This window comes from Sphingomonas eleionomae (assembly GCF_049889035.1).
In the GTDB taxonomy this organism is placed as follows: domain Bacteria; phylum Pseudomonadota; class Alphaproteobacteria; order Sphingomonadales; family Sphingomonadaceae; genus Sphingomonas.
Window position 1 is genome coordinate 681,166 of the sequence record NZ_JBLTWP010000001.1, and the last position, 57,351, is coordinate 738,516.

The following is a 57,351-nucleotide window of genomic DNA, read 5'->3' on the forward strand; positions in this document are numbered from 1 at the left end:
CGCCTCGGGCAGGTCCTGGAACAGCAGGGCCATGTCGCTGGCCGGTTTCATCCAGCTTTCGCGGGACGAGCGGACCCGGTCCTCGCTGGCGATGTAATCCGAATGCGCGATGCACAGCATGGCGTCATGCGCTTCGTGAAAATCATTCTCGGCATAACAGCACGGATTGGTCGCCACGATCGGCAGATCGCGATCATAGGCCAGGTCGATGAGGGCGCGTTCGGCGGCCTGCTCCACCGCGTCGCCGCGCCTGCTGATCTCGACATACAGCCGATCGCCGAACATCGCCTGCAGCCGGTCGGCATAGGCACGGGCGTGGTCGGCCTGTCCTTCGGAAAACAGCCGGGCCAGGGCGCCTTCGCCCCCTCCGGTCAGGGCGATCAGCCCGTCCTTGTGCCGCTCAAGAAAGGCCAGCGTGACGTGCGCGTCCAGCTCGATCGGACGCCCCAGATGCGCCTGACTGACCAGGGCGCACAGATTATCATAGCCGGTCTGATCCTGTGCCAGCAGCGGCAGCCAGTCGATGGCGGGGCGATGCTCCCCCTCCTGCCCCGGCCTTGCCACGGCCAGCAACGTACCGATGATCGGCTGAACACCCTCGCCCCGCGCCGCGTCGCTGAACGTCATCGCGGCGTAAAGGCCGTTGCGGTCGGTCAGCGCAGCGGCAGGGAAACCCAGCGATCGTGCCCGCTTGGCAATTGCCTTTGGCTGGATCGCCCCTTCCAGCATCGTGTAAGCGGAAAAGATGCGCAGGGGGACGAAACCGGAATGAGCCATGTCCCGTTCTACCCGTCCCTCCCCCCGATCGAAAGGGCGCAGCCGGGCTTATCCACAAGCAAGTTCAGCGGGGTTCAGCCCAGCAGCCGGTCGATATCCGCGCGGATCGCATCGGGCGCGGTGGTCGGTGCATAGCGTTCCACGACATTGCCAGCACGATCCACCAGGAACTTGGTAAAATTCCACTTGATCGCCTGACTGCCCAGCAGACCCGGCGCCTCTGCCTTCAGGTGGCGAAACAGCGGTGCGGCATCATCGCCATTCACATCGATCTTGGCAAAGACGGGAAAGGTGACGTCATAGGTCAGGCTACAGAAACTGGCGATTTCCGCTGCATCGCCCGGCTCCTGCGCGCCGAACTGGTTGCAGGGAAAGCCGAGTACAACCAAACCGCGTGCCTGAAGGTCGCGGTACAGCGCCTCCAACCCCTTATACTGCGGCGTGAACCCGCATTTCGACGCGACATTGACGATCAGCAACACCTTGCCGCGATGTTCGGCCAGCGTCGTTTCGGTGCCATCGGCCCGCCGGATGGGCAGCGTGAACAGGTCGGTCATTGCAGCACTCCTTCATGCAGGCGCACGACGCGGTCCATGCGGGCCGCCAGCCGCTCATTATGCGTGGCGACGAGAGCGGACGATCCTTCGCCCCGCACCAGCGCCAGAAACTCGGAGAGGACGATATCCGCCGTCGCCTCGTCCAGGTTACCCGTCGGCTCGTCAGCCAGCACCAGGGCCGGGCGATTGGCCAGCGCCCGCGCCACGGCAACGCGCTGCTGCTCGCCGCCCGACAGCTGGCTTGGCCGATGCGTCAACCGCTGGCCAAGGCCAAGGGTCGTCAGCAGCGCCTCGGCCCGGGTTCGCGCGTCCGCATCGCTTGTCCCGTGAATCAACTGAGGCAGCACGACATTCTCGGTCGCGTTGAAATCGGGCAGCAGGTGGTGGAACTGATAGATGAAGCCCAGCCGGTCGCGCCGCACCATCGTGCGGCCATGGGCATCCAGGCTCGCGACCTCTTGCCCCGCAATGCGGATCGACCCTTCGAACCCGCCCTCCAGCAGTCCGACCGCCTGCAGCAGCGTTGATTTGCCCGATCCCGATGGCCCCAGCAGCGCCACGATCTCGCCCGGCGCGATGCTCAGATCGACGCCGCGCAGCACTTCGATCTCTGCGCCGCCCTGTGAAAAGGTGCGCTTGAGCTGTGTGGTCTGAAGAACGGCTTCACTCATAACGCAGCACCTGAACCGGATCCGTGCTCGCCGCCTTCAAGGCCGGATACAGCGTCGCCAGCACGCACAGCACAAAGGCAAGCACGACAATGCCGATTACCTCGGCCGGGTCGGTCTTGGCCGGCAATTCGGTCAGAAAGCGCATTTCGGGGTTCCACACCTCCAGCCCGGTGACCAGGCCGATGAACATTACGACCTGTTCGCGAAAGGTGATGAACAGGAAACCCAGCGCCAATCCGGCAAGGATGCCCAGCGTGCCAATGGTCGTGCCCACCGTCATAAAAATGCGGATAAGGCCGCTACGCGTCGCCCCCATGGTGCGCAGGATCGCGATATCCCGCGTCTTGGCCCGCACCAGCATGATCAGCGATGACAGAATGTTGAACACGGCCACCAGGATGATCAGCGACAGCACCGTGAAGCTGACCACCCGGTCGATCGACAACGCCTCGAACAACGATGAGTTGAGCATCCGCCAATCGACAATCTGCGCACGGTCGCCGACCGATTTGGCCAGCGGGGCGATGATCGAACCGATCCGGTCAGCATCGACGCTCTCCATCTCGATCATGCCGACCGAGTCGCCCATCAGCAACAGCGTCTGGGCATCCTGCATCGGCATGACGACGAACGCCTTGTCGTAATCATACAGGCCGACCTCGAATATTGCGACGACGCGATAGCTGACGATGCGGGGCACGGTGCCGAACGGCGTCGTCGGTCCCTGCGGGCTGATCAGCGAAATCTCGCTCCCCACGGTGGCGCCCAGCGATTGCGCGAGCCGCGATCCGATGGCGACGGTCGATTGATCCGGCGTAAGGGCATTCAGGTTCCCCTGAAGCACATTGTCGCGGATCGTGGGATTGGACCGGATATCGGAAATCTGCATCCCGCGGACCAGCACACCCTCAACCCGGCCGGAATAGCTTGCCATCAATGGCTGCTCGATCAGCGGGGTTGCAGAGGTGATGCCCGGCGTCGCCCGCGCCTCTCCGACGATTTCCCGCCAGTCGGGCAGGCGGCCATTATAGCCCTGCACCACGGCGTGACCGTTCAGGCCGACGATCTTGTCGAACAGTTCCGCGCGGAACCCGTTCATCACGCTCATCACCACGACCAGCGCGGCCACGCCCAGCATGACCGCGGCCAGGCTGATCCCGGCGACCAGAAAGATGAACGCTTCGCCCCGGCCAGGCATCAGATATCGCCGGGCGATCATTCGCTCGTATCGCGACAGGATCATGGGGTGGGCAGTTCCTTGAAACAGGGCATGGATCGGTCAATCATTGGCTTAGTCACCGTACCGAACAGGTGCAATCACCGTGTTGCCGATTCATCACAGGGTGACGTCATTATGCTGACTGCGGCCTGTACGGCGCTGACAAGGACCGGCTTTGGCGATAGGACGCCCTTACGAAACACAGGCAGCAACGGCCGTGGTTCGGGGAGGCTCGATCGCCCCGCCTGATCTGGGGACAGGTGTGCGGGCGTAGAGCTGAACAAAGGGGGCTGACGAGCATTCGTCACGCAGGCGCCCGGGTCGGGAACGGCCCGGGCGTTTGTCTTTTCCGGCATCATCCCGCCGCTGCGTTTCGGCCTGAATGAAAAAATGGGGCAGAACCACCGGCTCTGCCCCAAGGGTCGCAGCAGGTCAGAAGGATTTGGACAACGTCAGGCCATAGGTCTGCGGATCGCCGATCTGCCCCGCGATCAGACCGGTATTGCCGCCCGTCCCGGCCAGCAGGAAATCGACATAATTCCGGTCGAATGCGTTACGGACCCAGCCGAACAGGTTGAATTCGTCCGCCCGGTAGCCAAGCCGGAAGTTGTGCAGCGAATAGCCATCGACATTGGTGTAGATCGACGGCGACGGATTGGACGACCAGCTGGAACGCCCGCTGCCATCATAACCCAGGTAGAATTGCCCATCCGTGCCGAACAGCTTGGCTGGCAGGTTGTACTCTGCGCCCCATGACGCCGCCCATTTCGAAACGCCGGGCAGCGTCGACCCTGAAATGTCGACAAAAGGCGGGCTGACGGCCCCTGCCACCCCCGGCGCACCGATCGCGCCGGTATAGGTGCAGCGACCCGTGACGACGATGCCCGTGCTGCTGCCTCCGGCCAGCTCCGGCGGCGGTGGCGCGTCGCAAAAGCTGGTGAAGGTCGCATCGGTATAGGCAAGGCTGACATAGGCATTCAGCCGCTCGCTCGGCCGTACCGACAGGTCGGCCTCCACGCCGCGCGACCGGACCCGATCGGCATTGGCCAGATAGCCACGCACGGTGCCCAGCTGGCCATTGCTGACACTGGCCTGGAAATCCTTGATCTCGGTCCAGAACCCGGTGACGTTGAACGTGACTTTCCGGTCAAGGAACTGCGTTTTCAGGCCGATTTCGAAATGATCGACCTTTTCGGGCTTGATCGTGAACACGGATTCGATCGGCGCCCCGTTGGCGTCCGCCGGCACACCGTTCAGATTGATGCCGCCCGTCTTGAACGACCGCGCATAGGTGGCATAGGCGTTGATGTCGTCGGCCAGCTCATATCGTAGGTTCAGGTCGTAGGAGAGGTTCCACGCGCTGAATTCCGGTTCAAAGAACTGCGATGCCTGAACACCGCGGGCCGCGGCAATCCATGGGTCGGTGTAGTATGGCGAACCGGGTACCGGCGACACGATCTGCCGCGTTCCGTCCGATGCGTTGCCGGTGACGACCGAATCGTAGAGGCCCTGCTTCTTGTCGTAATTGATCCGGATGCCGGGCGACACGACGAACCGGTCCGTCACATCCCAGTTGAGCTTTCCGAACAGTGCAAGGCTGGTGTTGTCCAGGCGGATGTCATTGATTGCCAGGAAGTTGTCCAGCACGGCAGGGTTGTTGGACAGGGCGCTCGTCGGATTGAGCAGCCACTTGCTCGCCGCAGGACCCGCCTGCTGGATCCCGCTCGTCCGGATTTTCTGGTGAAATGCGAACAGGCCGATGACGTAGTTATAGCCCTGTCCATTGTGATTGAACCGGAATTCCTGCGAAAACTGGTCCTGCTTGGTCGGGTTGTTGACCTTGGTATATACCGGCAGGCCAGTATAATCGCGGTCATTGGCCGGTCCCCAGTCCCAGTAGCGCCACGCGGTGATCGACGTCAGCGTGTTGGCATCATCAAGGTCCCAGATCGCGCGGGCGGACAGGCCGCCATGCTCGTTCCGCGCCGTCAGTTCGGCATCCACGTCGGTCGTCCGGTCATAGGGATCGACATTGGGCAACGGATAGGCAGCCAGCGGATAGCCCGGGAAATAGGTGAGCAGCGCCGGCAACTGCCGGTTGGCCGCCCGCTGGGTCGGACCATAGCTGAAAAAGGGCAGCGCGCAGCAGACGGGATCCTGAAGGTTCCAGTCACCGGAAAAGGTCACGCGCAGATCATCCGTCGGCTTCCACAACAATGATCCGCGAAACCCGATATTGTCGATCGACTGAATGTCCTGATTGGTGGCAATATTCTGAATGGTCCCCTGGCGGCTGGTGGTCGCAACGCTGATCCGCGCGGCCAGCTTGTCGGACAGCGGGCCAGAGATCGACGCCTTGCCCTGCTTGAAATTGTAATTGCCGAACGAAACCTCCGCCCTGCCTGTCAGGTCAAAAGTCGGCGCAGCCGTCGTGATGTTGATCGCACCCGAAGTCGTGTTCTTGCCGTACAGCGTGCCCTGTGGCCCGCGCAGCGTCTCGATCTGTTCGATGTCGACGAAATCCAGCGTCGCCGATGCGATCCGGTTGTAATAGACATCGTCGATATAGATGCCGACGCCTTGTTCGAACCCGTCATTGGTCAGGCCGAACGGCGCGCCGATCCCGCGGATGTTGATGAACGTGTTGCGCGGGTTCTGCGAATAGAATTGCAGGGTCGGCTGAAGCTGGGTCAGCTTCTGGATGTTGTACGCCCCCTGCGCGGTCAGCGTCTCATCCGACAGCACGGATACCGCAACCGGGATATCCTGCACATTTTCCGAACGACGCCGTGCCGTGACTACGATCGCGTCCTGATCGGCCGCCGGATCAGGTTCGCCATCCTCTGCTGCGGGCTGCGGCGCGACCGCGGTCACCGGAACCGGAACCCGCACCGGATCGGACGGCGCGCTGATCGCCGTGCTCCCCAACAGGGCAAGCGATAGAGAAAGAACGGACATGATTACCCCGCTGAATGACTGTTACACCGTTTTTCCTATCGGGTTGGTCTGGTTTAGGAAGAAAGGAAGTTTGCAGGAATGCCCAAGCCTGGCTTTCCTCCTCACCAAGTCAGCGCGCCAACCCTAGGTTTTCCCGGCACTTTACGATAGTTGAAAACGGCCCATCAATTCCCACCTACAGTGCGTGGCGGGTGCCTGTTGGACCCGATCACACCGGCGTCGCGAATGGTTCGGGCGCCAGATGACGTGAATTGCTCATTGGAGAATTACCAGATGCGTCAGATTGATTTTACCCCGTTTCGCCGTTCGGCCATTGGATTTGACCGGCTGTTCGATATGCTTGAAGCAAGCGCGCGACAGGCCCAGACAGAGAATTATCCGCCCTTCAACCTCGAACGGATCGAGGACAATCACTATCGCATCACGATCGCCGTCGCCGGGTTCAAGGCAGACGAGATCGACATCACTGCCCAGCAGAACCTGCTGCTCGTCAGCGGACGCAAGGGGGATGGCGATGCGGACAAGGAGCGCGCGTTCTTGCATCTCGGCATTGCCAATCGCAATTTCGAGCGTCGCTTCGAACTCGCCGATTTCGTTCAGGTGAAGAATGCCGACCTGTCGGATGGCCTGTTGACCGTCGATCTGGTGCGCGAGGTGCCGGAGGCGATGAAGCCGCGCAAGATCGCCATTGGCGGCAGCACGGCGTCGACTGCGCCCGCCATTGAGCACGCCGACTGATCCATCGATCGCTGCGTTTGCTCCCTTTTCGACGCAGCGAGGGGGTGCCCGGACCAATGGTTCGGGCGCCCTTTTTCACGTTCGATGATGCAATGGACGGCTCAGACGAGGCGGGATTGCTTGACTGCAGCGCCGATGAAACCGGCGAACAGCGGGTGCGGATCGAACGGCTTTGATTTCAGCTCCGGGTGGAACTGCACGCCGATGAACCAGGGATGGTCAGGCCGCTCCACGATTTCCGGCAATGTCCCGTCCGGTGACATGCCTGAAAACACCAGGCCGTCCTGCTCAAGGATCTCGCGATAGCCGGTGTTCACTTCGTAGCGATGGCGATGCCGCTCCGAAATGTCGCTCGTGCCATAAACCGATGCAACGACGCTGTTGCCTGCAAGCTTGGCCGGATAGGCGCCCAGCCGCATGGTGCCGCCAAGGTCGCCGCCCGCTTCCCGCTTTTCAAGGCCCGTCGCGGTCATCCATTCGGTGATCAGGCCGACGATCGGCTCGCCAGTCTCTCCGAATTCCGTGGTCGATGCGTTGGCCAGCCCCTGATCGCGCGCGGCTTCGATGCACGCCATCTGCATCCCCAGACAAATGCCAAGGAACGGAACATTGCGTTCGCGCGCAAAGCGGACCGATGCAATCTTGCCCTCGCTGCCCCGTTCGCCAAAGCCGCCGGGCACCAGAATGCCGTGCATCGGCTCCAGATGCGCGGTCAGCTCGCTTTCCTCACGCTCGAACAGCTCGGCATCCAGCCAGCGGACATTGACCTTTACCCGGTGCGCGATCCCGCCATGGACCAGCGCCTCCTGCAGCGATTTGTACGCATCGGGCAGGCCGACATATTTGCCGACGACGCCGATCGTCACCTCACCCTCAGGATTGTCGAGCCGCTCCATGATGCCGCTCCAGCGGCCAAGGTCAGGGCGAGCGCCCGGCTCCATGCCGAATGCGCGCAGGACTTCCTCGTCCAGCCCCTCGGCATGATATTGCAGCGGCACGGCATAGATGCTGCGGGCATCCAGCGCGGGGATCACCGCTTCCTTGCGGACGTTGCAGAACAGGGCGATCTTGCCCCGGTCGCTGTCAGGCAGCGGCTTTTCGCAGCGGCAGACCAGCACGTCCGGCTGAACGCCCAACGCGGCAAGCTCGCGCACGCTGTGCTGGGTCGGCTTGGTTTTCAACTCGCCGGCAGCGGCGATATAGGGGACCAGCGTCACATGGACGCTGATCGACTGGCCACGGCCCAGTTCGTTCTTCAGCTGGCGGATCGCCTCGATAAACGGCAGCGATTCGATATCGCCGACCGTGCCGCCGATCTCGCACAACACGAAATCCAGGTCATCGGTATCGGCGGTGGCAAATGCCTTGATGGCGTCGGTCACGTGAGGAATCACCTGAACCGTCGCGCCCAGATAATCGCCGCGCCGTTCGCGTTCGATGATCGTCTTGTAGATGCGGCCAGACGTCACATTGTCGGATTGCCGCGCGGAAACGCCGGTAAACCGCTCATAATGACCAAGGTCGAGGTCGGTTTCCGCACCGTCGTCGGTCACATAGACTTCGCCATGCTGATAGGGGCTCATCGTCCCCGGATCGACGTTCAGATAGGGATCGAACTTGCGGATCCGTACGCGATAACCGCGCGCCTGCAGCAACGCCGCAAGGCTCGCTGCCATAAGACCCTTGCCGAGCGAGGAGACCACGCCGCCGGTGATGAAGATATACCGCGCCATGGGAAGTAACGCCTAATCCTTTGGAACGAACAAGGGCAAGCGCCCGAATCCGGACGATGCGAAAAAAACACGGCGGCGCTCGCTGCGGGCACCAGCCTGTCGAACAATTATTGCTGCAAGGGCACCGAATCGCCGGCCGGCGCAGCGGCATTGCCCGTCGTGTCAACAGCCGGCGCGCCGCTGGTCGGCGCCGGCGCACTGACAGGCGCGGGATCGCGGGCCAGCGAGGTATCCACCCGGTCATTGCCCTTCGACGCGGCCAGGAACGCCAGCAGGATCGCCATGCCGATGAACAGCGCCGCCAGGATAGAGGTGGAGCGGGTCAGGAAATCCGCCGCACCGCGTGCCGACATCAGGCCCGACGGGCTGCCGCCCGTGGTCAGACCGCCGCCTTCCGAACGCTGCATCAGGATGACCGTCACAAGCAGGGCCGCGATGATCGCGTGAACGACGAGAAGAAAGGTGAACAACATGGCGGATCAGTCGGTCCTGTCAGGAGATGCAGGTGGCGCACATAGGCGAGCGGCGCGCGGCGATCAACCGGGGGGGCGATCCCACGTTGCGGTTGCGGGGAACCGCGGGCTGTTACGGGACGTTACAGGAACGATTTCTTTGCCCGGATGGGCCAGTAATGGTGTGAACATGGCCGAAATGATGCTTCAGGATCGACCCAACGCAACCGCCGACCGGTTGGCGGAATGGTGCAACGCGCTGATCGGCTATGTCCGTTCGGGCCATCCCGATCTGACCAATCGGCAGATGGCGCTACTGATGACCGTCCACCTTCAGGAAGGGCCGCATACCGTGCGCGGGCTTGCACGGAATCTGAACGTGTCTAAACCGGTGATCACACGCGCCTTGAACCGCTTGGGGGCACTCGGCTATCTGCGCCGCCAGCGCGACGATAGCGACAAGCGAAATATCTTCGTGGCGTGCACCGAAGAAGGGGCGGCATTTCTTGACGAAATCGGACAATTGCTCGGTCCAGCGGACGCCGAACGGCACGGTCGACGCCGCGCCGCAGGTTGAGCGTTTCCATCTGGACGGCAAATCGCGGGCCTATGACCCGCGGGTGACACCGGCACGGCGCGATCTGGTCGACGTCCGCTTGGCGGGCAGCATCTTTGCGCCGCATTATTCCCGTGCGTTGACGGCGGTGGCCAGCGCCGACCTACCGTTATGGCCAACCGCGCAGATGGACGGGGATCCTCTGTCCATTGTGCTGGACGGGGAACCGTTCGAGGTGCTGGAGGTTGCAGCGGATCGCGCCTGGGGCCGTGCGGCGGATGGCTCAGTCGGCTATGTCGCCGCCAGCGGACTGGATGCCGATATTCCCCAACGCGCCCTGCCCGCCCGGCTTCCGGGAACGCCTGCGGAGCGCGCCCGTCACCTGGTCGGGACACCGTATCAGGCAGGCGGACGTTCGGTTGCCGGAGTGGACACGGCCGGTTTCATTTTCCTCGTTCTGGGCGGCAGTGCAGGAAAGCCGCGTTTCCGGCCGATGCAGGACGAGGCGGGCTCCGCGGTCGACCGTTCGGCGGTGCAGCCCGGCGACCTGCTCTTTGCGACCAATGGCGTAGCAGTGCTTGTCGACGATCAAAGCGTCGTGACGGTCGATTCCGCTTCTGGGGTCATCGAATTGCCGCTGGCCGAATGGCTGGCGCAAGTGGGTGAGGTTTCGGCGCGGCGGGTCCGGGCATGACCGCTTCGCTGTTCATCGACGGCGCGGTTGGCACCACCGGCCTCGAAATCCGTGACCGGCTGGCAGGCCGACCCGAATTTCATCTGATCCTGCTGGACGATGCAGACCGCAAGGATGCGGGCCGCCGGGCGCAGGCTTTGAATGACGCCGATTATGCGATCCTCTGTCTGCCCGACGACGCGGCGGTGGAGGCGGTTTCGCTCGTCGCCAATCCCCGGACCCGGATCATCGACGCCTCGACCGCGCATCGGGTCGCCGATGGCTGGACCTATGGGTTTGCCGAGCTTGAACCGACCCAGCTTGCGGCAATTGCCGATGCGGGCCGCGTCGCCAATCCCGGTTGCTGGCCGACTGCATATCTTGCCCTTGTCCGCCCGCTCGTCCGGGCCGGCATCATCCCGGCGCAATGGATGCTGTCGGCGGGCGGTGCTTCCGGCTATTCCGGCGGCGGCCGCGCGATGATCGAGGAATTCGAAAGCGGAAAGGCCGCGACCGGCTATCGGGCCTATGGTCTTAATCTAACGCACAAGCACCTGCCGGAAATGCAAAAGCATTCGCGCATGGAGCACGCGCCGGTTTTTCAGCCCGCCGTCGCGGCAACCTATCGCGGGATGCTGCTGGAAGTACCGTTGCCGCTGGCCATGCTGCCGCGTGCGCCGTCCGCCACGACCATCGAAAACGTGTTGAGAGAGGCGTATCAAAACGCGCCGCTGATCGACGTAGCCACTGCCGATGAAGCGCAGCTGGTGATCGAGGAGAATGCCGGCACCGACCGGATGACGCTGCGCGTATTCGGCAATGACCGCGGTCACGCCCGGTTGGTTGCAACGCTGGACAATCTGGGCAAGGGCGCGGCCGGGGCGGCGGTCCACAACCTCAACATCATGGTCGGTTGCGACCCGCTGGCGGGGCTGTCCCTCTAACCGGCAATCGTACCGCATACGAAAAAATCGCATCCTGCGGGTTCGCGGCAGGGCCAAGCCTTGCTAGGCGCAAGGACGGACCATCGTTTCAGGGGATGCTATGACCCGGCCGTTCGGCAAGCTGCTGTTATTTGGTGCGACGGGCGACCTGTCGCAGCGGATGCTTCTGCCCTCGCTTCATGGCCTTCATGCCGATGGCCTGCTGACCGATGGCCTGACCATCACTGGCACGGCGCGTTCGGAAATGGACGATGCAGGCTTTCGGGATTTCGCAGCCAAGGCGCTGGACGAGTTTCTGCCGGAGGACCGGAAGGATCCGGCCACGATCCAGGGCTTTCTGGACCGCCTTCATTATCAGCCGCTCGACGCCTCCACGATCGAAGGGTTCGATGCGCTCGCAACCAAACTTGGCGATATTTCCGGCGGTCTGGCCATTTTCCTATCGACGGCCCCTTCCCTGTTCGGGCCGACGATCGAGGGGCTGAAATCGGCGGGACTGACGGGTGACAATGTCCGGATCAGCCTGGAAAAGCCGCTCGGTACCGATCTCGATACCAGCCGGCAGATCAACGACATCGTGGCCAGCGCATTTCCCGAAGATCGCACGTTCCGCATCGACCATTATCTGGGCAAGGAAACTGTTCAGAACATCCTGGCGCTTCGCTTCGGCAACGCGCTGTTCGAGCCCAGCTGGAACGCGCGCGGCATCGACCATGTCCAGATAACGGTCAGCGAAACCGTGGGGCTGGAGGGACGGGCGGGCTATTATGACGGATCGGGCGCGCTGCGGGACATGGTGCAGAACCATATGCTCCAGCTGCTGGCGCTGATCGCCATGGAGCCGCCATCCCGTTTTGACGGCACCGCCATCCGCGATGAAAAGGTCAAGGTGCTGCGCTCGCTGCGCCCGATCACCGATGCCGACAAGCTGACGGTCACCGGCCAATATGGCCCGGGCGCCGTGGGATCGAAGATCGTCGGCAGTTACGAGGAGGAGCTGGGCCGCCCGAGCACCACCGAAACCTTTGTCGCGATCAAGGCGCATGTCGACAACTGGCGGTGGCAGGGCGTGCCCTTTTACCTGCGCAGCGGCAAGCGCATGGCCGAACGGCGCAGCGAAATCGTCGTTCAGTTCAAGCCGGTGCCGCATTCGATCTTTTCCGAACGCGGTGGCGCGCTTCAGCCCAATACGCTGGTCATCCGACTGCAGCCGGAGGAATATGTCCGCCTGCTCGTGATGGCCAAGGAGCCGGGACTGGACCGGGACGGGGTGCGCCTTCGCGAAGTGCCGCTTGACCTGTCGCTGACCACCGCCTTTGCCGGCACCCGCCGCCGCATCGCGTATGAACGCCTGCTGCTCGACCTGATCGAGGGTGATCCGACCCTGTTCGTCCGCCGTGACGAGGTGGAGGCGCAATGGGTGTGGATCGACGCGATCCGTCAGGGATGGATCGATCAGGGCGTCAGGCCCAAACCCTATGCCTCGGGCAGCTGGGGACCGAATGCAGCGATCGCGCTGACCGAAAAGGACGATGTGACCTGGAACGAGTGACGTTCCCGTGCCTTCGTCCCAGTGACCATTATCAAGGAGACCCCGACCATGGCCGATGAAATCGAATGGTGGGAATATGACGAAAAGTCCGAATTTGCCGGCGCACTGGCTGGCGATATCGGCTTCGTGATCGAAAGCGCGATCGACGCGCGCGGCAGCGCCGTCATCGCGCTGGCCGGCGGCCGGACGCCGCAACCGGCCTATGACAAGCTGGCCAAGACCAAGCTCGATTGGAAGCGGGTGACGATCATCCCGACCGACGATCGCATCGTGCCGATGGGCGATGCGTTGTCCAACGTGACGATGATCGCTCGCACCTTCCTGCCGCTCGGCGCGCGGGTCATTCCGATCACCAGCGAAAAGGCCGAGGATTACAAGGCGTGTGGTCGCGCTGCCGATGCACGGCTTCAGGATCTGCACTGGCCACTCGACCTGGTCGTGCTGGGCATGGGCGCGGACGGGCACACCGCGTCCATCTTTCCCGGCCCCGACCTTGCCGAGGCGCTGACCGGGCCGAAGGAGCGCCGCGCGCTGGGCGTGATGCCCGATCCCCTGCCGGCGGAGGCGCCCGTTCCCCGGGTGACCCTGTCCGCATCCGCCATCGCCACGGCCAAGGCGCTGATGATCGCCATCACCGGCGATGAGAAAAAGGACGTGCTGGAACGCGCCATCGAACAGGGCGCTTCCTCCGCCTATCCCATCGGTCGTCTGCTGGCCGACATCGACCTGCCCGTGGACATCCACTGGGGCGCGTAAGCGAGACAAAGGGGATCCCGATGACCAACCTGCACCCCGAAATCGCCGCCGTAACCGACCGCGTCATCGAACGCAGCCGTCCGGGGCGCGAGGCGTATCTGGCCCTGATGAAACGCGAACGCGATTCGGGCGCCGACCGGCCGAAACTGGGCTGCGCGAACCTTGCCCATGCCTATGCCGGCACGGACGAGCAGCGCGACCTGATGAAACCGGCCAACCGGATGAACATCGGGATCGTCACCGCCTATAACGATATGCTGTCGGCGCACGCGGCCTATTACCGCTATCCCGAACAGATGAAGGTCTGGGCCATGGAGGCCGGTGCTACGGCGCAGGTGGCTGGCGGTGTGCCCGCCATGTGCGACGGCGTGACCCAGGGGTATCAGGGCATGGAATTGTCGCTGTTCAGCCGCGACACCATTGCCCTGTCCACCGCCATTGCCCTGTCCCACCGCACGTTCGAGGGTGCGGCATTGCTCGGCATCTGCGACAAGATCGTGCCCGGCCTTTTGATGGGCGCGCTGCGCTTTGGCCATCTGCCCATGGTGCTGATCCCCGGCGGCCCGATGGCGACCGGCATCAGCAACAAGGAAAAGGCGCGCGTCCGCGAGCTGTATGCCGAGGGGAAGGCCAGCCGCGAGGAACTGATGGAGGCGGAGATTTCCGCCTATCATTCCAAGGGGACGTGCACCTTTTACGGGACGGCCAACAGCAATCAGATGATGATGGAGGCGATGGGCCTGCATATTCCGGCCGCTTCCTTTGCCAATCCGGGCACCAAGCTGCGTCAGGAACTGACCCGCGCCGCCGTCCACCGGCTGGCCGAAATCGGTTGGGACGGCGACGACTACCGTCCCATCGGCGAGTGTGTGGATGAACGCGCCATCGTCAACGCCGCCATCGCCCTGCTCGCCACGGGGGGATCAACCAATCACCTGATCCATCTGCCCGCCATTGCGCGGTCGGCCGGCATCGTGATCGACTGGGAGGATTTCGACCGCCTGTCCCGCAGCGTTCCGCTGCTCGCGCGGGTCTATCCGAACGGATCGGCGGACGTGAACGGGTTCGAGGATGCGGGCGGCCCCAGCTTCGTCATCCGCGAGCTGCTGCGCGGCGGGTTGATGCACGGCGATATCCTGACGATCGCGCGGGACGGCATGGCCGCCTATGCCCGCAAGCCTGCGATCGAGGGGGACGCGCTGGTCTGGCACGATCACCCGAGCCACAGCGGCGACGACAGCATCGTGCGCACCATCGACGCACCATTTTCACCGGAAGGCGGCTTTCGCATCCTGTCCGGCAATCTGGGCCGCGCCTGCATAAAGGTGTCGGCCGTCGAGCGCGACCGCTGGACCATTGAGGCGCCGGCACGGGTGTTCGACGATCAGGCTGCCGTCCAGGCCGCGTTCAAGGCGGGCGAGCTTGACCGCGACGTCGTGGTCGTCGTCCGGTTTCAGGGGCCGCGCGCCAACGGCATGCCGGAACTGCACAAGCTGACACCGCCGCTCGGCGTGCTTCAGAACCGTGGCTTCCGCGTCGCACTGGTCACCGACGGCCGGATGTCGGGCGCGTCGGGCAAGGTTCCCGCTGCCATCCACCTGTCGCCAGAGGGACTGGGCGGCGGCCCGATCGCCCGCCTGCGCGACGGCGATGTGGTGCGGCTGGACGCCGAGGCCGGCACGCTGGAGGCGCTGGTCGATCCGGCGGAATGGGCAGCGCGACCGCTGGCCGAAGCGCCGCCCGCACCGGATGGCACTGGCCGCGAACTGTTCGCCATGCTGCGGCAGGCGGATGAGGCGGAGCGCGGCGCATCCGCCATGCTGGCTGCGGCCGGCCTGTAAACGCGTCAGGAGGGGATAAGATGGAAATCGTAGCGGTCGATATCGGGGGCACGCATGCCCGCTTTGCCATTGCAGAGGTAGAGCATGGCAAGGTCGTCGCCCTGGGCGAGCCGGTCACGCTGAAAACCGCCGAACATGGTAGTCTTCAGCTGGCGTGGCAGCATTTCGGGCGCGATGCCGGCCGTCCGCTGCCCCGTGCGGCAGCCATCGCCGTCGCCAGCCCGATCAATCCCGATCTGATCAAGCTGACCAACAATCCCTGGATCATCCGCCCGCCGTTGATCAACGAGCGGCTGGAGGTCGACAACTGGTCGCTGATTAACGATTTCGGCGCCATTGGCCACGCCGTGGCACAGGTCGATGACAGCCAGCTGGTTCATCTGTGCGGCCCGGACGTGCCCCTGCCCGAAAGCGGCTCGATTACCGTGTGTGGCCCGGGCACCGGCCTTGGCGTTGCTCAGGTGTTTCGCACCGGGCGGGACGGCCATTACCATGTGATCGAAACCGAGGGCGGCCACATGGATTTCGCCCCGCTGGACGGGATCGAGGATGCGCTGCTGAAGCGGCTGCGCAAGACCTTTACCCGCGTTTCGGCCGAACGGGTGGCATCCGGCCCCGGCATCGTCGCGATTTACGAGGCGCTGGCCGAGCTGGAAAACCTTCCTGTCAAAAGCCGTGACGACAAGACGCTGTGGACCATGGCGCTGGACGGCACGGACAGCATCGCCGTCGCTGCGCTGGACCGGTTCTGCCTCGCTCTCGGCGCGATTGCGGGCGACCTTGCCTTGGCTCATGGGCCAAAGGGCGTGGTGATTGCCGGCGGGCTTGGCCTGCGGCTCAAGGACAAGCTCCTCGAATCCGGCTTTGAACAGCGGTTCACCGCCAAGGGCCGCTTTACTACGCTGATGAAGTCCATTCCGGTCAAGATCATCACCCATCCCCAGCCCGGCCTGTATGGCGCTGCGGCTGCCTATGCCCAGGAGCACACGCGATGAATGGTATCGAAGCGATCATGCGGACCAGCCCGGTCATCCCGGTTCTGGTGATCGAGGATGCCGCGACGGCCCGCCCCCTGGCCGAGGCGCTGGTCGCCGGCGGGCTGAAGGTGCTGGAGGTCACGTTGCGCACCGCAGCCGCGCTGGATGCGATCCGCGAGATGAAACAGGTTCCGGGTGCAATCGTCGGCGCCGGCACGGTCGTGAACACCGACCAGTTTGCCGATGCCATGAACGCGGGGGCAGAGTTCATCGTCTCCCCCGGCCTGACCGAACGGCTGGGCGATGCCATCATCCAGTCGGGCGTTCCGTTCCTGCCGGGCGTCGCCACGGCGGGGGACATCATGCGCGGCTATGACCTGGGCCTGCGTCACTTCAAATTCTTTCCGGCCGAAACATCGGGCGGGCTAAAGGCGCTGAAGGCGCTGGCTGCTCCGTTTTACGAGGCGCAGTTCTGCCCGACCGGGGGAATCAGCGCGGCGACCGCCCCAGACTGGCTGGGTTTCGATCCCGTTCTGTGCGTCGGGGGCAGCTGGGTCACGCCAAAAGGCGCCAGCATGGCCGAGGTGGAACAGCTCGCCCGCGACGCGGCCAGCCTGGCCCGCTGACCGGTCGGTACTGCCCGGCCCGCGCCGGGCATCCTTACTGTATCTGATGGTGCGTAGCTGGGCGCTGGCTCAGCTTCGCGACGTCACATCTCGCCGCGCGCCCGGCGGATGGCATACCATTTCTGGACGTTCGCGTTGTGCTGTTCCAGCGTGTCGGCAAAGATATGCCCGCCGCTGCCATCGGCCACGAAATACAGCGCGCTGGACGGTGCGGGGTCCAGCACAGCATCGATGCTGGCGCGGCCGGGATTGGCGATCGGTCCCTTGGGGAGGCCCGTCATCGCATAGGTATTGTAATCGTTCACCTGCGCGATTTCCGAACGCAGGATGCGGCGGCCCAGCGGGCGCCCCTTGGTGATCGGATAAATGATCGTCGGGTCCGCCTGCAGCTTCATGCCCTGACGGATGCGGTTGGAATAGACAGCGGCGACGGTGCGCCGTTCCTCGTCCTTGCCCGTTTCCTTCTCGACGATGGACGCCAGGATGATCGCCTCTTCCGGCGTCTTCACAACGGTGGTCGGCTTGCGGCGCTGCCAGGCTTCGGCAAGGTAATCGCGCATTGCCTTTTGCATCCGCGCCAGCACGTCCGCCCGCTTGTCGCCGCGGTTATAGCTGTAGCTGTCGGGAAGCACCGATCCCTCGGCAGGCACGGCCACCGGGCCTTCCAGCTGCGGTGCCTTCATCAATGCGTCGTGCACCATCACCGACGGCCATCCCTCCGGCACGGTCACGAAGCGTTGCAGCGTCTGTCCGCCCTGCAGCATTTTCAGGATGTCGGACTGGCTCAGCCCCTTGGGCACGCGATATTCGCCTGCCCGGATCGGCTCCGAACCGCCAAAGATGCGGGCATAAAGGCGGAACCGGTCAGCCGATTTGATCGCGCCTGCCTTTTCCATCGCACGCGCAGCCGCGGTCAGGCTCGACCCCTGCGGCACGATCACGGTCAGATTGTCCCTGGCCGGCCCCGGCCCGCCCCATTGACGCAGGGCATAGCCACCGACCGCCAACGCAATCAGCCCGGCCAGGATCAGCAGACATCCGAATTTGCGCATTCGTTCCTCCGCCGAACCCGACCGGGCATGAACCGGATCAGATGGCCTTCATCACCAGGCTGGCATTCGTTCCGCCAAATCCGAACGAGTTGTTCAGCACGGCGCGAACCTTCCGCTCCTTGGCCTTGTGTGGGACCAGATCGACGCCAGCGCAATTTTCGCTGGGGTTGTCCAGATTCAGCGTCGGCGGCACGATGCCGTCGCGCATTGCCAGGATGCAGAAAATGCTCTCCACCGCACCGGCCCCGCCCAGCAAATGGCCAATGGCCGATTTGGTCGACGACATGGACAGATCGCCAATCGCATCGCCGAACAGGCGGCGAACCGCCCCCAGTTCCAGCTCGTCGCCCAGCGGGGTCGATGTGCCATGGGCGTTGATGTAATCAATGTCGGACAACGACAGGCCCGACTTGCGGATCGCCATTTCCATCGACCGGAATGCGCCCGATCCCTCCGGATGCGGCGCCGTCACGTGATAGGCGTCGCCCGACAGGCCATAGCCAAGCACTTCGGCATAGATTTTCGCGCCGCGCGCCTTGGCCCGCTCATATTCCTCCAGCACCACGACGCCCGCGCCCTCGCCCATGACGAACCCGTCGCGGTCGCGATCATAGGGTCGGCTGGCGCGGGTCGGATCGTCGCGGAAATTGGTCGACAGCGCACGTGCCTGACCGAACCCGGCGATGCCGATGGGACAGATCGCGCTTTCCGCGCCGCCCGCCAGCATGACATCGGCGTCATCCATGGCAATCATGCGCGCGGCATCACCGATCGAATGGGCACCCGTCGAGCACGCCGTGACGACAGCATGGTTCGGGCCCATCAGGCCGTATTTGATGCTGACCTGACCGGAGATCAGGTTGATCAGACGCCCGTGCACGAAATGCGGCGACACGCGCTTCGGCCCCTTGTGCTCCAGCACCAGGGATTCGCTTTCGATACCCGGCAGTCCGCCGATCCCGGAACCGATCGAACAACCGGCGCGAAACCGCTGTTCCTCGGTCATGTCGGTCAGGCCGGCGTCTTCCAGCGCCTGTCCGGCGGCGTCGATGCCGTACACGATGAACGGGTCGACCTGACGCTGGACCTTGTGGTCCACCCGCTTGCCGGGATCAAATCCGTATTCATGGTCCGCCGGCTTTACTTCGCAGGCGTAGTTGGTGTGGAAATCGGTGGCGTCGAACCGGGCGATGACACCCGCACCCGATTTGCCCGCGATGATGTTTTTCCAGGCGGTTTCGACATCGGCCCCCAGCGGGGTGACCAGGCCGAGGCCGGTTACGACGACGCGGCGCATGGCAAATTCTCCAAATAGTAAGACAGGCTCGAACCCGTGGGGGCTGAGCCTGTCAAACCCTGTTCCCAACTATGGGACAGGTCCTCCAGCCCATCGACATGCTCAGGGCTGACGGATCAAAATCCGTCGTGGATCAGCCCTGATGCTCGTCGATGTACGCGATCGCATCCTTGACGGTCGTGATCTTCTCGGCGGCTTCTTCCGGGATCTCGACGCCGAAAGCTTCCTCGAACGCCATCACCAGCTCGACGATGTCGAGGCTGTCCGCGCCAAGATCGTCGATGAAGCTGGCATCCTCGGTCACCTTCTCGGCTTCGACGCCCAGATGCTCGACGACGATCTTCTTAACCCGATCGGCGGTCTCGCTCATTCCCTGTTCCTTTATGCAAGATGATAGCAGTGTTCGTATCGCACCTAATCCGCCCAATGTGCGGGCGCAAGAGGGGGACCGGCGCGGCAGCGGCGAAGCGTCAGGAAATCATCGCCATTCCGCCGTTAACGTGCAGCGTCTGGCCGGTAATATAGCCCGCTTCACGGCTGGCAAGATAGACGACGGCCGCTGCCACATCCTCTCCGCTGCCCAGATCGCCTGCGGGAATCCGGCCGAGCAGGCCCGTTTTCACGGCATCGGGCAGCGCATCGGTCATCGCCGACCGGATGAAACCAGGCGCGACGCAGTTGACCGTCACCTGCCGGCTGGCCAGTTCCTGCGCAATCGCCTTTGACATGCCGACGAGCCCGGCCTTGGACGCGGCATAGTTTGCCTGGCCCGGATTGCCGGTCGCGCCAACGACCGAAGTGATCGACACGATGCGGCCGAACCGCTGCTTCATCATTGGCCGGCTGGCCGCACGCATCAGGCGAAACGCAGCTTCCAGATTGACCTGGATCACCTGGCTCCATTCCTCGTCCTTCATCCGCATCGACAGATTGTCGCGCGTCACGCCAGCATTGTTGATGAGGATATCCAGCCGTCCGCCAAGCGCCTCGACTGCCTGCGGCACCAGCGCGTCGACGGCAGCCGGATCGGACAGGTTGCACGGCAGCGCGACGTGATCGCCGCCCAGTTCGGCCAGAAACGCCTCCAGCTTGGCGACATTGGAGCCGGAAACGGCCAGCCGCGCGCCCTGCCCCGCCAAAGCGCGGGCAATCGCCGAACCAATGCCCCCGGACGCACCGGTCACCAGCGCGGTCATTCCAGTCAGATCGAACATCATCGTCATCCTTGTCATCACAGCTGCGCGAGCAGCGTCTCGATATCGTCCATGCCGACCACGCTGACCGGCGTTGCGTCCGGCGCGATCCGCTTGACCATGCCGGACAGCACCTTGCCGCCCAGCTCGACATACCCCGTCACGCCGCCATCCCACATGGCCAGCACCGATTCCCGCCAGCGGACCATGCCCGTCACCTGTTCGACCAGCAGCTGGCGGATCGTATCGGGATCGCTGACCGGCGCGGCCGTGACATTGGCATAAACGGGCACCAGTGGCGCCTGGATCGCCACATCGGCCAGAGCCGCCGCCATCGCATCCGCTGCCGGCTGCATCAGCGGACAGTGAAACGGCGCAGACACCGGCAGGGCGATGGCACGCTTGGCGCCGTGATCCTTGGCGATGGCAATGGCGCGATCGATTGCGCCCTTGTGCCCGGAAATCACGACCTGGGTCGGATCATTGTCGTTGGCGACGGTGCAGACCTCTCCCTCGGCCGCCGCGCCGGCAATCGCCCGCGCCTTGTCCAGATCCGCGCCGAGCAGCGCCGCCATTGCACCGACACCCACCGGCACCGCCGCCTGCATCGCCTGCCCGCGCAGCTTCAGCAGCCGTGCCGTGGTGGCCAGATCGAATGCCCCTGCCGCGCACAGGGCGCTATATTCCCCCAGCGAGTGCCCAGCGACGAAATCCGCCTTGTCGGACAGGCGGATGCCGCCTTCCCGCTCCAGCACGCGCAGCACCGCGATGGCGTTCGCCATGATCGCCGGCTGCGCATTTTCAGTCAGGGTAAGCTCACCCTCCGGCCCCTCGGTCATCAGCCGGAAGAGATGCTGGCCCAATGCCTCGTCCACCTCCTGAAATACTTCGCGGGCGACGGGGCTGGCATCGGCCAGCGCCTTGCCCATGCCGACGGCCTGGCTGCCTTGCCCTGGAAAGATGAATGCGCGCATGCCCTGCGGACCTCCGTTTGAAACTGGCCCGCCGGACTAGCGCCATCCAAGCTGAACGCAAGGGTGCCGCTTGCGACAATTGGCGACCCTTTCGCGCCACCGCCGTGACAATTGCGGGACAGCCGCACCCCAGATTGACCCCATCGAAGTTCAATCGAGGAGTTCAGGAAAAATGAAAAAGCTGATCCTTGGCGCAATCGCCGCATCGCTGATCGCAACGCCAGCACTGGCCGCCCCGCCCCGCCACGAGCGGCAGGTGGTGAAACAGCAGCCGAACCGCACCGTCATCGTCAATCGCGGCCCCGGCTATCGCGAACGCACGGTCATCCGGCACGATCGGGCCCGCAATGACCGCCAGTGGCAGCGCGGCCAGCGATTCGACCGGCGATATGCGGCCAACTATCGCCAGATCGACTATCGCCAGTATCGCCAGCGCGGCCTGTACGCCCCGCCCCGCGGCTATCAGTGGGTGCAGTCGGGCAATGACGCGGTTCTGGTCGCCGTGGCCAGCGGCCTGATCGGCGCAGTCATTGGCGGCATCGCGTTCTGACCCTTGCCTTTCGGCCAGAAACGGCTAAGGGAACAAGCCTCCGGGGTGCAGGGCGTGTCTCTGCGCCCCGGTGTGCATTTGAAGACGACAGCCGGAGGGGCATGGCATGGGGCCATGTCAGCGATCGGCCAAGAATGAGGAAGACCCATGGCTCTGTACGAGCACGTGTTCCTTGCGCGCCAGGATCTGGCACAGGCGCAAGTGGACGCGCTGGCGGAAACCGCCACCAAGATCGTCGAATCGATGGAAGGCAAGGTCGTGAAGACCGAAACCTGGGGCCTGCGCAGCCTCGCCTATCGCATCGCGAAGAATCGCAAGGCGCATTACGTCATGATCGAGATCGACGGCCCGCCGACGGTCGTTGCCGAGCTGGAGCGCCAGACCGCGATCAACGAAGACGTGATCCGTTACATGACCGTGAAGGTCGATGAACTGGAATCCGGACCCAGCGTGATGATGCGCAAGGGCGATCGCGATCGTCGCGGCCGCCGCGACCGTGATGACGAAGGCCGGGGAGAATAAGACATGGCACGCGCATTTTTCCGCCGTCGCAAGAGCTGCCCCTTCTCCGCGAAGGACGCGCCGCGTATCGATTACAAGGACATCCGTCTGCTGCAGGGCTTCGTGTCCGAGCGCGGCAAGATCGTTCCGTCGCGCATCACTTCGGTGAGCGCCAAGAAGCAGCGCGAACTGGCCCAGGCCATCAAGCGCGCCCGTCATCTGGGCCTGCTGCCCTACATCGTGAAGTAAGGAGCGCCGGACATGGATGTCATTCTGCTTGAGCGCGTCGAAAAGCTCGGCGCCATCGGCGATGTGGTGAAGGTCAAGGACGGCTTTGCCCGTAACTACCTGCTGCCCAACAAGAAGGCGCTGCGCGCCAACGAAGCCAACCGCAAGGTGTTCGAAGCCAATCGTGAGCGGATCGAGTCGGAAAACGCCGCTCGCCGCGAAGTGGCTCAGAAGGACGCCGGCAAGGTTGACGGCGCGTCGGTGACCCTGATCCGTCAGGCATCGAACACCGGCCAGCTTTACGGTTCGGTCGCGGTCCGCGATCTGGTCGAGGCGCTGGAAGCCGAAGGCCACAAGGTCGCCAAGAACCAGGTCGTCCTGGACAAGCCGATCAAGGCGATCGGCGTCTATGACGTCAAGGTCGCGCTGCACCCGGAAGTGTCGGTGACGATCAAGGTGAACGTCGCCCGCTCGCCCGAAGAAGCCGATATGCAGGCTCAGGGCGTCGACGTGATGGCCGCGATGTTCGAAAAGGACGAAGCGGGCTTCACCGAAGCCTATGATCCCAACGCGGAGCCCGGCGAAATCGCTGCCGAGCCGGCCGCTGAGGAAGAAGCCCAGGGCTGATCGGCCCCACGGCGATGAAAATGAAAAGGGCCGCCGGATCCGATCCGGCGGCCCTTTTTTCATGTCTTGTTCCGGGCTGACTGCCCGATCAGGGAACGGACACGCAGGCGGTAATCACCGCCGCCAGCGGAATCAGACTGAACATGACCGGTAGCATCTTTTTCATCACCAATTCCCATTGCGCCTTTTGCCCAATGTAATGCGTCGGTGATCCTTTGGTTGCCGCGCGATGAACAGAAATGCTTGGCGGAGGAATAGCGGCGCTGATAGCGCACGGCCCGGTTTCGGCCGCGGACCGGAAAGGCGACTGGCCTGCATGGCATCACGCCAATACAGGCCGGCACAATTTACGCCTTTGGCGGATCAGCAATCATGGCCGTGAAATTGGCGGTTGCCGCGACGGCATCGCCCAGCAGGGCGCGGCCGGCGAATTTGCATACGGTCGATCGCTTCTGCGTGAACTCGACCTCCAGCGTCAGCAGGCAGCCGGGCTCCACGGGCTTGCGGAACTTGGCTTCCTCGATCGCCATGAAATAGACGAGCTTGCCCGACCCGGCCAAGCCCAGGCTTTCCACGGCGAGCACGCCGGCGGCCTGAGCCAGCGCCTCGACGATCAGGACACCGGGCATGATCGGGCGACCGGGGAAATGCCCCTGGAAAAAACCCTCGTTGATCGTCACCGCCTTGACCGCGCGGATCGACTGTTCGGGAACAATCTGTTCCACCCGGTCGACCAGCAGCATGGGATAACGGTGCGGCAGCGCCGCCATCACCAGCTGGATATCCAGCGGGCCGATGACGGCGCGGCCCTCGGCCTCGGCCTCGCTCACCGGCCTTCGGGGGCCGGCGTGGTGGTGCCGGCGGCAGGCTGCTGGGGCTGCTGCTGCTGCGCCTGAGCGGCGCGGACCTGCGCTGCGCGGGCGACCAGCTGCTGATACTGCTGCAACAGCTGCATCGTCTGCTGCGTCGGGCGCCAGTTGGCCGGCGGCGTGATCGCAACGGTCGGCGTCGTGCGGTCCAGTTCCGCCTTCAGCGCGGCAGTGACGTTCGCGGCGTCGGGCGCATACACAAACGCTTCCGGCGACAGGATCACGTTGATCTTCTTGTCCGCGATGACCTTGGTCTGCGCAGCGGGATAGGCGCGCAGCACGGTTTCAAGCGCATAGGCCTGCGCCAGGATCAGCGGCTCGTTCAGCGTGTTGATCGCCTGCTCGGACTGCTGCTGGATCGTCTGGATCTGGGTCAGCTCCGTGCGCTTGGCGGTCTGCGCGGCCTGCACCTCGGCTTCGGACAGCTGATTGTCCTTGTTGGTGTCCAGCGCGGTGATCAGCGGGCGCAGCTGGGTATCCGTCTGCTGGCGACGCTGCGTGATCTGGTCGATATTCTGCTTGTACGTCGTGCGGATCTGCTGGTTGGCGGTTTCGAACGCCTTTGCCGTCAGGATCGCTTCGGACGGGTCGGCATAGGCGATGCCGGCAACCTGCGCGACCGCAGGGGCGGCGCCCAGCGCGATCACCATTGCGGCGAGCGGAAGGTGGTTCAGCTTGGTCATCAGAATGCAGTTCCTACGTTGAAGGTCACAAGTTTCGGATCGTCGCCCTCATAGCTGACGATATCCTTGGCGATGTCGATGCGCAGCGGGCCGAACGGCGAGTTCCAGTTGACGCCGATACCGGCCGTCACGCGTGGCTTGATCGTGTCGCCCAGATACAGCTCGTTGAACAGCAGCTGCGGCCGGTTGGCGTTGCCGTTTGCGTCGATCGCCTGCGTCGTCGACACGAAATCGCCGCTCGCATTCTGGCCGATGAACAACGGATTGCCCGCGCCATCACGCGCCTGAGGCGCCTGCAGCACCGGACGGGTCAGACCGGCCAGCGCACCCACCTGGACAAACACTGACGGCCGGATGCCCAGTTCCTGAATGCCGCTGCCCAGCGGCGGCTCCAATTCCAGCTTGCCCAGATAATAGATCGTGCCGCCAAGCGGATCGTCGACCAGCTGGTTACGGTCCGTCACCGGAATCTGATCGCCGGTATCGGGATCGATGCCGGTATAGGTCTGACGCAGGATGCGGGGGCCGACGCCGCGAATCTGGAACCCGCGGAACTGTGGCTCGCCCAGATAAAAGCGGTCGTTGATCCGGATGGGATCGTTGCCCGGCCCGCGGCTTGATTCCAGCGAATAGATATATCCGCCATCAAGCGTGGTGGAGAACACCCAGCCCTTGCCGAAATTCATGTATTTCCGGAAATCGCCGCGCGCGCGCAGATACCGGACATCGCCGCCCAGACCCGCCACATCGGCGCCGACCACCAGTCGCTGGCCGCGCGTCGGGCGCAGGCGGCTGTTCAGGTTGTCATAGATCAGCGACAGGGTGATCGCAGAGGTAATGCGGTTGCCGATCGCATCGCACAGATACCGTCCGGCGCGCAGCGGATCGCACTGCCCGTTCGTAAAGAACTGGCTTTCGTCCAGCGTGATATCGTCCTGCTGAAGCGTATAGCGGCCCGACAGCGTCCAGTATTCGGTCAGCGGAATGCCCGACACGATGTTGAATCCGGTCGAAACCTGCTGGAACGTCGTGTTCCGGTTCTGGCCGAGGAAGTTGAACGAATTGAAGTCGCGCCGGAACAGCGATCCGCCAAGCGCGATGTTCTTGTCGAACAGATAGGGCTCCGTAAAGCCGACCTCGACTGACTTGGCAAAGGTCGAATAGTTCACCTCCAGCCGGATATCCTGGCCCCGCCCACGGAAATTGCGCTGGCGGATCGACCCTTGAAGAATGAAGCGTTCAAGGCTGGAGAAACCGGCCGACAGGCTCAGTTCGCCGGTCGAGCGTTCCTCGACATTGGCGCGCAGCACGACGCGGTCCGGCGCCGAACCTTCGGCCTGCTCGATCTCGAACTTGTCCTGGAAATAACCCAGCGAGTTAATGCGGTCCTGGCTGCGCTTGACCAGGAACGTGTTGAACGCATCGCCCTCTGCCACGCGCATTTCGCGCCGGATCACCTTGTCCTGCGTCTGCGTGTTGCCGGTAATGTCGATCCGCTCGACATAGGTGCGGTTCGCCTCGGCAATGAAGAAGCCGAGGTTCATCTCCAGCTTTTCGCGGTCCCGGTTGAACTCAGGGCGAACGTCGCTGAACGCATAGCCGAACGTGCCGGCCAGTTCGCTCAGCTGATCGATGGTGTCTTCGACCAGCTTGGCGTTGTACCAATCGCCCTTCTTCATCTGCAGGCCCTTGGCCAGCGCTTCGTCGTCGAAATCGCGGATCGCGCTATCAACGGTCACTTCACCGAATTTGTAGCGCGGCCCTTCCTCGACCACATAAGTGATGATGAAGTCTTCCTTGTTCGGCGTCAGCTCGGCAACCGCCGAAATCACGCGAAACTCGGCATAACCATTGGTCAGATAGAACTGGCGCAGCTTCTGCTGGTCATAGGCCAGCCGGTCCTGGTCATAGCTGGTGTTGGACGAAAAGATGCGGAAAGCCCGCGCCTGCTTCGTCGCCATTTCCTTGCGCAGCTCATTATCGCTGAACTGCTCGTTCCCGATAATGTTGATCTGACGAACCTTGGATTTCGGTCCTTCGGAAATCTCGAACACCACATCGACGCGGTTCTGATCGAGCGTGACCATCTGCGGCTCGACCGTCGCGGCAAAGCGGCCCTGACGGCGATACAATTCAATGATCCGCGCAACGTCGGCCCGCACGGCAGTGCGCGTAAAGATCTGACGCGGGGCCAGCTTGATTTCCGGCAGGATCTTGTCGTTCTTCAGCCGCCGGTTGCCCTCAAGCACGATGCGGTTGATGATCGGATTTTCACGGATCCGAACGACAAGGTCGCCCGTCTCTACCCCGGCAATCGACACATCGGCCAGCAGGTCGGAATTGAGCAGGTCGCGGATCGCCTCGTCGACCGACTCGTTGGTGTACGGCTCACCAACGCGCAGTTTCGTGTAGGACAGCACGGTTTCCGGCTCGATCCGCTGCGACCCTTCGACCCGGATCGACTTGACGAGCTTTACCGGCGCAGCGGCCGGTGCCGCCGGGACGGCCAGTGTCGGTTGAGCCGGCGCCGGCGCGGATTGCTGTTGCGCGGGCGGGGGCGCAGCAGGCGCCGTCTGCGCTGCCGCAATACCCGACAGCATGGTGCCGGCCAGCAGCGCGGATGCGCTCGATCCGATCGAAATGAGCTTGGCCTTGGTCACGAACCCCACCTTACAACGAAAAACAACCGCATCTGTCCCGAATGCGCGCGCCAGCCCTGCCCTAACCTGCCGTGCCGATCAACCCGGCGAGGCCGCGCCATACGCCGAATGCGCCAAGATCATTGAAGGTCACGACCAGAACCAGGGTCAGCAGCGACACCAACCCTGCGCGGAACGACCAGTCCATCACGGCCGGATTGACCGGGCGGCCGCGCACCGCCTCCGCCGCATAGAACATCAAATGGCCACCATCCAGCATCGGCACTGGCAGCAGGTTGATGAACCCCAGATTGATGGAAATGATGGCGATCAGGATCACGACATCCCGCCAGCCAAGGCTGAGCTGCTCGCCGGAAATCTTGGCAATGCGCAGCGGCCCGCCCAGTTCGTCGATCGGCCGCTTGCCCGTGATGATCTGCCCGATCCCGTCCACCATCCCGCGCAGCTGCTTCGCGGCCAGGACGACGCCCGTCAATGGCGCCTCGATCAGGCTGACGGGTTCATAGACCAGTCCGGCCGAAATCACGCCCAACTGTCCGATGCGGTGTTCATTGCCGAACCGGTCGCGCATCCGCTGCACCCCGGTGGTCAGCGGCAAGGTCAGCGCCTGCCCCCCGCGATCGATGGACAGGCTGATCCTCTCACCCGGCCGCAACTGGACATAAGCGGCCACATCGCCAAAGCTGGATACCGCGCGGCCGTTCAGCGCCGTCATCCGGTCGCCGACCTGCAATCCCGCCTGGGCGGCCGGGCTACCCTCAACCACCGCCCCAACGACCGGCGGCGTGCGCTCGACACCGACAAAGGTGGCAAGCGCGCCAAGGATCAGGACGGCGATGACGAAATTGGTCACCGGCCCCGCCGCGACAATGATCGCGCGCTGCCACACCGGCTTGGCCTGGAACGTTTCGGCCCGCGCCTCTGGCGGCAATGCCAGCCATTCGGGGCTGGGCTGCCCGGCCGGATTCATGTCCCCGGCGAACTTCACATAGCCGCCAAGCGGAACCCAGCCGAATTTCCAGCGGGTGCCGCGCCGGTCTGTGAACCCGGCGATTTCCTTGCCGAAACCGATCGAGAACGCCTCTGCCTTTACCCCGAACCAGCGACCGGCGGCATAATGGCCAAGCTCATGCAGGAACACGAGCGGGCCGATCACCAGCGCAAAGCCGATGAGGTAAAACAGAAAGCCCGGACTCTCGCTCAAGAAACGCCCTTCCTCACCCGGTCGTCCGTCCGCACCCGCGCTTCGGCATCGATGGCGATGACCGCATCGACGCCGTCCGGCGCGGCCGGATCATAGCCGGACAAGAGTTCCTCCACGATTGCGGCAATTTCAAGAAAGCCGATGCGCCGGTCGAGAAAGGCCTGCACGGCCACCTCATTGGCGGCATTCAGGATGGCGGGACGCGCCCCGCCCGCATTCAGTGCCGCCCGCGCCAGCCGAAGCGCGGGAAAGCGGGTTTCGTCGGGCGCCTCGAAATCCAGCCGGGACAGGCTGGCGAAATCCAGCGGCGCGATGGGGGTCGCCATCCGGTCGGGCCAGGCCAGCGTATGTGCGATCGGCACCCGCATGTCGCTTGGCCCGAGCTGCGCCAGGATCGACCCGTCGACATAATCGACCATCGAATGGATCACCGATTGCCGGTGGACCAGGATCTCGATCCGGTCGCCCGGCACGGGGAACAGGCGAGCCGCCTCGATCAGCTCCAGCCCCTTGTTCATCATGGTCGCGCTATCGATCGAAATCTTGGCGCCCATGGTCCAATTGGGATGGGCGACCGCCTGTTCGGGCGTAACGGCAGCCATCTGTTCCAGCGTCGCGGCGCGGAACGGCCCGCCGCTGGCGGTCAGGATGATGCGACGAACGCGTTCGGGCCGCTGAAAATCGAAACACTGAAAGATGGCGTTATGTTCGCTGTCGGCAGGCAGGATCGTGGCCCCGCTGGCCTTGGCCGCGGCCAGCACCAGCTCGCCTGCCGAAACCAGCGGCTCCTTGTTGGCGATGACCACGGTGCCGCCGCCCTCGATTGCAGCCAGCGTGGGGCCAAGGCCGGCACAACCGACAATCGCGCTCATGATCCAGTCGGCGGGCAGGCGCGCTGCTTCGCACACCGCCTGCGCACCACCCGCCGCCTCGATCCCCGTGCCGGCCAGTGCGGCCTCAAGCTGGGGAAGGCAGGCGGCATCGCCCACCACGGCCCGCTGCGCGCGCGTGCGGATCGCTGCATCGGCCAGCTTGGCAACATCGCGATTGGCGGTCAGCGCGACGACCCGATACTGGTCCGGCTCGCGCTCGATCAGGTCCAGCGTCGACCCGCCGATCGATCCGGTCGCACCCAGAATGGTCACAGTCCGCATCAGCCGATGCCCGGTACCAGAGCGAGCAACAGGGCAGCGCACGGCGCGACCGGGACCAGTCCGTCCAGCCGGTCCATCAGGCCGCCATGCCCCGGCAACAAGTTACTCGCATCCTTCACCCCAGCCCGTCGTTTCAGCCAGCTTTCGAACAGATCGCCGATCTGTGCCAGCACGGCCAGCATCGGCGTGGCCATTGCCAGCACCGGCGGCAGGCCATAGCGCGACAGGACCAGCGCGAACAGCCCGGCGGCAAGCACGCCGCCGCCCAGCCCGGCCCATGTCTTGTTCGGGCTGACCATCGGGGCAAGCCGTGGCCCGCCGATGAAACGCCCGGCGAAATAGGCCCCGATATCGCAGGCCCAGACCAGCGCCATCGCCCATAGCGTCAACAGGATACCGTCCGGGCGATCCCGCAGGATCAGCAGCGCCAGGATGGGCAGCCCGACATACAGGATGCCGCCCGAAAGCCACAGGCGGCGATCCACCGCCATCGCAAAAACCGCCGCGCCCAGGATCAGGCCAAGGCCAAGGAACCCCGGCCCCGCTGCCCAGGGCGACAGGATCGCCAGCGGCACCATCATCGCCATCTGGCCAACCCATACCGCCCGCGGCGGCGTTTCGGTCAGTCCGCCCCATTCGCGCAGCATCAGCAGCCCGACCACGGTCAGCGCCAGCCAGAAGGCAAAGCCGCCCAGCCAGATGACCGCCATGCCCACCACCGCCAGCGCCAGGCCGACACCAGCGCGGACGGACAGGTCGGCTAAAGGAGCGGCCATCGTGCGGATCACAATCCGCCGAACCGGCGATGTCGCCCGGCAAAGACGCGGATGGCATCGGCCAGCGCCTGCTGGTCGAAATCCGGCCACAGCGTGTCGACGAACAGTAGTTCGGCATAGGCCGCCTGCCACAACAGGAAATTGGACAGCCGCTGTTCGCCCGACGTGCGGATCAACAGGTCCAGCGGCGGCAGGCCCGCCGTGGTCAGCTCGTCATCAAACCGGTCGGCATCGATGGCATCCGGATCAATCCGCCCGGCGACCGCCTCCTTCGCCAGCTTGCGCGCAGCCGCGACAATCTCTGCCTGTGCGCCGTAATTCAGGGCGATGACCAGCGTATGGCCCGCCGCTGCCGCCGTCCGATCGACCGCATCGTCGATCATCGCAACCAGATCGGGCGCCAGCGCGCGATAATCGCCGATCACGCGCAGCCGCACCCCTTCCTTGATCAGGTCATTCAGCTCCGTCTTCAGGAAATGGCGCAGCAACCCCATCAGGTCGCCGATTTCCTCCTCCGGCCGCCGCCAGTTTTCGGACGAAAAGGCATAAAGGGTCAGCACCTCGATGCCGAGCGAGCGCGCGGCGCGGGAAACGGTGCGCACCGCCTCCACGCCCTTGCGATGGCCAGCAATCCGGGGAAGCCGGCGCGCCTTTGCCCAGCGGCCATTGCCATCCATGATGATCGCAACGTGCCGGGGGATGGCGGGCGCGCCTTGGGAACCGGCGGGGTCGGAACTCACTTGCCCAGGATTTCCTGTTCCTTGGCATGGGCGGCGGCATCGATGTCCGCAATCGTCGCGTCGGTCAGCTTCTGAACCTCGGTTTCGTGCCGCTTGCGCTCGTCTTCGCTGATCTCGCCCTTTTTCTCGTCGGTCTTAAGGCTGTCCATGCCGTCACGCCGCACGTTGCGGGCCGCGATCCGCGCCTTTTCGGCATATTGCCCGGCCAGCTTAGCCAACTCCTTGCGCCGCTCCTCGGTCAAATCGGGGATCGGCAGGCGCAGCGTGGTGCCGTCCGTGATCGGGTTCAGGCCGAGGCCAGCCGACCGGATCGCCTTTTCGACGGGCCCGACATTGGATTTGTCCCACACCTGCACCGACAGCAGCCGGGGTTCGGGCGCAGAAACGGTCGCCACCTGATTGAGCGGCATCTGGGCACCATAGACCTCGACGGTCACCGGCTCGAGCAGCGAGGTGGATGCGCGGCCCGTGCGCAGGCCGCTCAAATCGCCCTTCAGCGATTCGACGGCACCGTGCATCCGGCGCTCCAGATCGGCCTTGTCATAAGCGGCCATGGCTGATGTTCCTTCCTATTCTGTTCTGATCAGGCTTCGTTGCGGACGATCGTGTGCGTGCCCTCACCCCGCAGCACGGCGGACAGGTTGCCCTCGCTGCGGATGTTGAACACCACGATCGGAATGTCGTTGTCTCGGCACAGGGCAACGGCGCTGGCGTCCATCACCTTAAGGTCGTCGGCCAGCACGCGGTTGAAGCTGAGCGTTGCATAACGCTGGGCGTCCGCCACCTTCTTCGGATCGGCATCATAGACGCCATCGACGCTGGTCCCCTTGAACAGGGCATCGCACTGCATTTCGGCGGCGCGCAGTGCTGCGGCGGTATCGGTGGTGAAAAACGGGTTTCCGGTGCCCGCGGCAAAGATCACGACCCGGCCCTTCTCCATGTGCCGTTCCGCACGACGGCGGATATAGGGTTCGCAGACGCTGGCCATCGGGATCGCGGATTGGACGCGGGTATCGACGCCCAGCTGCTCCAGCGCATTCTGCATCGCCAGCGCGTTCATGACCGTCGCAAGCATGCCCATATAATCAGCGCTGGTCCGGTCGAATCCGCGCGCCGCAGCGGCCAGTCCGCGAAAGATGTTGCCACCGCCGACGACCATGCACACTTCCAGCCCCGTTTCGGTCGCCGCCTTGACCTCTCGCGCCACCCGCTCGCACGTGGCAGGATCAATGCCAAACTGGCCACTGCCCATCAAAACCTCTCCCGACAGTTTCAGGAGGATGCGTTTGAAGCCTTGGTCAGTCATGGATGCCTGTCGATCAGTCTGGATGGGAAGCCCCGATGGGCCGGATTGCGGCGGACCTTAGTGTCGGTCGTCCGCGCTGCCAAGCGGGGAAGCTGGCGTAGCGGCGATATGCGGGATTTTTGCCGATGTTTTCCATATCCGCTTTCATCCACCATTCAGGCAGCGGCAATGTGCCCCATTCTATCGATGGATCGCATACTGTCGCGGCGCGTTTTGCCGTGATAGCAGGTGCGATGTTCTGAGCCGCCGGAATGCGCTGCGGCGGAATGGAGATTGACGATGGCGACCCTGAAGCGATTGAAGCAACTGGCCCTGGCGACGGCGCTGACCGCCACGCTGGCAGCTTGTGCCACCCCCACCCCCTATCGCCCCGCAACGGGCAGCGGCTATTCGCGCGCCGGCTATTCGGAGCAGCAGATCGAGCCAGACCGGTTCCAGGTCATGTTTTCGGGCAACAGCGTGACGTCGCGCGAAACGGTGGAGCGGTATCTGCTCTACCGGTCGGCGCAGCTGACGCTGGAACAGGGCTATGACCATTTCGTCTTGGCTAACCGCGATACCGACAAGCAGAGCCGCACGGTCGTCAATGACTGGGGCGGCGGTTTCGGCGCCTTTGGCGGCTTTGGCTATTGGGGCCCTCGCTGGCGCTTTGGCGGCCCGCGCTGGGGCTATGGCGCGTGGAGCCCGTGGTTCGATCCGTTCTGGGATCGCCAGATCGACGTGCGTACGATCAACAAATATGAGGCAATGGCCGAAATCGTCATGGGCAAGGGCCCGAAGCCGAGGACCGATGTCCGCGCGTTCGATGCGCGCGCGGTGATCGAAAGCCTGGGCCCGACGGTGAAGATGCCCACTGCCGGCTGATCCGGCTCGACGGCACCGGAAACAAGAAAGGCGCGGCGGGATCATTCCCACTGCGCCTTTTCTTTTGCATCCAGCCGATGCGGGCAGATCGTTAGGCAATCGTCCCGTGGCAATGCTTGAACTTGCGACCCGACCCGCAGGGGCACAGAGCGTTGCGATTGACGCCGACGAACAACGCCGGGTCAATATCCCCCTGCGGTTCCGGGCGGGGAATCTGCATCGGGGGTAGCCGCGTGGTGACCAGGCCCATCGAACCGCCATCAATGTCGTACGAATTGTCCTCACCGGTCAGCGGATCGATATGCGTCGTCAGGAAATCCGGCAGTTCCGGCAATTCCGGCGGCGGCGCATAGGCAAACTGGCTCATCGCCAGAACGCGGGTCACATCCTCGCGGATTTCGGTCAGCATCCGCTCGAACTGGGCAAATGCCTCTGCCTTGTATTCGTTGATCGGCGTCTTCTGGGCATAGGCGCGCAGATGTATGACCGCCTTCAGCGCATCCAGCAGCGCCAGGTGCTCCTTCCAGTGATGGTCCAGATTCTGCAGCAGGATCGATTTTTCGACCCGGGTCCAGGTTTCGGGGTCAAGGGTCGCTGCCTTTTCCTCGATCAGTGTGTCGGCCATCTGGCGGATCCGCTCCTCCAGCGTTTCCGGCTCGATGCCGTCTTCCTGCTCGATCCACTCACGGACGGGGGGATCGACGTTCAGCACCTCGCGCGACCGCTGCATCAGGCCATCGACATCCCATTGTTCGGGATAGGTGCCGACGGGGCACGCCTCGCCGACCAGCGCATTGACGGTTTCGGCGCGCATGTCGACGACGACATCGCCCACCGTTTCGGCATCCATGATGTCAGCGCGCTGTTCATAGATCACCTTGCGCTGGTCGTTCATCACGTTGTCGTACTCGACCACCTGCTTGCGGATGTCGTAATTGCGCGCCTCGACCTTTTTCTGGGCGGTTTCGATCGCCTTGGACAGCCATTTGCTGGCAATTGCCTCACCATCGCCGACGCTGGAACGCATCATCTTGGCGAACAGCGTGTCCGGGCCGAAAATGCGCAGCAAATCGTCATCGAGGCTGAGGTAGAATCGCGACAGGCCGGGATCGCCCTGACGGCCCGAACGACCGCGAAGCTGATTGTCGATGCGGCGGCTTTCATGCCGTTCGGTACCCAGCACGAACAGGCCGCCGGCAGCCAGCACCTCGGCCTTTTCAGCCTCGATCTCGGCACGGATCGCGGCGATCGCGGCATCGCGCTCCGGTCCTTCGGGCATATCGCCCAGCTCGTCCTCGATCCGGTATTCCAGGTTGCCGCCCAGTTTGATGTCGGTCCCGCGACCGGCCATGTTGGTGGCGATCGTCACCGCGCCCAGACGGCCTGCCTGCGCCACGATGCGCGCCTCCTGCTCGTGATAACGGGCATTCAGGACCGAATGGGTGACCCCCTCGTTGGTCAGATATTCGCTGAGCAGTTCGGACTTTTCGATCGACACGGTGCCAACCAGCACCGGCTGACCGCGCTCGGCATGTTCCTTGATCGTACGAGCGATGGCGATGAACTTGTCCTGCAGCGATTTGTAGAACTGGTCGTCCTCATCCACCCGCTGCACCGGCACGTTGGTGGGAATCGACACCACGTTCATCTTGTAGATGTCGTAGAATTCGGCCGCTTCGGTCGCCGCCGTCCCGGTCATGCCCGAAAGCTTGGGATACATGCGGAAATAATTCTGGAAGGTGATCGAGGCGAGCGTCTGATTCTCCGGCTCGATCCGCACGCCTTCCTTCGCTTCCACCGCCTGGTGCAGGCCGTCGGACCAGCGACGGCCATCCATCATGCGCCCTGTAAACTCGTCGATGATGATGACCTTGCCATCCTTGACGATGTAATCCGTCTCACGCTTGCGCATGATGTTCGCCTGCATCGCCTGTTGCAGGTGATGGACGACCTGGGTGTTCTCGAAATCATAGAGGTTGCTGCCTTTCAGCAGCCCGGCCGCCTCCAGCATCCGCTCGGCCTTTTCAGTCCCGTCCTCGGTCAGCACGATCGAACGCTGCTTTTCGTCCTTTTCGTAATCTTCGGGCGAAAGCTGCTTCACGATGGCGTCGACCGACACATACAGTTCCGACTTGTCGTCCGTCGGGCCGGAAATGATCAGCGGCGTGCGCGCCTCGTCTATCAGGATCGAGTCCACTTCGTCGACAATGGCGAAATTGAAGGGCCGCTGGACCATCGATTCGCGGTCGTACTTCATGTTGTCCCGCAAATAGTCGAAGCCGAACTCGTTGTTCGTGCCATAGGTGATATCGGCGTGATAGGCGGCATGGCGCTCGCCATCCGACAGGTTGGGCACGATGACCCCGGTGGTCAGGCCAAGAAAGCCATAGATGCGGCCCATTTCTGCCGCGTCGCGCCGCGCCAGATAGTCGTTCACGGTCACGACGTGAACGCCCTTGCCCGCAAGCGCGTTCAAATAGACGGCGAGCGTGGCGACCAGGGTCTTGCCCTCGCCCGTCCGCATTTCGGCAATCTCGCCCCGGTGCAGGGTGATGCCGCCGACCATCTGCACGTCGAAATGGCGCATCCCGAGCGTGCGGACCGATGCCTCCCGTACCGTCGCAAAAGCTTCGGCAAGGATCGAGTCCAGCTTTTCACCATTGGCCAGCCGCTCGCGGAACCGAACCGTCTGGGCGGCCAGATCTTCATCGGACAGCGCTTGAATCTGCGGCTCAAGGTCGCGGATCCTCGCGACCAGCGGTTTCATCGAATTGACGTAGCGATCGTTGGACGATCCGAAGAGCGATTTGGCAATGCCGCCGAACATGACGTGTTCCTGTCTGTGATCATGAGTGGACCGCAGGCGTTCCCCGCGGTCGAACGGCGCCGGCATACGGCGCGGCTAATCGGAAAAACGGGGTCAATCGCCCCGGTGCGAACTCAAATCAGGCGGCGCTCGCCGCGCAGCAGCGCCCGCTGATCGCCCAGAACCACGCCGGCACCATCCAGCGTCAGCACGGGAACCGGGGCGCCGATTAGCGCCAGCCAGGGGCGCGACGTCACCGCCTGCGCCACCTCGGCAACAACCGAAATCACGGTCTGCTGGCGCGCCTCGACCGCGGCGTGACCGATCGGCTGGCCAGCCGCCATCGTGCCGGACAGGCCGGTCAGCAATGCGGTCAGCAACAGCAACAGGTTCAAGGCACGCCCTTCGTTACGCATCCGTGCGGTATATACACACAGTCCCCGACATAGTTTCCGAACGACCCGTCGTCCAACGGAAATCGCTGATCGGCTTGCACCCCGGTTTCCAGCCTGTAATCACGCCCGGCATGGACCGTTCACCGCTCGCCCGCCCCTTTCCGGAAATCCCAGCCATTGCCGGCGCCGTTCCGCGCATCGCCCGTGCCGGGTACAAGAATTGGGGCAGGTGCGACCTGACCTATATCGAACTCGATGCCGGCACGGCCGTGGCGGGGGTGACAACGCAAAGCAAATGCCCGTCACCCGAAGTGGAATGGTGCCGCAATGCGCTGGTGCTCGGCCGCGCACGGGCGCTGGTCGTCAATGCGGGCAATTCCAACGCGTTCACCGGCAATCGCGGTCGCATGGCGGTGGAGGCGATTGCCGCGCGGGTGGCGGGCCATCTCGGTTGTCAGCCATCCGATGTGTTCGTCGCCTCGACCGGCGTGATCGGCGTGCCTTTGCCGATCGACCGGGCGGAGGCAGGGCTGGACGCCGCCTTCGCCGCCGCACCCTGTGGCTGGGAGGATGCAGCAGCCACGATCATGACGACGGATACCTTTGCCAAGGGGGCGGTGACCCGCGCCGTGGTGGATGGCCGGACGGTTACGCTCGCCGGGATCGTCAAGGGGTCGGGCATGATCGCGCCGGACATGGCGACCATGCTGGGGTTCATCTTTACCGATGCGGCAGTCGACCCGGCGTTCCTGCACCGCGCGTTGGGCGCCGCCAACCGCGCAAGCTTTTCCTGCATCACGGTCGATAGCGACACGTCGACCAGCGACACGGTCCTTGCCTTTGCCACTGGCAAGGCGGGCAATGCACCCTTGGCAGATGAGGAAAGCGACGGCGCTGATGCGTTTTCAGCAGCACTGGCCGACCTGTGCCTGCAACTGGCGCATCTGGTCGTTCGCGATGGCGAGGGTGCGGGCAAGTTCATCCGGGTGGATGTAGAAGGTGCAGCCAGTGACACCAGCGCCCACCGCATCGCGCTGAGCATCGCGAATTCGCCGCTGGTGAAAACCGCCATCGCGGGCGAGGACGCGAATTGGGGCCGGATCGTGATGGCCGTCGGCAAGGCGGGCGAGCCGGCCGAACGTGACAAACTGTCCATCCGGTTCGGCGGGGTACAGGTGGCGACGGGCGGCCTGGCGGTAGAGGGGTATGACGAGGCCCCGGTGGCCGCGCATCTGAAGGGCGAGGAAATCGAAATCGGCGTCGATCTGAACCTGGGCGAAGGCCGCGCCACCGTTTGGACGTGCGACCTGACCCATGGATATATCAGCATCAACGCCGATTACCGGAGCTGATCGCTCAGCCCCGGCTGGATCGGATTACAGCTCGCTCTGCAACCATGCGGCCAGTTCCCGCTTCGGGGCCGCGCGGTTGAACCGGGCGACTTCCTGACCGTTCTTGAACAGGATCAGCGCCGGAATCGACCGGATGCCGAACTCCGCCGCCTTGGACGGGGCGTCATCCAGATTGGCCTTGGTGATGGTCACCTGATCGGCCAGTTCTTCCGACAGTTCCTCCAGAGCGGGCGCAATCATCTTGCACGGTGCGCACCAGTCGGCCCAGAAATCGACCAGTACTGGCTTGTCGGCGGTCAGGACATCGGATTCGAAACTGGCGTCGGAAACGGCCTTGGTGGCCATGGGGTTTCTCCTGTCTGGCAACTTGCTTGGAATGCAACTTAAGGCGGTGTCGTCCCCGGCTCAAGCAGCGCGTCGGCATAGCTTTGCTGCGGATCGCCCAAGGCCGCCTTGTGCAGGGCCAGCAACTCGGGATCGAGCGCAATCAACGCGGGACCCGCGGTGTAGAGCAGGCCGGCATCCACGGTGCGGCCCGGAAAGATGACCGATAGCGCAGCGGCATAGGCCGCCATCTGCTTCAGGTGATAGGCCGGTACTTCGCCGACATTGGCGGGGACGCGGCGGCCCGTTTTGAAATCGATGATCCGCACCCGGTCCGGCCCAACCAGCAGCCGGTCGACGGTACCGGCAACGACCAGCCCGTCGACCACGGCGGCAATCGGTGCCTCGGCCAGCGCATCGGCGGCAAACAGGTCGGCATAGTTGGGATGCTCGATCACCCGCATCGCGTCCTCGATCAACGCCAGCCGCTCCCCGGCGTCGCCAACTCCGGCCGACCGGGCCAGCCAGCGATCCGCCGCCGCCCGCCGGCGATCGGCCGGGACAACCGGCAACCGCTCGAACAACGCGTGGATCAGGCGGCCGCGTTCTGCGGCTTCGCGCATCGCCGGGCTTGGCGGCGGATCGGCCACCGTGTCATCCCCCAGCGAAGACGGAGCCAGCGGGCGCGGCGGGCGCGCCTCGGCGGGTGCCGGTTGATCGGCCCAGTCCGGCAGGTCGGCACGGGTTGCCGGAACATGATCCTCCGCCACCCTCGCCTTCGACCGTCCGGACAGGCCGTCCGCACCCCAGCATCGCTCGCTTGCGCCATCGTCCAGCGGGGGCACCTCCAGATCGTCGAACGCGCGAGCTGCCAAGGCGTACCAGCTGTTGCCCGGCACCTCGCCCTTTGCCGCTGGCCCAAGCGCACCGGCAATCACCAGTTCGCGTTCGGCGCGGGTCGCCGCGACATAGAACAGCCGCCAATGCTCTTCCAGCTCGCGCCGCCCAGCCGCTTCGATCAGGCTGGTCAGCGCCTCGCCCCGCTCGTCCTTTTTGGGGCGGAACAGGGGCAGCTTGATGCCCGGCTCCACTTCCCATTGAAACCCGCGATCGGGTCTGCGGTCGGGATCGGACGTCGCATCGGCCAGGATCACCAGCGGCGCCTGCAACCCCTTGGCCCCGTGCGCCGTCATCACCCGCACGGCATTGCCGGGCTGGGAGGCGTCTCGCTTCACCTCGACCTCGCCCCGGTCGAACCAGTCAATGAACCGCTGCAGACTGGGCGTTGCCTGCCCCTCGAACTGAAGCGCGGCGGAAAGCAGCTCCTCCACCGGATCGCGCGCCTCCTCGCCCAGTCGTTCCAGCAGGCGCAGTCGCCCTTGGATCGGGCCGGACAGGATCTGTTCCAGGAACCGGTGCGGCGTCGTGAAATCGGCCTGGGCAAGCATCGCATAGAGCGGCGCAATCCGCTCGGGCGGTGCCGTGTCGCGCAGATGACGCCATAACGTCACTCGTTCGCTGCGCACCGCATGGTCGAGCAAGTCCTGCTGGCTCCACCCCATCAGCGGAGAGACAAGCAGGCTGGCAAGCGACAGGTCGTCGTCCGGCTGAAGGACGAACCGGATCGCAGCCAAAAGGTCGCGGACCGCCAGCGGCGCGTTGAGGCGCAGGCGGTCGACCCCGGCGACCGGCACGCCCGCTTCATACAGCCGCGCGACCAGCAGCGCGGCAAGCTCGCCCCGACTGCGCACCAGGATCATGACCTCGCCCGGTTCGACACGGCCCGACGCAATCTCGTCGCGCAGCCACCCCGCGATCCGTTTGGCAATCGCCCGGGTGGCATCGTCAACCCAGCCTTCCTCGCCCTCGTCCGCGCCGCCTTGTGTCACTGGCTGCCACAGCCGGACCAGCCCCGGCCCCTGCACATGGGTTCCGTGTGGCTTGATGTCCGAAAACTGGCCCATCGCCGCGTCTGGCAGCACCGCGATTGCCCTGTCGACGAACGTCAGGATCGGTTCCGCCGACCGGAAGCTGTGCGTCAGGGCCAATGTTTCAAACGGCAATTGCGGCGCATCGCGCTCCACCGCCACGTCCGGTTCGGCCAGCCGCTCGAAATGGCGGTGGGCCAGCGCAAAATTCAGGGGATCCGTCCCCTGAAACCCGAAAATTGCCTGTTTATAATCACCGACGGTGAAGAGGGTGCGGGTGCCCGCCGCCTGCTGGCCTTCACCGGCAAAGAATTCATCGGCCATTGCCCGGATGATCGACCATTGGTCCCAGTTGGTATCCTGCGCCTCGTCGATCAGGATATGCTCGGTGCCCTGATCCAGCTTGTACCGAACCCATTCGCCGATCCCGGGCTGTTGCAACAGCCGGCCGGTTTCCCGGATCAGATCGCTGAAATCCACCGCGCCCAGCCGCCGCTTGGCCGCTCGATACCCGTCGCAATAGCGCCGCCCGGCAGCCAAGCCATCGGCCAGCAGATCAGCGAACCACGCCTGCGCGCGCAGCCCGATCAACCCGCCGCACCGGTCGAACAATCGTGCGGCAAGGTCGGGATAGCCATCGACTTGTGGCACCTGACCCTTGGCCGTCGATCCAGGCTCGCCATCCTTGCGCGCCCAGGCAAGGTGCAGGTCGCCAAGCGATGCCGCCCGGTCGGCGGGGCTGCGCGCCAGCCATGCGGCGATGCGATCGGCCCGTTCCAACCCCTTTTTGGTGCCCCACTCGGCATTGAGCCGCGCCAGTTCTGCAAGCCCCAGCCATTCGTCCGAACATTCCGCAGCGATGGCCGCTTCGACATCGCCGGGCGGGATCGACAACCGGTCGCGCAGCCACGGGCCAATCGGATCGGGCAGCGCATCCATCGCCTCTGGCGCGGCTGCACAGGCGCGAAGGAACGCCTCCGCACCCCCCTCGCCCAGCCTCAAGCTCAATGCTGCAACCGCATCCAGCACAGTGCGGTCGCCCGCCGCCTCTGCATCCACCAGCATCACGGCCAGCGCATCGCGGGCCAGCACCGCTTCCTCGCGCGATTCCAGCGGCCGGAACCCCGGCATCAGCCCCGCCTCCAGTGGAAAGGCGGCCAACAGGCTCTGACAGAAACTGTGGATGGTCTGAATGCGGATGCCACCGCCGGGCGCATCCAGCACCTCGGCAAACAGCGTTCGTGCACGGGCGTGCAATGCGGGCGACAGATGATCCTCGCCCAGCGCGAACAGCTCCTTGCGCAGCATCGCCTCGGGCATCCGCACCCATGCGCCCAGGCGGGTATTGATCCGCTCCGCCATCTCGGCCGCACCTGCCTTGGTAAAGGTCAAGCACAGGATCGCATCCGGCCGAACGCCGGCGAGCAACAGGCGAAATACGCGGGCGGACAGCACCTGCGTCTTGCCGGTCCCTGCGGATGCCGACAGCCAGACATGGCTGTCCGGCGCGGTAGCACGCGCCTGTTCGTCCATCAGGACGGGTAGCGGGCGCAGGTTACTCACGGCCCCACCATTCATCGCGGCGCATCAACTGATCATAATCGGCATAGCGGGCATAATCGGGATGCAGTTTTGCCTTGAATGGTTCATCGCCGGTCAGCCAATGGCGCACCGCATCGGCAAAACCCGCCGCTGCGGTCGGCACGAAATCCTCGGCTGCAATGGGATCGCGCTTGGCCGGATCGACGGGGCTGTCGATGTACCCGAACTTCCCGCTGCTGCCCTGTTTGGCCATCGACCAATATTCGAACCCGGTCACATCCCCGCCAATGCCCGCAAAGCCCGCCCGTTCGACCATTAAGCCGATCAGGCCCAGCTGAAAGCTGAACCCCGCACGGATCGCGCGGGGCGATGGCGGCATCCCGGTCTTGTAATCGATGATGATCAATTCGCCCTGTGCATCCCGGTCAACGCGGTCAAACCGTCCGGTCAGGGTCACGCCCTCAAATTCAATGCTGCCGCCCTGTTCGACGGCCAGCACGCTGCGGCCGGCGGCCTGCTGCACGATCAGTTGATCGGTCATCCATGCAATCGCCTCCATCAGGCGGGGTCGCCACAGCGCACGCATCATCGGATGGGTCGTTTCGGCGGTAAACAGCGCCTCGGCATGATCGCGCAGCCGGTCCGGGCGCGCCAGATCCTGTTTCGCCCAGCGTTCGAACGCGGCGTGGACGGCCGTCCCCTTCCATGCGGCACTGACATCCGCGTCTACCGGATCAAGCGGTTCCAGCCGTAGCATCCGGCGGGCGTAGAACGCATAGGGGTCGGCCTTTAACCGGTCGACTTCGGTCACGCTGATCCGTCGCGGCCGGCTTGCGGCGGGCGGGGCCGGAGCTGGTCTGTCGGACGGGCGATGGGCCGCGGGCCGGTCGATCGCCTGGGTCCACGCCATCAGCATTGCCGCCCGCGCCCGTTCCGCCGCCGCACGCTGATCCGCCGTCAGCGCCTCCAGCCGCAGCCAGAAGCGCGAGGGGATGGTGGGCGCGGTCGCATCCCGTTCCGACCGCGTCAGAATCACCTCCGGTGCGCCCAGCGCCCCGGCCAGATCATGCGCGGCAAGGCCGATCCGCCGCTCCAGCCCCGGCAGGCCAAGCTCGGCGCGGATGCGCGGGGCAAGCCATGGATCGGGCGCGGGCCGGGCTGGCCAGACGCCCTCGTTCATGCCGCCCAGGATCATCAGGTCGGCCGTCTGCAGCTGCGCCTCGATCAGACCCAGGATCGCGATGCGCGGATGCCCGCCCTGTGGCGGGCGGATCGCCTGTTCGTCCATCAACAACCGCAGCATTGCGGGCAGCGACCCCGGATCGACCAGCGCCGGGCCATGATCGCCCTCTGCTTCCAGTGCGCCGATCAGTTCGGCCGCCGCCCGGCCATCGGCCCGCGCCCATACGGCATCCCCGGCCAGCGCCGACACGCCCTCGCGCAAGGCAGCCAGCAATATGCGGAGCGGTGCGGGGCCGCCATCAGCCAGTTCGGCGAGCGGTTCCAGCAACGGCCGCGCCGTTTGCCACCACGCCGCCGCCCGCTGACGCAGTTCTGTTTCCTCTCGACGGGCGGCCGGCTCCGCCAGATGACGGTCGATCCCGGCAAGGCCCGCTGCCGGTCGCGGACCACGCAGCGCCCGGTCCAGGGCGCGCACCCCCTCTAACCAAGCAAGCCGATCCTCACCGGCCCGAACCAGTGGATGCTTCAGCAGCGCCAGCAGCGGCACCGGCGCAAAGCGCTCTGACACCGCCTCGGCAAGAGCGATCAGCAGCGTTCCGGGTGGCAGGATGGACAGCGGCTGGCCCGCACTGTCGTCAACGATGATGTCCCAACGCCGACAATGGGCGGCAACCCGGCGTGCCAGCGCGCGATCCGGCGTCACCAGCGCCGCGGTGCGGCCGGGTTCCTCCAGCGCCTCCCGCAGGGCAAGGGCAATGGCCTGCGCCTCGTCCGCCGGTGTCGGCAGGCTGGCCATCGCCACGCCGGCCAGCCGCCGCTCATCGGGCCGCTTGTCGATCCATGCCTCGGTAAAGCGCGGCGGGGCCATGGCGGTGGCGACAGCGCGGCTGCGCTGGGGCGCTGCGTCATGTTCGCTGCCGCCCCGCCACAGCCGGAACTCCTCACGCGCAACGCCCATCCGGTCGATTAACAGCTTCAGGTGAAACTGGGGATGCGTTTCGATGGACGGTTTGCGACGGCCGGTATCGGGATCGGCCTTGTGCGGCCCCAGCGCCTGCCACTGCTCGGCGTCCATGTCGGTCGCCAGTCCCGGCAGCACCACCATGCCCTGCGGCAACTCGGCAATCACGCGAAGCAGCCGGGCGATACCCGGCGCCGACGCGGTAATCCCTGCCGCGCAGACCGGCGTTGCGGGCGGATCGGCCCTCCAGCGCCGGGCAAGGCCGTCCATCAGCAGCGCGCGCCGCCGGGCCAGGTCGATGCGCCCCAACCGTTCCAGCTCGCGGGGCCATTGGTCGGCCACGACGCGGAACAGCGCCAGCGACCGTTCCCAATGCTCCGACAGGCCATCGGGCAGCTCGATGGCATCGAGCGCGGCCGGACTCAGCTCCTCGATCAGCAACTGGTCCAGCGTCCGGGCAAGCTCTCCGGACAACCGCATTGCCTCCACCGCGTCAATGGCACGACCGGCCTTTGCCTGCGCCGCCTGAACCAGCCGCGCCAGGACCAGACGCCGGGTCAGCGGGTCGACCGCCGGGGGGGGCGGGTCGTCCGCATCGGCGGGATCGGCCATCACGCCCACCGCCTCGTCCAGTTCCGGATCGCCGATCGCCACCAGCCGGGGAAGCAGCAATCCGCCACCGCTGGCGCGGACAAACGCATCGCTCACCGATCGCCGGGCGCGATTGTTGGGCACCAGCACCAGCGTGCGCGCCAGCATCATCGGATCATGCCCGAACCGGCGGAGCAGGCCATCGGCCAGCGCGTCGGCAAAGGCCCGGTGAATGGGAATGGTGTACAGGCCGGGGCGCGCCCGGTCAGCCATTGGCAAGCACCGCCTCGGTCGCGGCGATCGCCGCAGGGGTGCCGACATCGAACCACAGGCCCTGATGCGGCATCCCCCAGGCGCGCCCTTCGGCTATCGCGCGTTCCCAGAACAGGTTGGTGCTGAACGGCCCGTCCGGCCAATCGCGGATGACGCGCGGGGACAGGATCTGAACGCCGGTAAAGACAAAGGGGGCGACCCGCCCGGCCTGCCGTCGGCGGGTAATCCGGCCATGCGCGTCTAGATGGAAATCCCCCTGCCCGCCGTGATTGTGCGCCCGCGCCAGCGGCACCATCAGCAACAGGGCGTCCATCCGGGCCGGGTCCCATTGCTGCATCATCGCCCGGATCGTGTCGAACGGCCCATCGACCCACAAATTGTCGCTGTTGACGCACAGGAACGGGTCATCGCCGATCAGATGCCGGGCCTGGACCAGCCCGCCGCCGGTTTCCATCAGCTGCGCCCGTTCGTCGGACACGGCAATCTCGATCCCCTCGACCCGCCGGGTCAGATGCGCCTCCAGCGCGTCGGCCAGATAATGGACATTGACGACGGCGCGCCGGACCCCCGCTGCGCGCAGGCGATCGAACACATGGTCGATCAGCGGCTTGCCCGCCACCTCGACCAGCGGCTTTGGCCGCGTTGCAGTCAATGGCCGCATCCGCTTGCCCAGACCCGCCGCCATCACCATCGCGGTTTCCGGCACCCGGACATCCAGTTCCGGGCGGATCGTCACATGCGTGCTCATCGGCGGTCAGGCACCGGCAATCACGACCGGATCACCGCGAAGCGCCGGCGGGATCACCCGATCGAACCATGCAGCGACAGGGGCCAGCGCAGGATGCGCAAGATCGCGTTCCAGATACGTCCATACGCGGGGACACAGGGTCGGGTAACGCGGCTTGCCATCCCGCTGCCACAGCCGGGTAAAGATGCCGGTGATCTTCGCATTCCGCTGCGCCCCAAGAACATGATAGGCCGCATCGAACGCATCGCCCTCCCCGGTCGCCGCCTTGTACCGCGCCAGCATCCGTGCCTCCAGTTCAGGGCGGACCTCGCGCCGGGCATCCTGCAACAGCGAGACAAGGTCATAGGCCGCATGACCGGCAAGCGCGTCCTGAAAATCGAGCAGGCCCAGCGCCGAACCGCCGGCGGTCAGCATGATGTTCTCTGCGTGGTAATCGCGCAGGACCGTGACGACCGGCGCGGGGTCCAGCACCAGCGGCAACACCGCGTCCCACGCCGCGGCATAGGCGACCGCATCGCCGTCCGCTCCCACCGCCGGGCAATACCATTCGGGCAGCAGCGCGGCCTCCCGCTGATAGACGGCGCGGTCATAGACCGGCACATCGGCCACCCCCGCAGAGCGCAATTCGACGAGCAGATCGACGGCGGCAGCGTAAACCCGCTCTTCCTCCGCCTCTGAATCATCCACGACCGCCCGCATCAGCGCATCGCCAAAATCCTCGATCAGCACGAGCCCGCCCGACAGATCCTCGCTCAGGATGCGCGGCGCGGCAAAGCCGCGTTCCTGCAACCAGCGCGCAATGGCGATGAACGGCCGCGGATCCTCGTGCGGAGGGGGTGCGTCCATCAGGACCGCTGTCTCGCCATCGCGCACGACGCGGAAATAACGGCGGAACGACGCATCGCCGGCCAGCGGCAGGACGGCAGCGCCGGTCCAGCCAGCACGGTCCAGAAACGCATCGGCATGCGGCGGCGGAATCATGGAAAGGGCCATCGCCGTGTCCAACCGTCCGGTACCTTCGCTGTCAAGGCACGCCCGCCGCCCGGTGCGAAATCGAGCATGAGGCGAAGCGCATCGGGCCAGGCGTGCACGCCCGCCCGATCCGGCCATTCGACGATCAGCGCATGATCCTGTCGCGCCTCATCAAGGCCAAGTTCCTCTACCTCGTCGGGATCGTTCAGGCGATACAGATCGATGTGCAGAACGGGCATCCGCACTTCCGGCGGGGCATAGGGCTGGACGATCGCAAAGCTGGGCGACGGCGCCTCCCCGATCAGGCCCAGCCCGGCGAGCAGACCCCGCGCGATGCTGGTCTTGCCCGCGCCAAGGGGGCCTGACAGCGCAATGACGTCCCCCGCCATCACCACATCCGCCAGCGCCCGGCCCAGCGCCTCGCTCGCCGCTTCGTCGGGCAGCATCATCCGCGTGGCAATTCCGCGGTCAGCATCGTGCCCTCGCCCGGCCGCGCCACCAGTTTCAGCGTGCCGCCATGCGCCTCGATCGCCTGACGCGCCAGCGGCAGGGCAAGATCGCCGGACCCCGGCCGCGACGGCATTTCGTCGCCCGGCCCGTCATCGGCCACCACGACCCGCGTCCGCCGGGTCGTGCCGTCCAGATGCAGCAGCACGCGCGCGCCTGATGGCAGGCCGCTGATCGAATGACGCATCAGATGTTCCACCGCCTGACGAACCCGGCGCGCATCGCCGCGGATCTCCCCGGCCGAAGGCTGGATATCGACTTCGACCTGAATACCGCGCTCCGTTGCCAGTGCGGCCACCGCCTCTGCCGCGGCCCGCGCCACCGGCTCCATCGCCATCGGCGCACGTTCCGGCTCCACATCCTGATTGGCGGTCAGGTCCAGCACATCGTCGATCAGCGTGCCCAGCCGGGCCGACGCAGTCAGGATCGAGCGCGTATATTCATGCCCCGCATCGTTCAGCGCGCCGCCATATCCGGCATCCAGCATTTCGGCGAACCCGGCGATGGTGGTCAGCGGCGTGCGCAGTTCATAGCTCATGTTCGCCATGAAATCGGTCTTGATCCGGTCGGCGGTCACCAGCGCCTTGTTCCGTTCCTCCAGCGCCTGTTGCGCGCGCAGGGAATCGGTCATGTCCATCATGGTCAGCAGCGCGTTGCCATCCGGCAGCGGCACAGCGTTCAACTGAAGCACCCGCCCGTCCGCCATGGCCAGCGTGCCGCCGCGCTGCGCGCGCTCCAGCGTCGCGGACTTGACCAGCACGGCAATCAGATCGGCCTGACCCGGCTTGGCAAGCAGCGGGCGCAACTTGGCGGCCAGCATGTCCGCGCGCGGATGGCTCGTCATGGTTTCAGGGTCGATGGCCAGCGTTGCCGCGAACTTGGTGTTCCACAACTGGATACGGCCATTGGCGGCAAACACGCCCAGCGCCTCGGACAGGTTTTCGAACGTTGCCGTGCGCACCCGCAACAGCGTGTCCCGCGCGCTGGCCAGCTGGACCTGCTCCGTCCGGTCCTCGAACACCACCAGCAGTCCGCCATCGGGCAATGGCTGGGCCAGCACGCGCAGATGCGCGGCGCCGGGCAGGTGCCAGCTTTCCTCGATCCCCCCGTCATCGGCCAGAAACCATTCCCGGCGCTCCGCCTTCCAGCTTGGGAAGTCGCGCACTTCGGGCAATCGCTGCGCCTCGCGCATCCGGTCGAGCACGCGGTCGAATTCGGTGCGGTCGGCGAGCCATTCGGGCCGAATAGCGAACATGCGGCGAAACGGCTGGTTACAGAATACCAGTGTTCGGTCAGCAGCAAACTGGGCAACGCCGGCGGACAGGCGATCGAACATCGCCCGCTGCGCCTCGCCAAACCGCTTCAGCGCGCCGCGCGCCTGTTCCAGATCGTCGATGTCGACCGCAAAGCCCGCCGTCATCCCGTCCGCCAGCGGCAGGACCTGGAACCGCAACATCCGCCGCTCACCGCGGATCGTGGCCGGTGCGGCGATGACCACGGGTCTGTTGCCGTCCCGCGCGGTTGCCGCCTGCGCAATGGGCCCTTCACGTCCGCTGACTTCGGCCAATTCGATCTGCCGCGCGACGATGTCCCCCGCGCTGTCGGCATCCACCGCCTCGACATAGGCGCGGTTGACCATCGCCAGTTGCAGGTCGGCAGTGCGCAGCCACATCGGCATGGGCGCCGCGTTGATCAGATCGTTGACCGCGTGGAATGCCGCTCGCCAATCCTCAGCGGCCACCGTCTGCTGACGCAGGGACCGCTGCGCCACGCTGTCATCGTGGAACCAGATCAGCACAGCACCCGGCGTACCCATTGCGACCGGCGAACGATCCCCGGACAGGTTCACGAATCGGTTGCCGTCGCTCATCTCCAGCGACAGTTCAAACGATCGGCCGGACCGCTGGGCCATGTTCACCGCTTCGACCAGTCGAGCGCCCGTTTCGGCACTCCACAGCCGGTCATCCGCGGCCAGCGCCGTCAGCGTATCGGGAACGGCATCCAGACCCAACCGGACGGCAAGCGCGCCATCCGCCTGCAGCCGCCCGTCCATGTCGACCAGCGCCCAGGCCATCGGCGCCGCCGCAATCAGCGCGTTGCTACGCCGGTGTTGGGCAATCAGCAGACGAGCCGACCGGGCGGCGACCAGTCCGCGATGCAGCATGAAGCCGCCGCCGACCAGAACGGCCGCCGCCACACCCCCAGCAATCGCCAAAACACCGCTGTCAAACATCCCGCCACCCTGATGCCACAGCGCGACCGTCTAGGCGAAGGATTTGATCAGGCAACGAGATTTAACCCCGTCGCCAAACAAAAATGGGGGAGCGGACAATGCCCGCCCCCCCAACTACGATAGGATCAAGCTGCTTTAGAAAGCGCCCTGGATCCCCACAAAGGCCATCCGGCCAATCCCGTTCACGGGATAGGCCGAGCTGGCCAGATAGGGCTTTGCGTCCGTAATGTTGTTCAGGCCCAAATTGAGCGTGAACTGGTCATTCGCCTTCAGACTGATGGACGCGTTGTGCACGAAATACTCCCGTGCCCAGCCGGCTGCGCCAAACTCCCTGTCAATTCGTTCGATCTGAATCACCGTCGCCAGTGCCTGTCGTCCGACATACTGAACGGTGTAGTTGAAGCCGAAGCCCTTGTGGCCATAGGTGAACGAACCAAGGCCGGACCATTCCGGTGCCCCCAGTTCATTCAGCCCGGGATTGACCAGCGTGGTGTCGACCGGATCAAAGAACCGGTCGACCTTCTCGGTCCAGTTGCCGCCACCGCGAAGGTTGAAGTTGTGATCACCCAGCGAAAAGGCATAATTGACCGTGAAATCCACACCAGACGTCTCGATCCGGCCAAAGTTCAGCTGCGTCTGACGCAGGAAGTTAAAGCCGAAGGTTGTTGCGCCAGCAGTTGGACCATTGCGTTCGAACAGATCGCAGAACTGATTCGGGAAAGTCACGTTGTCGTAGCAGGTGTTGACAATGTCCTGCGCCGTGACCGCCGCAATCGCGTCCTCGATGCTGATCGAATAATAGTCGGCAGAAATGGTCAGCCCGGGCAGAAAGCGCGGCTGAATAACAGTGCCCGCCGTCCAGGTCGTGGCCGTTTCCTCCTCGAGGGCAGTGTTGCCACCGCTGGTCCCCGAAAAACGAGCGGTCAGCGGGTCGCTATAGCCCGCAATGAACGCTGCGGCGTTGGGGATGCCCAGCGCTGTCGCCTCTGCGATGCAGTTCTGCAGGCGATTGGGGGTGGCGTTTTGGTTGACCACGTCGCACGGATCCGACGGGCGGAATGTCGCACCCTGTGCAGGGCTGAACAGTTCCGCAATGTTCGGTGCGCGAATGGCCCGGGAATAGGTTCCCCGGAACCGAACGTCCTGAATGGGGGCCCAGATGCCGTTGACGGTCCATGTGAACGCACCCCCGATCGTGGAATAATCGGCATAGCGTCCTGCAGCGTCGATCGTCAGTTCATCGAACAGCGGGACATCGGCGAGCAGAGGAATCGAGATTTCACCGAACACTTCCTTCACGTCGAACGCGCCGCCGGTGTTGAACGTTCGGGTGGACGCATCGAACAACAACGACTGGTTAGGCGATACATCGCCGATGAACGTGCCCGCGGGCCCTGCCGGCGATCCTTCCGGCAAAATGCCCAGCTCAAAATCGTTGAAACGCGACGAGGATTCCTCTCGCCGATACTCGCCACCCACGGCGAACTGAACCGGTCCGCCGGGCAGGTTGAAGAACCCGCTGGTGTCGCCCTTGATCGTTGCCGAAACGACGAACTGCTCAAGCCCGAACAGGTCGGTCGTCGGCGTCGTGATGAACGCAACCGCTTCCGGGCTGAGCGAGTTTTCGCCACCCAGAATATTTGCCGGCTTGCACTGCCCATCCCCAGGACGGAACGTGAAATAACCCGGTGCGATGACCGGGAACACTTCACTGCCCGGATAGAGCGAATTGCGGTCAATGTCAGACCGGCAAATCGGCTGTCCATTGGGACCCGTAACCACGTCCAACGCCGCGAACAGCCGGTCATAGAGGACCGAGTTCGACTGGGTGACCGCGCTGTCGGTCCGCCCGTAATTGGCGACCAGTTCGTAATCGAGATTGCTGGTCACTTCGCCGCGCAGGCCGGCCACAACGCGGTAGGTATCGCGCTCTGCCCGCTGGATGTTCGGCCCAAGGTCGAGAAAGTCGCGGCTGACGCGCAGGCCGGCGACGGGATTGCCATTGGCGTCCACGTTCCCCAAAGCATCCTCCGCTGCCAAAGCATCGGCACGCAGCGCAGCGGGAATGAACGGGTTGTCGCTCCTGATCAACAAGCTGTCATAGAACGTGTTGTAATTGTTCCGCGAAACCGTGTTGTTCCGCGCATATTTGGCGTCGAGGAAAAACTCTGCACCGGGCGAGAAATCATAGGTCAGCCGGAGGTTGGCGAAAATGCGCTCGCTCTGCGGCACCAGCGACGTCTGGTTGGTCCGCTCTACCGCGCCATCCCCGCCAAACTGGTTCGAACCCGTCGAGACAACGCCGTCCTCAAAAATCTTTACCCCGCCGCCCGGCGTCGAGACGTAGCAACCGCCGCCGCCGAAGCCGGTAAGACCGATATAGCTTTCCCGGCAATCATTGACGCCGTTGTTATTGATATCAGCGTTGAAGAAGCCGTAGTCCGCGCGGAAGATCAGGCCCTGACCCGAACTGATACCAAACCGGGGGTCCGGCCGGATGACAAAGCTGGGTGCGGCAAGCGCGCGGTTGATCAACGACAGTTCCGCTGCGGTCGGGCTGGTACCCGTCGGAAACAGCTGGTTATAAGCAGCCGTGCCTGGCAACGGGATGACATAGCCGAAAGGCAGGCGCCCCTGCGCCGACGAAAACCGGCCGGCAAAATTCGGCATCGTCGCCGGATCGATATCGCCGCGCTGGAACCGCAGCAGCGGATTTTGATACGTCGTGCTGTTGTTGCCGCGACCATTGTCCCGCGTGAACGGACGATCGCCGAACAAGACCTCTTGCTCCAACGTGTAGCCGGCCGAGAAGGTGATATTGCCGCGACCATCGATAAAATTCTTGCCATAGGTCAGGTCGACCGACTGGCCGCCGCCTGATCCTGAAGTGGCGAAATTGGACTGGGCATTCAGCTGCAGCCCCTCGAAATCCTTCTTGAGGATATAGTTCACCACGCCCGTCACCGCATCAGCACCGTACACGGCGGAAGCGCCGCCGGTCAGCACGTCAACGCGATCGATCAGGGCGGTTGGAATAGTGGACACGTCCACGGTCTGGGATCCGGCGACACCGGATACGTGACGATACCCGTCGACCAGGACCAGCGTGCGATTGGCACCCAGCTGGCGCAGGTCCAGCGTTGCCTGACCGACGCCGCCGCCCGGGCGCTCGATGGAGTCGGCCACAGTCCGCGATGAGATCAGCGCCGGGATCTGGCGCAGTGCAGCGGTCGCGTCCTGGCTGCCGTTCGCAGCGATATCCGCCGACGATATTACGTTGATGGGCGATGGCGCCACAGCGTTCGGATCGCGAGCCAGTCGACTGCCGGTAACGATGATTGCATCGTCAGCAGTATCTGGATCGACCGCAGCAGCGGTATCCGACAGGTCCTGCGCCATAGCGCCTGATGCCAGGACCATGGCAAGACTCGTTCCGACTGCCAGGCGTGCAGCCCGGACCCCTGTTCTCTTGAGCATTGAAACACCCCAAAAATAGTGACTGAGCGATGGCTGGCCCGTTACGCAGCCTGCCATGTTCCCCTGCGCTTGCTCACTCGGGACCGGACGGTTTGCCGTCTTCTGCCCATCACGAAGTGCGATGAAGACAGTATGCTGCACGCCCGCGCAATGTAAACCGGGGCACGCCGTTTCCGATGAGAGCGAGGCGAGCGCGCAACACTGATCGCGGGCCGATCCGTAACAGGACCGGTATATGGTGGCTGGGCATGATGCAGAATGATTTGCGTAACTTGTTCGAAGGCACGCAGCCTGATGTCCCTGCGCACACCGGGAGCACTAAGCGGATAGCGTGATCCCCGATAAGGCATAATCACGCGCCATTGTGGTGTTTCTACAACACCCGCAAACTGTTCTCACACCCTGCCCTGTGGTATACACGTATCAGCGTTGCATCGCCGCGCGGACGGGTAGAGGACGGCTGTCTGCCCGAACCTGGGGTTTTTCGCGTAAGGGGTGCGTTCATGAAAGTTTGTATGCGTTCAGCGTTGCTGGCCGGTTCGTTCCTGGTTCCCGCTTCACTCATCGTCGCTTCGCCCGTCCTGGCGCAGGAAGCCGGGCCGGCTCAGGAAGAAGCCACCAGCCCAGCACCGGAAGACACCGGCGAGGATATTGTCATCACTGGAAGCCGCATTCAGCGCCCGGCGGTCGACAATCCCAACCCCGTCATTTCCTATAGCTCGGAAAACCTGCAGCAGTCGGGCCGGGTCAACCTGACTGACGTGCTGGTTCAGAATCCGGCCCTGCTCGGCTCCAGTACGAGTGCCCAGCAGTCCGGATCGACGGGCGACACCGGGTCCACCGCCATCCAGCTGCTCAATCTGCGCAACCTGGGTACCAACCGGACGCTGGTGCTGATCGACGGGCGTCGTCACGTCGCAGGGGTGCCGGGCACGGCATCGGTGGACATCAACACCCTTCCGACCGAGATGGTCCGCCGGATCGACATTCAGACCGGCGGCGCGTCGGCGGTCTATGGTGCGGATGGCGTGTCCGGTGTCGTGAACTTCATCCTGCGTCGCGATTTCGATGGTGCGGTGGTGCGGGCGCAGACCGGCATTTCCGAAGAGGGCGATGCCGGCAACCGGTTCCTGAGCGTCACGCTGGGCACCAATTTTGCCGAGAATCGCGGCAATGTGGCGCTGTCCTATGAGTGGCGCGACGATGATCGCGTGAACAGCTTTGACCGCGGCCGGGTCGGCGACCCGCGTCGGGCGTTCGGTCTGGTCCGCAATCCTGACGATTTTCCCGATGATCCGAATGTGTTCGACCGGCTGCTGTTCAACGACCTGCGCTATGCCGACAGTTCGCGCGATGGGGCCATCGACCTGGGCTCGATCGATCCGGATACCGGCCAGTTCGTTGTCGGCGGATTCGACGGCGTGCCCGAATTTACCGGTTCGGGCGGCATTTACGACCGGGGTCGGCTGTTGCCTTCGTCGGGTGGCCTGACGCAGGGCGGATCGAGCACGCCGCTGGCCGGGTATCAGGGCGATCTGGCGCCGCAGAACGAGGTGCACAACGTCAATCTGCTGACCAGTTTCGAGGTCTCGCCGGCGCTGCGCCTGTATGCACAGGGCAAATACGCCAAGACGCGGAGCTTCACGATCGCTCAGCCGAGCTTCGATTTCTTCACCTATCTTGAAGCGGACAACGCCTATCTGGTCGATCGCTTCGGCGCGGGAACCCAGGGTGCCCTGATCTCGCGCGACAATTTCGATTTCGGCATCCGTGGCGAGCGCTCCGTGCGCGAAACGTGGCGCGGTGTCGTCGGTGCGGACGGTCGCCTGAGCGACAATGCCACCTATGACATCTATTACACCTACGGGGTGACCGACAGCGAATTCCTGTCGACCAACTACCGCGTTACAGACCGTTATCTGGCGGCGCTGGATGCAGTTCGGGACCCGGTTTCCGGCAACATCGTCTGCCGCTCGACGCTCAACCCGAATGCAGCGCCGTTCCAGCTGGATTTCGGGTCCGTCCAGTTCCCGGGTTTCCAGACGTTCACGCCGGGCGCAAACAGTGGCTGCCGGCCGCTGAACGTGCTGGGCGACGGTGTCGCTGATCAGGCCGCTCTGGACTTCATCAACGTCGACCTGGTCAACACGTACAAGGTGCAGCAGCACGTTGTTTCGGGATCGATCAGCGGCGATTTCGGTCAGTTCTTCGAGCTGCCGGGTGGGCCGATCCGGTTTGCCGTGGGCGGCGAGTACCGCAAGGAAATCAGCGATTTCGTCCCAGACCAGTTCGTCCAGGACGGCGTCCTTGCCGATTTCTCGCAAACCTCGCCGGTCGGCGGCGAGTTCGACGTGAAGGAGGTTTTCGCCGAGCTGAGCGCGCCGCTGCTCCGCGATGTTCCGTTCGCGCAGCTGCTCGAATTGAACGCCGCGATCCGTCTGTCGGATTATTCGACGGTAGGGCGCACGGATACCTGGTCCTTCAGCGGCATCTATTCGCCGATCGACGATATCCGCATCCGGGGCACCTATTCACAGGCCGTGCGCGCCCCGAACATTTCCGAGCTGTTTTCGCCGGTCAGCGGCACGTTTTCGTTCATCGACGATCCGTGCGACCCGGAGAACATTCCGGAAGGGACCGAGTTCCGGCAGGCGAACTGTACCGCCCTGCTCACCTCGCTTGGCATCAATCCGGCAACCTTCAGCCCGACGACCGATCCGACGGCCACGGTCAGCCTTCCCGGCCGTGTCGGTGGCAATGCCAATCTGAGCGAGGAAACGGCCCGCACCTGGACTGCCGGTGTCGTGCTGCAGCCAAGCTTCATTCCCGGACTGGTCGTCACCGCCGACTGGTATGACATTCAGCTCAAGAACGCGGTTCGGACAGCGACGGCGCAAGAGCTTGTTGATCTGTGTGTCGATCAGCCGACGTTGGACAATGAGTTCTGCGACCGCGTCGGACGATCATCTGGCACTGGTTACGTGAACGACTATCTGCTCGGACCGCAAAACGTTGCGGCGATCAACACGGCTGGTCTGGACGTGCAGGTCAATTACAATTTCGAGGTTGCCAATATCGGCAATTTCAACCTGCAGGTCGTTGGCAATTACCTGAACAAGTTCGATTTCGAACCAACCCCGGGTGCCGCGATCGAAATCAGCAAGCTGACCGTCGGCTATCCGGAATATTCGGGTACCGCGGACCTGACCTGGTCGAACGGAGCGCTGATGATCAATTATGGCCTCAATTTCTTCAGCAAGACCCGCCGGTTCACCGACGATCAGATCGCAGCCCAGCCCGACATCTCCGATCCGCAATACTTCTTCTATCGGGAGAAGTGGGAGCATGACGTGCAGGTTGCGGTCAATGTTGAGGAGAATTTCCGCTTCTATGCCGGCGTCAACAACCTGTTGAACGACATTGGCGACGTGGCATCGGTCAACCAGCCGTACAGCTTCCTTGGCCGGTACTTCTACGCCGGTGCGCGGATCGCCTTCGGCCCGAACCAATAAGCCGGGACACCCGGACCGGAAGGGCGCGTGGAGCGATCCGCGCGCCCTTTTCGTTAGGCGCTGCCAAGATCAAAAGGCGTATGCGCAAGAAAAAGGGGGCGCCCCGGCCGAAACCGGGACGCCCCCCTTTTTTTGTCGCTATTGCGCGGATCAGTAGCGGTAATGATCCGGCTTGAACGGGCCAGCCTGCGGCACGCCGATATAGTCGGCCTGCTTCTGGCTGAGCTGCGTCAGCTTAACGCCCAGCTTTTCGAGATGAAGCGCCGCCACCTTCTCATCCAGATGCTTGGGCAGGACATAAACTTCGTTCTTGTACTGCTCGGGCCGGGTGAACAGCTCGATCTGCGCCAGCGTCTGGTTGGTGAAGCTGGCCGACATGACGAACGACGGGTGGCCGGTTGCGTTGCCAAGGTTCACCAGACGACCCTTGGACAGGATGATGATCTGCTTGCCATCGTCGAACTCGACCAGATCGACCTGCGGCTTGATCTCGGTCCACTTGTAATTGGACAGGGCCGCGATCTGGATTTCGCTGTCGAAGTGGCCGATGTTGCACACGATCGACATGGGCTTCATCGCCTTCATGTGATCGGCGGTGATGACGTCGGCATTGCCGGTCGCCGTCACGAAGATGTCGGCGCGCTGCACCGCTTCTTCCATCGTCACGACCTCGAAACCTTCCATCGCCGCCTGCAGCGCGCAGATCGGGTCGATTTCGGTGACGAGGACGCGCGCGCCGCCATTGCGCAGCGACTGGGCCGAACCCTTGCCAACATCCCCAAAGCCGGCGACGACGGCGACCTTGCCGGCCAGCATCACGTCGGTGCCGCGACGGATCGC

49 protein-coding genes (2 of these 49 cut by a window edge) are annotated in these 57,351 nt (G+C 64.2%); 16 read left to right on the plus strand and 33 right to left on the minus strand.

The window, feature by feature from the left end; genetic code table 11:
- The 5 genes from dnaE to ACNI3Q_RS03095 form a co-directional block, all read right to left on the minus strand.
- A protein-coding gene (dnaE, locus tag ACNI3Q_RS03075; protein ID WP_426273954.1) for a DNA polymerase III subunit alpha crosses the window boundary here: on the minus strand, positions 1 to 777 show its 5' portion. Its footprint begins 2,724 nt before the window's first position; the window shows 777 of its 3,501 coding nt (coding positions 1-777); the start codon lies at positions 775 to 777; its stop codon lies beyond the left edge, outside the window.
- Between the two features lie 74 nt (positions 778 to 851).
- The gene (locus ACNI3Q_RS03080; RefSeq protein WP_426273955.1) at positions 852 to 1,334 is read right to left on the minus strand and encodes a glutathione peroxidase; all 483 of its coding nucleotides are present in this window, start codon (positions 1,332 to 1,334) and stop codon (positions 852 to 854) included.
- Complete coding sequence (locus ACNI3Q_RS03085) at positions 1,331 to 2,005, minus strand: ABC transporter ATP-binding protein (protein ID WP_260019520.1); 675 nt, start codon at positions 2,003 to 2,005, stop codon at positions 1,331 to 1,333. Before ACNI3Q_RS03085 ends, ACNI3Q_RS03080 begins: the two co-directional genes overlap by 4 nt.
- Positions 1,998 to 3,248: a lipoprotein-releasing ABC transporter permease subunit gene (locus ACNI3Q_RS03090; protein WP_426273956.1), complete on the minus strand. Its 1,251-nt coding sequence runs from the start codon at positions 3,246 to 3,248 to the stop codon at positions 1,998 to 2,000. Before ACNI3Q_RS03090 ends, ACNI3Q_RS03085 begins: the two co-directional genes overlap by 8 nt.
- A gap of 408 nt (positions 3,249 to 3,656) precedes the next feature.
- Positions 3,657 to 6,182, minus strand: a complete 2,526-nt coding sequence (locus tag ACNI3Q_RS03095) for a TonB-dependent receptor (protein WP_426273957.1) — start codon at positions 6,180 to 6,182, stop codon at positions 3,657 to 3,659.
- Between the two features lie 273 nt (positions 6,183 to 6,455).
- Between ACNI3Q_RS03095 and ACNI3Q_RS03100 the strand changes: the two genes are divergently transcribed.
- Positions 6,456 to 6,920, plus strand: coding sequence for an Hsp20 family protein (locus ACNI3Q_RS03100; RefSeq protein ID WP_426273958.1), 465 nt, complete (start codon positions 6,456 to 6,458; stop codon positions 6,918 to 6,920).
- Between the two features lie 101 nt (positions 6,921 to 7,021).
- Here the strand turns inward: ACNI3Q_RS03100 and ACNI3Q_RS03105 are convergent, their stop codons facing one another.
- Both ACNI3Q_RS03105 and secG read right to left on the minus strand, forming a co-directional pair.
- Entirely contained in the window at positions 7,022 to 8,653 is a 1,632-nt protein-coding gene (locus tag ACNI3Q_RS03105; protein ID WP_426273959.1) for a CTP synthase, read from the minus strand.
- Positions 8,654 to 8,760: 107 nt separating this feature from the next.
- Positions 8,761 to 9,126 (minus strand): preprotein translocase subunit SecG, encoded by a 366-nt coding sequence (gene secG / locus ACNI3Q_RS03110; RefSeq protein WP_426273960.1) that lies wholly within the window; start codon positions 9,124 to 9,126, stop codon positions 8,761 to 8,763.
- 178 nt (positions 9,127 to 9,304) lie between these two features.
- Here secG and ACNI3Q_RS03115 point away from each other — a divergent pair, with 178 nt between their 5' ends.
- From ACNI3Q_RS03115 to eda, 8 genes are all read left to right on the plus strand, one after another.
- Positions 9,305 to 9,682, plus strand: coding sequence for a MarR family transcriptional regulator (locus ACNI3Q_RS03115; RefSeq protein ID WP_426274187.1), 378 nt, complete (start codon positions 9,305 to 9,307; stop codon positions 9,680 to 9,682).
- On the plus strand, positions 9,612 to 10,355 hold the full coding sequence (locus ACNI3Q_RS03120) for a C40 family peptidase (RefSeq protein WP_426273961.1): 744 nt from the start codon (positions 9,612 to 9,614) through the stop codon (positions 10,353 to 10,355). Before ACNI3Q_RS03115 ends, ACNI3Q_RS03120 begins: the two co-directional genes overlap by 71 nt.
- A complete protein-coding gene (argC, locus tag ACNI3Q_RS03125; protein ID WP_426273962.1) occupies positions 10,352 to 11,278 on the plus strand; it encodes an N-acetyl-gamma-glutamyl-phosphate reductase in 927 nt (308 codons plus the stop codon). The genes ACNI3Q_RS03120 and argC overlap by 4 nt, the downstream gene beginning before the upstream one ends.
- Positions 11,279 to 11,378: 100 nt before the next feature.
- Complete coding sequence (gene zwf / locus ACNI3Q_RS03130; RefSeq protein WP_426273963.1) at positions 11,379 to 12,830, plus strand: glucose-6-phosphate dehydrogenase; 1,452 nt, start codon at positions 11,379 to 11,381, stop codon at positions 12,828 to 12,830.
- Positions 12,831 to 12,878: 48 nt separating this feature from the next.
- Entirely contained in the window at positions 12,879 to 13,586 is a 708-nt protein-coding gene (gene pgl / locus ACNI3Q_RS03135; RefSeq protein ID WP_426273964.1) for a 6-phosphogluconolactonase, read from the plus strand.
- A 20-nt stretch (positions 13,587 to 13,606) separates the two neighbouring features.
- Positions 13,607 to 15,427: a phosphogluconate dehydratase gene (edd, locus tag ACNI3Q_RS03140; protein WP_426273965.1), complete on the plus strand. Its 1,821-nt coding sequence runs from the start codon at positions 13,607 to 13,609 to the stop codon at positions 15,425 to 15,427.
- A 20-nt stretch (positions 15,428 to 15,447) separates the two neighbouring features.
- A complete protein-coding gene (glk, locus tag ACNI3Q_RS03145; RefSeq protein ID WP_426273966.1) occupies positions 15,448 to 16,422 on the plus strand; it encodes a glucokinase in 975 nt (324 codons plus the stop codon).
- On the plus strand, positions 16,419 to 17,030 hold the full coding sequence (eda, locus tag ACNI3Q_RS03150) for a bifunctional 4-hydroxy-2-oxoglutarate aldolase/2-dehydro-3-deoxy-phosphogluconate aldolase (protein WP_426273967.1): 612 nt from the start codon (positions 16,419 to 16,421) through the stop codon (positions 17,028 to 17,030). Before glk ends, eda begins: the two co-directional genes overlap by 4 nt.
- An 83-nt stretch (positions 17,031 to 17,113) precedes the next feature.
- On the opposite strand, the gene mltG is transcribed toward eda, so the two are convergent.
- The 5 genes from mltG to fabD all read right to left on the minus strand — a co-directional run bounded on the left by mltG (position 17,114) and on the right by fabD (position 21,546).
- Positions 17,114 to 18,082: an endolytic transglycosylase MltG gene (gene mltG / locus ACNI3Q_RS03155; RefSeq protein WP_426273968.1), complete on the minus strand. Its 969-nt coding sequence runs from the start codon at positions 18,080 to 18,082 to the stop codon at positions 17,114 to 17,116.
- 37 nt (positions 18,083 to 18,119) lie between these two features.
- Positions 18,120 to 19,379 (minus strand): beta-ketoacyl-ACP synthase II, encoded by a 1,260-nt coding sequence (gene fabF / locus ACNI3Q_RS03160; protein ID WP_260019507.1) that lies wholly within the window; start codon positions 19,377 to 19,379, stop codon positions 18,120 to 18,122.
- Between the two features lie 133 nt (positions 19,380 to 19,512).
- A complete protein-coding gene (locus ACNI3Q_RS03165; RefSeq protein WP_260019506.1) occupies positions 19,513 to 19,749 on the minus strand; it encodes an acyl carrier protein in 237 nt (78 codons plus the stop codon).
- 100 nt (positions 19,750 to 19,849) lie between these two features.
- Positions 19,850 to 20,593 carry a 3-oxoacyl-[acyl-carrier-protein] reductase gene (gene fabG / locus ACNI3Q_RS03170; protein ID WP_426273969.1) on the minus strand — a complete coding sequence of 248 codons (744 nt, stop codon included), beginning with the start codon at positions 20,591 to 20,593 and terminating at the stop codon, positions 19,850 to 19,852.
- A gap of 17 nt (positions 20,594 to 20,610) precedes the next feature.
- Positions 20,611 to 21,546 carry an ACP S-malonyltransferase gene (gene fabD, locus ACNI3Q_RS03175; protein ID WP_426273970.1) on the minus strand — a complete coding sequence of 312 codons (936 nt, stop codon included), beginning with the start codon at positions 21,544 to 21,546 and terminating at the stop codon, positions 20,611 to 20,613.
- A 172-nt stretch (positions 21,547 to 21,718) separates the two neighbouring features.
- Between fabD and ACNI3Q_RS03180 the strand changes: the two genes are divergently transcribed.
- The 4 genes from ACNI3Q_RS03180 (at position 21,719) to rplI (ending at position 23,452) form a co-directional block, all read left to right on the plus strand.
- Positions 21,719 to 22,096, plus strand: a complete 378-nt coding sequence (locus ACNI3Q_RS03180) for an RcnB family protein (protein WP_426273971.1) — start codon at positions 21,719 to 21,721, stop codon at positions 22,094 to 22,096.
- Positions 22,097 to 22,243: 147 nt separating this feature from the next.
- The gene (gene rpsF, locus ACNI3Q_RS03185; protein ID WP_426273972.1) at positions 22,244 to 22,618 is read left to right on the plus strand and encodes a 30S ribosomal protein S6; all 375 of its coding nucleotides are present in this window, start codon (positions 22,244 to 22,246) and stop codon (positions 22,616 to 22,618) included.
- A 3-nt stretch (positions 22,619 to 22,621) separates the two neighbouring features.
- Positions 22,622 to 22,846: a 30S ribosomal protein S18 gene (rpsR, locus tag ACNI3Q_RS03190; protein WP_260019501.1), complete on the plus strand. Its 225-nt coding sequence runs from the start codon at positions 22,622 to 22,624 to the stop codon at positions 22,844 to 22,846.
- A 12-nt stretch (positions 22,847 to 22,858) separates the two neighbouring features.
- On the plus strand, positions 22,859 to 23,452 hold the full coding sequence (gene rplI, locus ACNI3Q_RS03195) for a 50S ribosomal protein L9 (protein WP_260019500.1): 594 nt from the start codon (positions 22,859 to 22,861) through the stop codon (positions 23,450 to 23,452).
- Between the two features lie 59 nt (positions 23,453 to 23,511).
- On the opposite strand, the gene ACNI3Q_RS03200 is transcribed toward rplI, so the two are convergent.
- From ACNI3Q_RS03200 to pyrH, 10 genes are all read right to left on the minus strand, one after another.
- Positions 23,512 to 23,727 carry a hypothetical protein gene (locus tag ACNI3Q_RS03200; RefSeq protein ID WP_426273973.1) on the minus strand — a complete coding sequence of 72 codons (216 nt, stop codon included), beginning with the start codon at positions 23,725 to 23,727 and terminating at the stop codon, positions 23,512 to 23,514.
- Positions 23,728 to 23,799: 72 nt separating this feature from the next.
- The gene (gene fabZ / locus ACNI3Q_RS03205) at positions 23,800 to 24,282 is read right to left on the minus strand and encodes a 3-hydroxyacyl-ACP dehydratase FabZ (RefSeq protein ID WP_426273974.1); all 483 of its coding nucleotides are present in this window, start codon (positions 24,280 to 24,282) and stop codon (positions 23,800 to 23,802) included.
- Positions 24,279 to 25,004, minus strand: a complete 726-nt coding sequence (locus tag ACNI3Q_RS03210; RefSeq protein WP_260019498.1) for an OmpH family outer membrane protein — start codon at positions 25,002 to 25,004, stop codon at positions 24,279 to 24,281. The genes fabZ and ACNI3Q_RS03210 overlap by 4 nt, the downstream gene beginning before the upstream one ends.
- Positions 25,004 to 27,604, minus strand: coding sequence for an outer membrane protein assembly factor BamA (gene bamA, locus ACNI3Q_RS03215; RefSeq protein WP_426274189.1), 2,601 nt, complete (start codon positions 27,602 to 27,604; stop codon positions 25,004 to 25,006). The genes ACNI3Q_RS03210 and bamA overlap by 1 nt, the downstream gene beginning before the upstream one ends.
- A 121-nt stretch (positions 27,605 to 27,725) precedes the next feature.
- Entirely contained in the window at positions 27,726 to 28,868 is a 1,143-nt protein-coding gene (locus tag ACNI3Q_RS03220) for a M50 family metallopeptidase (RefSeq protein ID WP_426273975.1), read from the minus strand.
- A complete protein-coding gene (gene dxr, locus ACNI3Q_RS03225; RefSeq protein WP_426273976.1) occupies positions 28,865 to 30,022 on the minus strand; it encodes a 1-deoxy-D-xylulose-5-phosphate reductoisomerase in 1,158 nt (385 codons plus the stop codon). The genes ACNI3Q_RS03220 and dxr overlap by 4 nt, the downstream gene beginning before the upstream one ends.
- Entirely contained in the window at positions 30,022 to 30,798 is a 777-nt protein-coding gene (locus ACNI3Q_RS03230) for a phosphatidate cytidylyltransferase (RefSeq protein WP_426273977.1), read from the minus strand. Before ACNI3Q_RS03230 ends, dxr begins: the two co-directional genes overlap by 1 nt.
- 8 nt (positions 30,799 to 30,806) lie before the next feature.
- The gene (gene uppS / locus ACNI3Q_RS03235) at positions 30,807 to 31,475 is read right to left on the minus strand and encodes a polyprenyl diphosphate synthase (protein WP_426274192.1); all 669 of its coding nucleotides are present in this window, start codon (positions 31,473 to 31,475) and stop codon (positions 30,807 to 30,809) included.
- A gap of 59 nt (positions 31,476 to 31,534) precedes the next feature.
- Positions 31,535 to 32,092, minus strand: coding sequence for a ribosome recycling factor (gene frr, locus ACNI3Q_RS03240; RefSeq protein ID WP_426273978.1), 558 nt, complete (start codon positions 32,090 to 32,092; stop codon positions 31,535 to 31,537).
- 29 nt (positions 32,093 to 32,121) lie between these two features.
- Complete coding sequence (gene pyrH / locus ACNI3Q_RS03245; RefSeq protein ID WP_426273979.1) at positions 32,122 to 32,844, minus strand: UMP kinase; 723 nt, start codon at positions 32,842 to 32,844, stop codon at positions 32,122 to 32,124.
- Between the two features lie 279 nt (positions 32,845 to 33,123).
- On the opposite strand from pyrH, the gene ACNI3Q_RS03250 reads away from it, so the two are divergent.
- Positions 33,124 to 33,708, plus strand: coding sequence for a CC0125/CC1285 family lipoprotein (locus tag ACNI3Q_RS03250; protein WP_426273980.1), 585 nt, complete (start codon positions 33,124 to 33,126; stop codon positions 33,706 to 33,708).
- 91 nt (positions 33,709 to 33,799) lie between these two features.
- Here the strand turns inward: ACNI3Q_RS03250 and secA are convergent, their stop codons facing one another.
- Positions 33,800 to 36,535, minus strand: a complete 2,736-nt coding sequence (secA, locus tag ACNI3Q_RS03255) for a preprotein translocase subunit SecA (protein ID WP_426273981.1) — start codon at positions 36,533 to 36,535, stop codon at positions 33,800 to 33,802.
- A gap of 113 nt (positions 36,536 to 36,648) precedes the next feature.
- Positions 36,649 to 36,930, minus strand: a complete 282-nt coding sequence (locus ACNI3Q_RS03260; RefSeq protein ID WP_426273982.1) for a hypothetical protein — start codon at positions 36,928 to 36,930, stop codon at positions 36,649 to 36,651.
- Positions 36,931 to 37,040: 110 nt separating this feature from the next.
- Here ACNI3Q_RS03260 and argJ point away from each other — a divergent pair, with 110 nt between their 5' ends.
- Positions 37,041 to 38,261, plus strand: a complete 1,221-nt coding sequence (argJ, locus tag ACNI3Q_RS03265; RefSeq protein ID WP_426273983.1) for a bifunctional glutamate N-acetyltransferase/amino-acid acetyltransferase ArgJ — start codon at positions 37,041 to 37,043, stop codon at positions 38,259 to 38,261.
- A gap of 24 nt (positions 38,262 to 38,285) precedes the next feature.
- Here argJ and trxA read toward each other — a convergent pair whose 3' ends face one another.
- From trxA to ACNI3Q_RS03305, 8 genes are all read right to left on the minus strand, one after another.
- A complete protein-coding gene (gene trxA / locus ACNI3Q_RS03270) occupies positions 38,286 to 38,606 on the minus strand; it encodes a thioredoxin (RefSeq protein WP_426273984.1) in 321 nt (106 codons plus the stop codon).
- 38 nt (positions 38,607 to 38,644) lie between these two features.
- A complete protein-coding gene (addA, locus tag ACNI3Q_RS03275) occupies positions 38,645 to 42,091 on the minus strand; it encodes a double-strand break repair helicase AddA (RefSeq protein WP_426273985.1) in 3,447 nt (1,148 codons plus the stop codon).
- Entirely contained in the window at positions 42,069 to 45,062 is a 2,994-nt protein-coding gene (addB, locus tag ACNI3Q_RS03280; protein WP_426273986.1) for a double-strand break repair protein AddB, read from the minus strand. Before addB ends, addA begins: the two co-directional genes overlap by 23 nt.
- Positions 45,055 to 45,810 (minus strand): nucleotidyltransferase family protein, encoded by a 756-nt coding sequence (locus tag ACNI3Q_RS03285; RefSeq protein ID WP_426273987.1) that lies wholly within the window; start codon positions 45,808 to 45,810, stop codon positions 45,055 to 45,057. Before ACNI3Q_RS03285 ends, addB begins: the two co-directional genes overlap by 8 nt.
- Before the next feature lie 6 nt (positions 45,811 to 45,816).
- Complete coding sequence (locus tag ACNI3Q_RS03290) at positions 45,817 to 46,791, minus strand: aminoglycoside phosphotransferase family protein (RefSeq protein ID WP_426273988.1); 975 nt, start codon at positions 46,789 to 46,791, stop codon at positions 45,817 to 45,819.
- The gene (gene tsaE, locus ACNI3Q_RS03295; protein WP_426273989.1) at positions 46,788 to 47,231 is read right to left on the minus strand and encodes a tRNA (adenosine(37)-N6)-threonylcarbamoyltransferase complex ATPase subunit type 1 TsaE; all 444 of its coding nucleotides are present in this window, start codon (positions 47,229 to 47,231) and stop codon (positions 46,788 to 46,790) included. The genes ACNI3Q_RS03290 and tsaE overlap by 4 nt, the downstream gene beginning before the upstream one ends.
- On the minus strand, positions 47,228 to 49,522 hold the full coding sequence (locus ACNI3Q_RS03300) for a sensor histidine kinase (protein WP_426273990.1): 2,295 nt from the start codon (positions 49,520 to 49,522) through the stop codon (positions 47,228 to 47,230). The genes tsaE and ACNI3Q_RS03300 overlap by 4 nt, the downstream gene beginning before the upstream one ends.
- 135 nt (positions 49,523 to 49,657) lie before the next feature.
- A complete protein-coding gene (locus ACNI3Q_RS03305) occupies positions 49,658 to 52,942 on the minus strand; it encodes a TonB-dependent receptor domain-containing protein (protein ID WP_426273991.1) in 3,285 nt (1,094 codons plus the stop codon).
- Positions 52,943 to 53,514: 572 nt separating this feature from the next.
- Here ACNI3Q_RS03305 and ACNI3Q_RS03310 point away from each other — a divergent pair.
- Positions 53,515 to 56,511 carry a TonB-dependent receptor plug domain-containing protein gene (locus tag ACNI3Q_RS03310; RefSeq protein WP_426273992.1) on the plus strand — a complete coding sequence of 999 codons (2,997 nt, stop codon included), beginning with the start codon at positions 53,515 to 53,517 and terminating at the stop codon, positions 56,509 to 56,511.
- A gap of 150 nt (positions 56,512 to 56,661) precedes the next feature.
- Here ACNI3Q_RS03310 and ahcY read toward each other — a convergent pair whose 3' ends face one another.
- Positions 56,662 to 57,351, minus strand: the final stretch of a protein-coding gene (gene ahcY, locus ACNI3Q_RS03315) for an adenosylhomocysteinase (protein WP_426274194.1). The gene runs 705 nt beyond the window's last position; the window shows 690 of its 1,395 coding nt (coding positions 706-1,395); the start codon falls outside the window, past its right edge; the stop codon is at positions 56,662 to 56,664.

What these genes read in the sequence shown, in the direction of transcription:
- ACNI3Q_RS03085 (WP_260019520.1), bottom strand. Translation starts at nt 2,005, where the DNA reads ATGAGTGAAGCCGTTCTTCAGACCACACAGCTCAAGCGCACCTTTTCA.
- fabF (WP_260019507.1), bottom strand. Translation starts at nt 19,379, where the DNA reads ATGCGCCGCGTCGTCGTAACCGGCCTCGGCCTGGTCACCCCGCTGGGG.
- ACNI3Q_RS03165 (WP_260019506.1), bottom strand. Translation starts at nt 19,749, where the DNA reads ATGAGCGAGACCGCCGATCGGGTTAAGAAGATCGTCGTCGAGCATCTG.
- trxA (WP_426273984.1), bottom strand. Translation starts at nt 38,606, where the DNA reads ATGGCCACCAAGGCCGTTTCCGACGCCAGTTTCGAATCCGATGTCCTG.
- secG (WP_426273960.1), bottom strand. Translation starts at nt 9,126, where the DNA reads ATGTTGTTCACCTTTCTTCTCGTCGTTCACGCGATCATCGCGGCCCTG.
- ACNI3Q_RS03095 (WP_426273957.1), bottom strand. Translation starts at nt 6,182, where the DNA reads ATGTCCGTTCTTTCTCTATCGCTTGCCCTGTTGGGGAGCACGGCGATC.
- ACNI3Q_RS03290 (WP_426273988.1), bottom strand. Translation starts at nt 46,791, where the DNA reads ATGATTCCGCCGCCGCATGCCGATGCGTTTCTGGACCGTGCTGGCTGG.
- dxr (WP_426273976.1), bottom strand. Translation starts at nt 30,022, where the DNA reads ATGCGGACTGTGACCATTCTGGGTGCGACCGGATCGATCGGCGGGTCG.
- ACNI3Q_RS03180 (WP_426273971.1), top strand. Translation starts at nt 21,719, where the DNA reads ATGAAAAAGCTGATCCTTGGCGCAATCGCCGCATCGCTGATCGCAACG.
- frr (WP_426273978.1), bottom strand. Translation starts at nt 32,092, where the DNA reads ATGGCCGCTTATGACAAGGCCGATCTGGAGCGCCGGATGCACGGTGCC.
- ACNI3Q_RS03305 (WP_426273991.1), bottom strand. Translation starts at nt 52,942, where the DNA reads ATGGTCCTGGCATCAGGCGCTATGGCGCAGGACCTGTCGGATACCGCT.
- ACNI3Q_RS03115 (WP_426274187.1), top strand. Translation starts at nt 9,305, where the DNA reads ATGATGCTTCAGGATCGACCCAACGCAACCGCCGACCGGTTGGCGGAA.
- ACNI3Q_RS03210 (WP_260019498.1), bottom strand. Translation starts at nt 25,004, where the DNA reads ATGACCAAGCTGAACCACCTTCCGCTCGCCGCAATGGTGATCGCGCTG.
- ACNI3Q_RS03285 (WP_426273987.1), bottom strand. Translation starts at nt 45,810, where the DNA reads ATGAGCACGCATGTGACGATCCGCCCGGAACTGGATGTCCGGGTGCCG.
- ACNI3Q_RS03100 (WP_426273958.1), top strand. Translation starts at nt 6,456, where the DNA reads ATGCGTCAGATTGATTTTACCCCGTTTCGCCGTTCGGCCATTGGATTT.
- edd (WP_426273965.1), top strand. Translation starts at nt 13,607, where the DNA reads ATGACCAACCTGCACCCCGAAATCGCCGCCGTAACCGACCGCGTCATC.
- pgl (WP_426273964.1), top strand. Translation starts at nt 12,879, where the DNA reads ATGGCCGATGAAATCGAATGGTGGGAATATGACGAAAAGTCCGAATTT.
- ACNI3Q_RS03230 (WP_426273977.1), bottom strand. Translation starts at nt 30,798, where the DNA reads ATGGCCGCTCCTTTAGCCGACCTGTCCGTCCGCGCTGGTGTCGGCCTG.
- argC (WP_426273962.1), top strand. Translation starts at nt 10,352, where the DNA reads ATGACCGCTTCGCTGTTCATCGACGGCGCGGTTGGCACCACCGGCCTC.
- argJ (WP_426273983.1), top strand. Translation starts at nt 37,041, where the DNA reads ATGGACCGTTCACCGCTCGCCCGCCCCTTTCCGGAAATCCCAGCCATT.
- ACNI3Q_RS03250 (WP_426273980.1), top strand. Translation starts at nt 33,124, where the DNA reads ATGGCGACCCTGAAGCGATTGAAGCAACTGGCCCTGGCGACGGCGCTG.
- secA (WP_426273981.1), bottom strand. Translation starts at nt 36,535, where the DNA reads ATGTTCGGCGGCATTGCCAAATCGCTCTTCGGATCGTCCAACGATCGC.
- addA (WP_426273985.1), bottom strand. Translation starts at nt 42,091, where the DNA reads ATGAATGGTGGGGCCGTGAGTAACCTGCGCCCGCTACCCGTCCTGATG.
- bamA (WP_426274189.1), bottom strand. Translation starts at nt 27,604, where the DNA reads ATGCTGTCGGGTATTGCGGCAGCGCAGACGGCGCCTGCTGCGCCCCCG.
- ACNI3Q_RS03300 (WP_426273990.1), bottom strand. Translation starts at nt 49,522, where the DNA reads ATGTTTGACAGCGGTGTTTTGGCGATTGCTGGGGGTGTGGCGGCGGCC.
- ACNI3Q_RS03105 (WP_426273959.1), bottom strand. Translation starts at nt 8,653, where the DNA reads ATGGCGCGGTATATCTTCATCACCGGCGGCGTGGTCTCCTCGCTCGGC.
- addB (WP_426273986.1), bottom strand. Translation starts at nt 45,062, where the DNA reads ATGGCTGACCGGGCGCGCCCCGGCCTGTACACCATTCCCATTCACCGG.
- ACNI3Q_RS03310 (WP_426273992.1), top strand. Translation starts at nt 53,515, where the DNA reads ATGCGTTCAGCGTTGCTGGCCGGTTCGTTCCTGGTTCCCGCTTCACTC.
- ACNI3Q_RS03260 (WP_426273982.1), bottom strand. Translation starts at nt 36,930, where the DNA reads ATGCGTAACGAAGGGCGTGCCTTGAACCTGTTGCTGTTGCTGACCGCA.
- pyrH (WP_426273979.1), bottom strand. Translation starts at nt 32,844, where the DNA reads ATGACTGACCAAGGCTTCAAACGCATCCTCCTGAAACTGTCGGGAGAG.
- zwf (WP_426273963.1), top strand. Translation starts at nt 11,379, where the DNA reads ATGACCCGGCCGTTCGGCAAGCTGCTGTTATTTGGTGCGACGGGCGAC.
- uppS (WP_426274192.1), bottom strand. Translation starts at nt 31,475, where the DNA reads ATGGATGGCAATGGCCGCTGGGCAAAGGCGCGCCGGCTTCCCCGGATT.
- rpsF (WP_426273972.1), top strand. Translation starts at nt 22,244, where the DNA reads ATGGCTCTGTACGAGCACGTGTTCCTTGCGCGCCAGGATCTGGCACAG.
- rplI (WP_260019500.1), top strand. Translation starts at nt 22,859, where the DNA reads ATGGATGTCATTCTGCTTGAGCGCGTCGAAAAGCTCGGCGCCATCGGC.
- eda (WP_426273967.1), top strand. Translation starts at nt 16,419, where the DNA reads ATGAATGGTATCGAAGCGATCATGCGGACCAGCCCGGTCATCCCGGTT.
- glk (WP_426273966.1), top strand. Translation starts at nt 15,448, where the DNA reads ATGGAAATCGTAGCGGTCGATATCGGGGGCACGCATGCCCGCTTTGCC.
- ACNI3Q_RS03090 (WP_426273956.1), bottom strand. Translation starts at nt 3,248, where the DNA reads ATGATCCTGTCGCGATACGAGCGAATGATCGCCCGGCGATATCTGATG.
- tsaE (WP_426273989.1), bottom strand. Translation starts at nt 47,231, where the DNA reads ATGATGCTGCCCGACGAAGCGGCGAGCGAGGCGCTGGGCCGGGCGCTG.
- rpsR (WP_260019501.1), top strand. Translation starts at nt 22,622, where the DNA reads ATGGCACGCGCATTTTTCCGCCGTCGCAAGAGCTGCCCCTTCTCCGCG.
- ACNI3Q_RS03080 (WP_426273955.1), bottom strand. Translation starts at nt 1,334, where the DNA reads ATGACCGACCTGTTCACGCTGCCCATCCGGCGGGCCGATGGCACCGAA.
- mltG (WP_426273968.1), bottom strand. Translation starts at nt 18,082, where the DNA reads ATGCGCAAATTCGGATGTCTGCTGATCCTGGCCGGGCTGATTGCGTTG.
- fabD (WP_426273970.1), bottom strand. Translation starts at nt 21,546, where the DNA reads ATGCGCGCATTCATCTTTCCAGGGCAAGGCAGCCAGGCCGTCGGCATG.
- fabG (WP_426273969.1), bottom strand. Translation starts at nt 20,593, where the DNA reads ATGTTCGATCTGACTGGAATGACCGCGCTGGTGACCGGTGCGTCCGGG.